Annotated in this window: 52 protein-coding genes and 4 tRNA genes (2 of these 56 running past the window's edge); 33 read left to right on the forward strand and 23 right to left on the reverse strand. The window is 63.7% G+C overall.

All coding sequences use genetic code 11. The features are described from left to right. On the reverse strand, positions 1-88 hold the start of the coding sequence (gene infC / locus I3253_RS04910; RefSeq protein ID WP_456300819.1) for a translation initiation factor IF-3. It extends 500 nt beyond the left edge of the window; the window shows 88 of its 588 coding nt (coding positions 1-88); it begins with the start codon at positions 86-88; its stop codon lies off the left edge, out of view. 74 nt (positions 89-162) lie between these two features. Further along, positions 163-1,581, reverse strand: coding sequence for an alpha/beta fold hydrolase (locus I3253_RS04915; RefSeq protein WP_197916520.1), 1,419 nt, complete (start codon positions 1,579-1,581; stop codon positions 163-165). A gap of 192 nt (positions 1,582-1,773) precedes the next feature. On the opposite strand from I3253_RS04915, the gene I3253_RS04920 reads away from it, so the two are divergent. After that, positions 1,774-2,283, forward strand: a complete 510-nt coding sequence (locus I3253_RS04920; protein ID WP_197916521.1) for a hypothetical protein — start codon at positions 1,774-1,776, stop codon at positions 2,281-2,283. A gap of 77 nt (positions 2,284-2,360) precedes the next feature. Here I3253_RS04920 and I3253_RS04925 read toward each other — a convergent pair whose 3' ends face one another. The 5 genes from I3253_RS04925 to I3253_RS04945 all read right to left on the reverse strand — a co-directional run bounded on the left by I3253_RS04925 (position 2,361) and on the right by I3253_RS04945 (position 6,491). After that, positions 2,361-3,209, reverse strand: coding sequence for a ferredoxin--NADP reductase (locus I3253_RS04925; protein WP_197916522.1), 849 nt, complete (start codon positions 3,207-3,209; stop codon positions 2,361-2,363). A gap of 113 nt (positions 3,210-3,322) precedes the next feature. Next, positions 3,323-3,736, reverse strand: a complete 414-nt coding sequence (locus I3253_RS04930; protein WP_197916523.1) for a DUF934 domain-containing protein — start codon at positions 3,734-3,736, stop codon at positions 3,323-3,325. After that, a complete protein-coding gene (locus I3253_RS04935) occupies positions 3,733-4,533 on the reverse strand; it encodes a phosphoadenylyl-sulfate reductase (protein ID WP_197916524.1) in 801 nt (266 codons plus the stop codon). The genes I3253_RS04930 and I3253_RS04935 overlap by 4 nt, the downstream gene beginning before the upstream one ends. Next, positions 4,523-6,190 carry a nitrite/sulfite reductase gene (locus I3253_RS04940; protein WP_197916525.1) on the reverse strand — a complete coding sequence of 556 codons (1,668 nt, stop codon included), beginning with the start codon at positions 6,188-6,190 and terminating at the stop codon, positions 4,523-4,525. The genes I3253_RS04935 and I3253_RS04940 overlap by 11 nt, the downstream gene beginning before the upstream one ends. Continuing rightward, a complete protein-coding gene (locus I3253_RS04945; RefSeq protein WP_197916526.1) occupies positions 6,183-6,491 on the reverse strand; it encodes a DUF2849 domain-containing protein in 309 nt (102 codons plus the stop codon). The genes I3253_RS04940 and I3253_RS04945 overlap by 8 nt, the downstream gene beginning before the upstream one ends. 141 nt (positions 6,492-6,632) lie before the next feature. Between I3253_RS04945 and I3253_RS04950 the strand changes: the two genes are divergently transcribed. Then, complete coding sequence (locus I3253_RS04950) at positions 6,633-7,112, forward strand: Lrp/AsnC family transcriptional regulator (RefSeq protein ID WP_197916527.1); 480 nt, start codon at positions 6,633-6,635, stop codon at positions 7,110-7,112. Between the two features lie 140 nt (positions 7,113-7,252). On the opposite strand, the gene I3253_RS04955 is transcribed toward I3253_RS04950, so the two are convergent. Further along, a complete protein-coding gene (locus I3253_RS04955; protein WP_197916528.1) occupies positions 7,253-8,458 on the reverse strand; it encodes a cytochrome P450 in 1,206 nt (401 codons plus the stop codon). Between the two features lie 235 nt (positions 8,459-8,693). Here I3253_RS04955 and I3253_RS04960 point away from each other — a divergent pair, with 235 nt between their 5' ends. Next, positions 8,694-10,460, forward strand: a complete 1,767-nt coding sequence (locus I3253_RS04960) for an ATP-binding protein (RefSeq protein ID WP_197916529.1) — start codon at positions 8,694-8,696, stop codon at positions 10,458-10,460. Next, positions 10,457-11,683: a sigma-54-dependent transcriptional regulator gene (locus I3253_RS04965; RefSeq protein ID WP_197916530.1), complete on the forward strand. Its 1,227-nt coding sequence runs from the start codon at positions 10,457-10,459 to the stop codon at positions 11,681-11,683. Before I3253_RS04960 ends, I3253_RS04965 begins: the two co-directional genes overlap by 4 nt. Before the next feature lie 4 nt (positions 11,684-11,687). Here I3253_RS04965 and I3253_RS04970 read toward each other — a convergent pair whose 3' ends face one another. Then, positions 11,688-13,466 (reverse strand): SLC13 family permease, encoded by a 1,779-nt coding sequence (locus I3253_RS04970; RefSeq protein ID WP_197916531.1) that lies wholly within the window; start codon positions 13,464-13,466, stop codon positions 11,688-11,690. A gap of 480 nt (positions 13,467-13,946) precedes the next feature. On the opposite strand from I3253_RS04970, the gene I3253_RS04975 reads away from it, so the two are divergent. The 3 genes from I3253_RS04975 (at position 13,947) to I3253_RS04985 (ending at position 17,209) form a co-directional block, all read left to right on the forward strand. Further along, positions 13,947-14,957 (forward strand): DctP family TRAP transporter solute-binding subunit, encoded by a 1,011-nt coding sequence (locus tag I3253_RS04975; RefSeq protein WP_197916532.1) that lies wholly within the window; start codon positions 13,947-13,949, stop codon positions 14,955-14,957. 207 nt (positions 14,958-15,164) lie between these two features. Then, positions 15,165-15,830, forward strand: a complete 666-nt coding sequence (locus I3253_RS04980; protein ID WP_197916533.1) for a TRAP transporter small permease — start codon at positions 15,165-15,167, stop codon at positions 15,828-15,830. Further along, complete coding sequence (locus tag I3253_RS04985) at positions 15,830-17,209, forward strand: TRAP transporter large permease (protein WP_197916534.1); 1,380 nt, start codon at positions 15,830-15,832, stop codon at positions 17,207-17,209. The genes I3253_RS04980 and I3253_RS04985 overlap by 1 nt, the downstream gene beginning before the upstream one ends. 157 nt (positions 17,210-17,366) lie before the next feature. Here the strand turns inward: I3253_RS04985 and I3253_RS04990 are convergent, their stop codons facing one another. From I3253_RS04990 to rimK, 5 genes are all read right to left on the reverse strand, one after another. Further along, positions 17,367-17,795: a GFA family protein gene (locus tag I3253_RS04990; protein WP_232237001.1), complete on the reverse strand. Its 429-nt coding sequence runs from the start codon at positions 17,793-17,795 to the stop codon at positions 17,367-17,369. Between the two features lie 106 nt (positions 17,796-17,901). Further along, positions 17,902-18,651 carry a triose-phosphate isomerase gene (gene tpiA / locus I3253_RS04995; protein ID WP_197916536.1) on the reverse strand — a complete coding sequence of 250 codons (750 nt, stop codon included), beginning with the start codon at positions 18,649-18,651 and terminating at the stop codon, positions 17,902-17,904. A gap of 82 nt (positions 18,652-18,733) precedes the next feature. Continuing rightward, positions 18,734-19,132 (reverse strand): HesB/IscA family protein, encoded by a 399-nt coding sequence (locus I3253_RS05000; protein WP_197916537.1) that lies wholly within the window; start codon positions 19,130-19,132, stop codon positions 18,734-18,736. 28 nt (positions 19,133-19,160) lie between these two features. Continuing rightward, positions 19,161-19,523, reverse strand: a complete 363-nt coding sequence (locus I3253_RS05005) for an SUF system Fe-S cluster assembly protein (protein WP_197916538.1) — start codon at positions 19,521-19,523, stop codon at positions 19,161-19,163. Positions 19,524-19,644: 121 nt separating this feature from the next. Continuing rightward, positions 19,645-21,099, reverse strand: coding sequence for a 30S ribosomal protein S6--L-glutamate ligase (rimK, locus tag I3253_RS05010; protein ID WP_197916539.1), 1,455 nt, complete (start codon positions 21,097-21,099; stop codon positions 19,645-19,647). 74 nt (positions 21,100-21,173) lie between these two features. Between rimK and tgt the strand changes: the two genes are divergently transcribed. The 4 genes from tgt to I3253_RS05030 all read left to right on the forward strand — a co-directional run bounded on the left by tgt (position 21,174) and on the right by I3253_RS05030 (position 25,732). Next, positions 21,174-22,304: a tRNA guanosine(34) transglycosylase Tgt gene (tgt, locus tag I3253_RS05015; protein ID WP_197916540.1), complete on the forward strand. Its 1,131-nt coding sequence runs from the start codon at positions 21,174-21,176 to the stop codon at positions 22,302-22,304. A gap of 304 nt (positions 22,305-22,608) precedes the next feature. Next, positions 22,609-25,011 carry an endopeptidase La gene (gene lon / locus I3253_RS05020; RefSeq protein ID WP_197916541.1) on the forward strand — a complete coding sequence of 801 codons (2,403 nt, stop codon included), beginning with the start codon at positions 22,609-22,611 and terminating at the stop codon, positions 25,009-25,011. Between the two features lie 183 nt (positions 25,012-25,194). Beyond that, the gene (locus tag I3253_RS20420) at positions 25,195-25,638 is read left to right on the forward strand and encodes an HU family DNA-binding protein (RefSeq protein ID WP_232237002.1); all 444 of its coding nucleotides are present in this window, start codon (positions 25,195-25,197) and stop codon (positions 25,636-25,638) included. A 19-nt stretch (positions 25,639-25,657) separates the two neighbouring features. After that, positions 25,658-25,732 (forward strand) — tRNA-Val (locus tag I3253_RS05030). Between the two features lie 58 nt (positions 25,733-25,790). On the opposite strand, the gene I3253_RS05035 is transcribed toward I3253_RS05030, so the two are convergent. Further along, a complete protein-coding gene (locus I3253_RS05035; protein ID WP_197916542.1) occupies positions 25,791-26,297 on the reverse strand; it encodes a MaoC family dehydratase in 507 nt (168 codons plus the stop codon). 60 nt (positions 26,298-26,357) lie between these two features. Next, a complete protein-coding gene (locus I3253_RS05040) occupies positions 26,358-27,359 on the reverse strand; it encodes a GlxA family transcriptional regulator (RefSeq protein WP_197916543.1) in 1,002 nt (333 codons plus the stop codon). A gap of 119 nt (positions 27,360-27,478) precedes the next feature. Here I3253_RS05040 and I3253_RS05045 point away from each other — a divergent pair. From I3253_RS05045 to I3253_RS05055, 3 genes are all read left to right on the forward strand, one after another. Then, positions 27,479-27,554 (forward strand) — tRNA-Val (locus I3253_RS05045). A gap of 287 nt (positions 27,555-27,841) precedes the next feature. Beyond that, a tRNA-Asp gene (locus I3253_RS05050) sits at positions 27,842-27,918 on the forward strand. 61 nt (positions 27,919-27,979) lie between these two features. Further along, positions 27,980-28,056 (forward strand) — tRNA-Asp (locus I3253_RS05055). 200 nt (positions 28,057-28,256) lie between these two features. On the opposite strand, the gene I3253_RS05060 is transcribed toward I3253_RS05055, so the two are convergent. Continuing rightward, entirely contained in the window at positions 28,257-29,630 is a 1,374-nt protein-coding gene (locus I3253_RS05060) for a M20/M25/M40 family metallo-hydrolase (protein WP_197916544.1), read from the reverse strand. A 245-nt stretch (positions 29,631-29,875) separates the two neighbouring features. Here I3253_RS05060 and hemA point away from each other — a divergent pair, with 245 nt between their 5' ends. From hemA to ispG, 3 genes are all read left to right on the forward strand, one after another. Beyond that, positions 29,876-31,099 (forward strand): 5-aminolevulinate synthase, encoded by a 1,224-nt coding sequence (gene hemA / locus I3253_RS05065; protein WP_197916603.1) that lies wholly within the window; start codon positions 29,876-29,878, stop codon positions 31,097-31,099. 110 nt (positions 31,100-31,209) lie between these two features. After that, positions 31,210-32,412: a helix-turn-helix domain-containing protein gene (locus I3253_RS05070; RefSeq protein ID WP_197916545.1), complete on the forward strand. Its 1,203-nt coding sequence runs from the start codon at positions 31,210-31,212 to the stop codon at positions 32,410-32,412. Positions 32,413-32,517: 105 nt separating this feature from the next. Further along, positions 32,518-33,636 carry a flavodoxin-dependent (E)-4-hydroxy-3-methylbut-2-enyl-diphosphate synthase gene (gene ispG / locus I3253_RS05075; protein WP_197916546.1) on the forward strand — a complete coding sequence of 373 codons (1,119 nt, stop codon included), beginning with the start codon at positions 32,518-32,520 and terminating at the stop codon, positions 33,634-33,636. A 243-nt stretch (positions 33,637-33,879) separates the two neighbouring features. On the opposite strand, the gene I3253_RS05080 is transcribed toward ispG, so the two are convergent. Together I3253_RS05080 and I3253_RS05085 are read right to left on the reverse strand one after the other, a co-directional pair. Beyond that, entirely contained in the window at positions 33,880-34,521 is a 642-nt protein-coding gene (locus I3253_RS05080; protein ID WP_197916547.1) for a response regulator transcription factor, read from the reverse strand. Then, positions 34,518-35,945: a cache domain-containing protein gene (locus tag I3253_RS05085; protein WP_197916548.1), complete on the reverse strand. Its 1,428-nt coding sequence runs from the start codon at positions 35,943-35,945 to the stop codon at positions 34,518-34,520. The genes I3253_RS05080 and I3253_RS05085 overlap by 4 nt, the downstream gene beginning before the upstream one ends. 250 nt (positions 35,946-36,195) lie before the next feature. Between I3253_RS05085 and I3253_RS05090 the strand changes: the two genes are divergently transcribed. From I3253_RS05090 to I3253_RS05100, 3 genes are all read left to right on the forward strand, one after another. Further along, positions 36,196-37,278 (forward strand): TRAP transporter substrate-binding protein, encoded by a 1,083-nt coding sequence (locus I3253_RS05090; RefSeq protein WP_197916549.1) that lies wholly within the window; start codon positions 36,196-36,198, stop codon positions 37,276-37,278. Positions 37,279-37,395: 117 nt separating this feature from the next. After that, complete coding sequence (locus I3253_RS05095) at positions 37,396-38,310, forward strand: TRAP transporter small permease subunit (RefSeq protein ID WP_197916550.1); 915 nt, start codon at positions 37,396-37,398, stop codon at positions 38,308-38,310. 17 nt (positions 38,311-38,327) lie between these two features. Further along, positions 38,328-40,682 carry a TRAP transporter large permease gene (locus tag I3253_RS05100; RefSeq protein WP_197916551.1) on the forward strand — a complete coding sequence of 785 codons (2,355 nt, stop codon included), beginning with the start codon at positions 38,328-38,330 and terminating at the stop codon, positions 40,680-40,682. 126 nt (positions 40,683-40,808) lie between these two features. Here I3253_RS05100 and I3253_RS05105 read toward each other — a convergent pair whose 3' ends face one another. From I3253_RS05105 to I3253_RS05115, 3 genes are all read right to left on the reverse strand, one after another. Beyond that, positions 40,809-41,630 (reverse strand): arginyltransferase, encoded by an 822-nt coding sequence (locus I3253_RS05105; protein ID WP_197916552.1) that lies wholly within the window; start codon positions 41,628-41,630, stop codon positions 40,809-40,811. An 88-nt stretch (positions 41,631-41,718) separates the two neighbouring features. Next, the gene (locus I3253_RS05110; protein WP_197916553.1) at positions 41,719-42,168 is read right to left on the reverse strand and encodes an RDD family protein; all 450 of its coding nucleotides are present in this window, start codon (positions 42,166-42,168) and stop codon (positions 41,719-41,721) included. Between the two features lie 70 nt (positions 42,169-42,238). Continuing rightward, complete coding sequence (locus I3253_RS05115) at positions 42,239-42,661, reverse strand: DUF2852 domain-containing protein (protein WP_197916554.1); 423 nt, start codon at positions 42,659-42,661, stop codon at positions 42,239-42,241. Positions 42,662-43,040: 379 nt separating this feature from the next. On the opposite strand from I3253_RS05115, the gene I3253_RS05120 reads away from it, so the two are divergent. The 5 genes from I3253_RS05120 (at position 43,041) to I3253_RS05140 (ending at position 48,689) form a co-directional block, all read left to right on the forward strand. Next, the gene (locus I3253_RS05120) at positions 43,041-45,833 is read left to right on the forward strand and encodes a [protein-PII] uridylyltransferase family protein (RefSeq protein ID WP_197916555.1); all 2,793 of its coding nucleotides are present in this window, start codon (positions 43,041-43,043) and stop codon (positions 45,831-45,833) included. After that, positions 45,814-46,089: a hypothetical protein gene (locus I3253_RS05125; RefSeq protein ID WP_197916556.1), complete on the forward strand. Its 276-nt coding sequence runs from the start codon at positions 45,814-45,816 to the stop codon at positions 46,087-46,089. The genes I3253_RS05120 and I3253_RS05125 overlap by 20 nt, the downstream gene beginning before the upstream one ends. Positions 46,090-46,244: 155 nt before the next feature. Then, positions 46,245-46,913, forward strand: a complete 669-nt coding sequence (locus I3253_RS05130; RefSeq protein WP_197916557.1) for a DUF6778 family protein — start codon at positions 46,245-46,247, stop codon at positions 46,911-46,913. 37 nt (positions 46,914-46,950) lie between these two features. After that, complete coding sequence (locus I3253_RS05135) at positions 46,951-48,147, forward strand: RSP_2647 family RNA methyltransferase (RefSeq protein ID WP_197916558.1); 1,197 nt, start codon at positions 46,951-46,953, stop codon at positions 48,145-48,147. Then, the gene (locus I3253_RS05140) at positions 48,144-48,689 is read left to right on the forward strand and encodes an RSP_2648 family PIN domain-containing protein (RefSeq protein WP_332255686.1); all 546 of its coding nucleotides are present in this window, start codon (positions 48,144-48,146) and stop codon (positions 48,687-48,689) included. Before I3253_RS05135 ends, I3253_RS05140 begins: the two co-directional genes overlap by 4 nt. Here I3253_RS05140 and I3253_RS05145 read toward each other — a convergent pair. Next, positions 48,686-49,138, reverse strand: coding sequence for a MarR family winged helix-turn-helix transcriptional regulator (locus tag I3253_RS05145; protein WP_197916559.1), 453 nt, complete (start codon positions 49,136-49,138; stop codon positions 48,686-48,688). The genes I3253_RS05140 and I3253_RS05145 overlap by 4 nt on opposite strands. Before the next feature lie 83 nt (positions 49,139-49,221). Between I3253_RS05145 and I3253_RS05150 the strand changes: the two genes are divergently transcribed. The 8 genes from I3253_RS05150 to I3253_RS05185 form a co-directional block, all read left to right on the forward strand. Then, positions 49,222-50,259, forward strand: coding sequence for a cupin domain-containing protein (locus I3253_RS05150; RefSeq protein ID WP_197916560.1), 1,038 nt, complete (start codon positions 49,222-49,224; stop codon positions 50,257-50,259). Further along, a complete protein-coding gene (locus I3253_RS05155; protein WP_197916561.1) occupies positions 50,256-50,954 on the forward strand; it encodes a fumarylacetoacetate hydrolase family protein in 699 nt (232 codons plus the stop codon). Before I3253_RS05150 ends, I3253_RS05155 begins: the two co-directional genes overlap by 4 nt. A gap of 4 nt (positions 50,955-50,958) precedes the next feature. After that, positions 50,959-52,170 (forward strand): 3-hydroxybenzoate 6-monooxygenase, encoded by a 1,212-nt coding sequence (locus tag I3253_RS05160; RefSeq protein ID WP_197916562.1) that lies wholly within the window; start codon positions 50,959-50,961, stop codon positions 52,168-52,170. A 228-nt stretch (positions 52,171-52,398) separates the two neighbouring features. After that, complete coding sequence (locus tag I3253_RS05165) at positions 52,399-52,983, forward strand: TRAP transporter small permease (RefSeq protein ID WP_197916563.1); 585 nt, start codon at positions 52,399-52,401, stop codon at positions 52,981-52,983. Continuing rightward, the gene (locus I3253_RS05170; RefSeq protein WP_197916564.1) at positions 52,980-54,293 is read left to right on the forward strand and encodes a TRAP transporter large permease; all 1,314 of its coding nucleotides are present in this window, start codon (positions 52,980-52,982) and stop codon (positions 54,291-54,293) included. The genes I3253_RS05165 and I3253_RS05170 overlap by 4 nt, the downstream gene beginning before the upstream one ends. A gap of 101 nt (positions 54,294-54,394) precedes the next feature. Then, positions 54,395-55,165, forward strand: coding sequence for a crotonase/enoyl-CoA hydratase family protein (locus tag I3253_RS05175; RefSeq protein WP_197916565.1), 771 nt, complete (start codon positions 54,395-54,397; stop codon positions 55,163-55,165). 5 nt (positions 55,166-55,170) lie between these two features. Then, on the forward strand, positions 55,171-55,647 hold the full coding sequence (locus tag I3253_RS05180; protein WP_197916566.1) for a MarR family winged helix-turn-helix transcriptional regulator: 477 nt from the start codon (positions 55,171-55,173) through the stop codon (positions 55,645-55,647). Position 55,648: 1 nt separating this feature from the next. Beyond that, on the forward strand, positions 55,649-56,010 hold the start of the coding sequence (locus I3253_RS05185) for a feruloyl-CoA synthase (RefSeq protein ID WP_197916567.1). 1,456 nt of this gene lie beyond the right edge of the window; only the first 362 of its 1,818 coding nucleotides appear in the window; its start codon is at positions 55,649-55,651; its stop codon lies beyond the right edge, outside the window.

Here is a 56,010-nt window from a genome sequence, read left to right on the forward strand (position 1 = left end):
GGCCGGTGTCGCGCTGCGGGGGCGCATTGTGAGGTCTGCGGGCTATGGTTTTGTTCCTTCGATAGCTATTGTTCTCGGTGCCGTAAATTAGTCGGCAAAACCCTGCCTTACAAGCGGATTCCTGTGGGCGTCAAGGATGGGGTGCGGCGTTGCGGCGCAAGGTCAGCCCGCAGGCCCGGCGTGGCGGGCAATGAAGGCGTCAAACCGGTCGTGGAACTGATCGAACCCCTCGGTGCCTTCGACAAGCAGGTGGTTGTCGCTGGGCAGGGCGACAAACTCGGCGCCGGGGATCAGCGCGGCAAGGCGGCGGCCCTCTTCCAGCGGGATGCGCCGGTCGCCCTGGGCGTGGCAGACAAGGGTAGGCACGCGCACCTGCCGGGCCAGATCGGAAACGTCGACGCGGGCGTTCATGTCGTTGATACGGGCCGCGTTTCGGGCCGAGGTGGAAACGCGTTGCCGTTCGTCCCAGTGGGATTTCTGCTGGGCGCTGGCCTCGGGGATCATGGTTTCGGTGAATATGTGCCGATAGGCCGGGTTGTCCGAGCCCCAGCCCTCGCGGATCAGGGCATTTGTCGCATCGTGCAGCGCGGCCTGATCCGCCGAGCCGCGACACAGGATGCCGCGCGCGTAGCCGCCCAGAAGCACCATGCAGGATACCTTGTCGGGGTTTTCCACGGCGTAGCGTACCGAAAAGGCGCATCCCTGGGAGAGGCCATACAGTGCGAACCGGTCCAGCCCGGCGGCCGTGGCGACGGAGTTCATATCCGAAATCATGGCGTCTTCGGAGATGTCTGGCACGTCCCAATCCGACAGGCCATTGCCGCGCTGGTCAAACCGCACAAGGCGGGCGCGGCGCGCGATCCGGGCCAGGTTGGGCCCGGAGAGCGGGCTTTTCCAATCGAAGTCCAGGTGGTTGATCCAGTTGGGCGCCTTGAACACGGTGGGCCCTGTGCCGACCGAGGCATAGGCCAGCATCACCCCGTCCGGCGCGGCGCAGAAGCCGATTTTCTGGGTCAGGGCCTCTTGATGGGCGTACGGGGTATCGCTGCGCGGGTCGGGCGCCCATTGCCAGACCCTGACCGGGCGCGAGATATTGCGCACCCGCTGCGTGCCCAAATCACAGAACAGCGCCTGTTGCGCCGGTTCGAGCAATTGCAGGACTGCATCGGAGATGCAGATCCCGCTCGAGGCGGCAAGGGTTTCCAGCCGGGCGGCAAGGTTGACCGTGTCGCCGAAAAGATCGCCGTCATCATCCACCACGTCGCCCAGATGCAGCCCGATGCGATAGCGGATCGCCTCGTCCGGGCGGCGGGTGGCTTCCTGGTTGAAGAGATCGGTCTGGAGGTCGATGGCGCAGCGTACCGCATTGCGGACCGAGGCGAATTCGACCAGCACGCCATCGCCGGTGGATTTCACGACACGTCCGCCCGCCGTGGTGATCGAGGGATCGAACAGCGTTTCACGATAGGCAGACTGGCGCGCGAGCAATGCGGCCTCGTCGGCCTCGACAAGGCGGCTGTAGCCGACCATGTCGGCGATCATCACGGTGGTCAGGCGGCGCTGCGGGACATCGGGAGCCATGGGGAAACGCTAGTGGGCGACGCGCCGCCAGACAAGCGGTTTCCGGCAAGGTATACGGCAAGGCTTCCGGCAAACTGATGCGTGCGCGCGGGGTTTCCCCCTTGTTGCGGTTGGGGCGCGGGGGCATCTGTTGGTGCGGGACGGGGCGCGCAATCGCGGTGCCCCGGCGAAACCGCAACGCAGAGGATCAAGATGAAATACGTGATTGGAATTGTCGTTGCCGCGGCTGTTGGTGTTGGCGGCTATGTGTTGTTTTTCCAGCAAGGCGACTGCCCCGACGGGGGAACCGGGCCTGATTGCGCGCAGGTGGCGCCCGATACCGCAATGGAGACGGCGCAAGAGGCGGTGAAGGATGCAGGCCAGGACGCGGCGACGGCGGTGGAAAAGGCCGTGAAGGACGCGGCGGAGAGTGCGTCTGACATGGTTGGAACGGCCATGGACGATGCCGGCAAGACCGCCGGGGAAGTGGGCGACGCGGCGGGCCAGGCCGCAAGCGACATGGCCCGGGACGCCGCCGCAAGCGCGACCCGGTTGTTGACGGTCGAGGGGTTTGATCTGGATGGCGTCAAGGGTCTGATCGACAGCGCCCCGCTGGAGGCGGCCACGAAATCCACGCTGAAATCGGCGGTGCAGGCGGCGGCGCAAAGCCCGTTTCTGTTGCAGCCCGCGCTGGATCAGGTCAAGGCGGCACTGGGCCTGTAGGCGGGCCGATCGCGCAAAAGCAAAGGGCGTCCCGGCAAGCGGGACGCCCTTTTCCATTCCGGGAGCGGGTATGGGGATCAGTCGAGAAACGCCTTTTCCACCACGTATTGCTTCGGGTTCGAATTGGCGCCTTCCTCCAGCCCGGCCTCTTCCAGCATATCCTTGAGTTCCAGGTTGAATGCCAGGTTGCCGCAGATCATCGCGCGGTCGTTTTCGGGGCTGAGCGGTTCGACGCCCAGATCCCGGTACGCCTCGCCCGAGCGGATCAGATCGGTGATCCGGCCCATCTTGGCGCTGTCTTCGCGGGTGGTGGTCGGGTAATATTTGATCTTCTTCCAGAACCCTTCGCCGATCACCTCGTTGAGAAGTTCATCTTCCTTGAGCGAGTCGATGATCTCGCGCCCATAGGTCAGTTCGCCGGCTTCGCGGCAGGTATGGGTTATGATGATCTCGTCGTAATCGGTATAGGTTTGCGGCTCGCGCAGCAGCGAGGCAAAGGGCGCAAAACCGGTGCCGGTGGCAAAGAACCAGATGCGTTTGCCCGGCAGCAGGGCGTCATGCACCAGCGTGCCCACGGGTTTGGGGCGCAGGATGATCTCGTCACCGGGCCGGATGTGCTGAAGTTTCGAGGTGAGCGGGCCGTCCTGCACCTTGATCGAGTAGAATTCCAGCTCTTCCTCCCAACTGGGCGAGGCGATGGAATAGGCGCGCAGCAGCGGTTTCTGCTTGCCGGTTTTGGGATCCGAATCGCCCATCAGGCCGATCATGACAAATTCGCCCGACCGGAACCGCAGCGAAGCGGGACGGGTGCATTTGAAGGAAAACAGGCGGTCGGTATAGTGGCGCACCTCTGTCACGGTCTGTGCATCGGGCAGGGTGGGTACTTTTACGGCTTTGGCGTCGGTCACGGGAGTTTGCTCGGTCATGTCAAAAAAATGGGCAGAATGCCTGCCCCCTACTATCATCTCAGGACGTGATTTGAAGGTGTATCTGCGAGATGTCTTTGACATATCGCAAATACGTGATTTGTGAGGCGGGGTCAGGCGTTTTGCCGCATCCGCGACTGGTAGTCATGTGATTGCCAGTCGGCGCGGAACGTCCATTCCGCCTCGGGCTGGCGCCGAGCCTGATCGTCGGAGATTTCCACCTCGTCAAAGCCGCAGCGCCGGGCCATGGCATACTGATCGGAAATCACCTGGCCCCTGGCGCGCAGGCGGCCCGTGTAGCCGGCCAGGCGCAGCTGGCGCGCGATGGTAAAGCCGCGCCCGTCGGCAAAGGACGGGAAATCGACGCGGATCATCCGCACTCCGGACAGGCGGGCGATCAGGGTGGCCGGATCGGTATCAGAGGGCACGTCCAGGGCCGCCACATCATTGGCCGCGTCGGTGAAGGACGCGAAGCCCTGCGTCCAGTCATCGGTGCCAAAGCCGGTATCGGTGACGATTACACTCATGTCATTTCTCCTTTGCGCACCATTTTTCCGTTCACGAAATGGATGCCGCATTCGTCCTTGTCCTGACCGCGCCAGCGGCCCGAACGGGGGTCTTCGCCGTCCTTGACCGGCGAGGTGCAGGGGGCACAGCCGATCGAGGGGTATCCCTTGGCCACCAGCGGGTGGCGGGGCAGGCGGTTTTCCTCCATATAGGCGCGCACGTCTTCGGGCGCCCAATGGGCCAGCGGGTTGACCTTGATACGCCCGGTAAACTCTTCGACCTCGAAGAAATCCAGCGCGGCGCGGGTGCCCGACTGAAACCGCTTGCGCCCGGTGATCCAGCCGTCATAGCCGCGCAGCGCCTTTTGCAGGGGGCGGGTCTTGCGCAGGGCGCAGCAGGCGTCGGTATCGCGCCGGTGCAGGGTGCCATCGGGGTCTTCGGCATTCAGGGTCGCGTCCGAGGCGCGGATGATATGCAGGTTTTGCAGGTGCAGCCGTTCGGCCAGCTCCTGTTGATAGACCAGCGTTTGCGCAAAAAGCATTTCCGTGTCCACGAACAGCACGGGGATGTTGCGGTCGACCATGGAGGCGAGGTGCAGCAGCACGACCGACTCCGCGCCAAAGGAGGACACAAGCGCGATCCTGCCAGCCTGCGGGTCACGCAGGCTGGCGTCGATCACGGCGGTGGCCGAGTGGTGCCGATAGCGCGCGTTGAGCGCATCGACCTTGGCCTGAAGCGGGTCGGCGGGGAGAGTGCCGCCCGCTTGCGCCGCCGTATTGATCGGCGAGGAGAGGGGGCTTAGTCCGTCATGCGGCATTGGCCTGCGCCTCGGGATAGAGATAGGCCTTGAACGGGGCGAGACCCAGACGGCGATAAGCGGCGAGGAAGGTTTCCCCGGGGCCCTGGCGCATGTCCAGATAGCCCCGCACCAGCCGTTCGATGGCCGGAACGATCTCGTCATAGGCAAAGCCGGGGCCGGCGCGTTCGCCGATGGCCGCGTCCCATGTGGCGTCGCCGCCCAGGGTGATCTGGTAGTTTTCCACGCCCGCGCGATCCAGCCCGAGGATGCCGATATGACCCACGTGATGATGGCCGCAGGCGTTGATGCAGCCCGAGATCTTGATTTGCAGATGACCGATATCATGCTCCAGCTTCAGCGCGTCAAAGCGGGTCGCGATCTGTTGGGCGACCGGGATCGAGCGGGCCGTGGCCAGCGCGCAGTAATCCATGCCGGGGCAGGCGATGATGTCGGACACCAGCCCGATATTGGCGGTGTGCAGATCAACGGCGCGCAGGGCCGCGTAAACGGCGGGCAGATCGGATCTGTGCACATGGGGCAGGATCACGTTCTGCTCGTGGCTGATGCGCAATTCGTCATGGCCGTACTGGCGCGCAATGGCGGCCAGGGCGCGCATCTGGTCAGATGTGGCGTCGCCGGGGGTTTCACCGTGTTTCTTGAGCGACACGGTCACGATGGCATAGCCCGGCGCGCGGTGTTCGGTAAGATTGGTGTCGGCCCAGCTTCGGAACAAGGGGTCGCTGTCATAGGCGCGGTCGAAAGAGGCAACCGGGGCGTCGCGGAACGCTGGCGCGGCGAAATGTGCCTCGATCTGCATCAGCAGGTCCTGATCGAAGCCGCCGAAGGTTGGCTTGAGTTGCGCGAACCTCTCCTCCACCCGCGACCGGATGTCGTCGAGCCCGTGTTCGTGCACGGTGATCTTGATGCGCGCCTTGTACTTGTTGTCGCGCCGCCCGATCTGGTTCCAGACCGAGACCACGGCCTCGATATAGGGCAGAAGATCCGCTTTGGGCAGGAAGTCATTGAGAACCTTGCCGATCATGGGGGTGCGCCCCAGGCCGCCGCCAACCAGGATCTGGTAGCCGGTCTGGCCCGTGTCGTCGCGCACGATCCGCACGGCCAGGTCATGCGCCTTGAGCACGGCGCGGTCGGCGGCGGCGCCGGACACGGCAATCTTGAACTTGCGGCCCATGAACTGAAATTCCGGGTGGTCGGTGGACCATTGGCGGATCAGTTCAGCCACCGGGCGCGGGTCTTCGATCTCGTCCGCCGCGGCGCCGGCGAAATGATCGGCGGTGACGTTGCGGATAGTGTTGCCCGAGGTCTGGATGGCGTGCAGGTTCACGTCGGCCAGGGCATCGAGCATGTCGGGCACGTCGGTCAGTTTGGGCCAGTTGTACTGGATGTTCTGGCGGGTGGTGAAGTGGCCATAGCCCTTGTCCCACTTGTCGGCCAGCAGGGCGAGTTGATCCATCTGGGCGCCCGACAGCGTGCCATAGGGGATGGCCACGCGCAGCATGTAGGCGTGCAGTTGCAGGTAGAGCCCGTTCATCAGGCGCAGCGGCTTGAATTCATCCTCGGTCAGGTTGCCGGCGATGCGGCGTTCGACCTGGGCACGGAACTGGCGGTTGCGCTCGGCCAGGAAGGCGGCGTCGAAATCATTGTATTTATACATGGTTTGCCTCTTCCTGCTTGCCATGGGCGTAGTTGGACGGACCCTTGCGGCGGAAGTCCTCGCGGAAATGGGTGGGTTCGGGGCCATTGCCACCGGGCACGGCATCGGCGAGGTAAACGCCGACCGCCTCGTTGCTGCGCCGTTCGGCATCAAGCAGGCGCAGCTGGGCGTGGGCCTCGTCGGTGATCAGCTCGGCCATGCACAGGTTGCGTGTCCAGCTGTCATCGGCGGCAAGATAGATCACGTCGCCTTCGATCAGGGCGTTGGCGGTGATGACTTTGGGCGTGAATGCGCGGGCCATGGTGCAGATCCGTTTGTTTGACTTGACTGTAGATATAGGAAATATTCCCCCTATCGCGCCAGATGGTGGGACAAATAGAAACAGTCGTTCTGGATTTTGCCCATCCCAGTGCGATTTTCCCGGATGACAGGAGAATATGGGATGGCATTGCGGATCGACGACATGGACCGGAAAATCCTTGGCGAGCTACAGCGCGACGCGGCGCAGTCGCTGGACGAAATTGCCCGGCGGGTGGGGTCTTCGAAGACGCCGGTTTGGAACCGGATTCGCAAGCTGCGCGAGGCCGGGGTGATCCGGCGGCAGACGGTTCTGCTGGATGCGGAGGCGCTGGGGTTCGAGGCTTGTTTCTTTGTGCTGATCAGGACTTCGGAGCATGAGGCGGACTGGCAGGCGGCGTTTCTGAAGGCGTTGCAGGACCGGCCCGAAGTGCTGGAGGCGCACCGTCTGGCGGGGGATATCGACTATATCCTGAAGGTGCAGGTAAGGAATGCACGTGCCTATGACATCTTTTACCAGGCGCTGATTTCAGAGGTGAAGGTGCACAACGTGACCGCGCTTTTGTCGATGGAAGAGATCAAATCGACCACGATGTTGCCGCTTGGGAGCGGCGACTCGGGTTAACGCGCTGAAACGGCGCGAAAAACGGGTTCGGCATTGCGTCGGTATCACGTCGGTATCGCGGCGGTGCGCACCGGCCCGGAAGGTGGGGTTAACGCGGCGCGCGGTCTAGCAACTGTATCTTCAGATTGGGGGATTGGTTGCTAGATTTGTACCATCAGCCGTTCCAGCCCGTGAAAGTGGTAGCTGTTGGCATAGCGCGGGGCCGCGGCAAGGCGCAGGTCCGGGCAGCGGTTGAACAGGATTGGCAATGCCAGCTTCATCTCCAGCCGCGCCAGAGGGGCGCCGACACAGAAATGCAGCCCGCCGCCAAAGCTGGAATTGGTCACGATGGGGCGGGTGGGGCGAAACTGGCCGGGGTCTTCCCACAGGCCCGGATCGCGATTGGCCGCCGCCAGCAGCAACGCGACCCGGTCGCCGCGCCGGAAGACGTGGCGCCCGACCTCGATCTCTTCATAGGCATAGCGGGTGAACATGTGCAGCGGCGGATCATGGCGCAGGATTTCCTCGACCGTGCGGTCGATCCCGTCAGGGGCGAGCCAGTCCGGGTCCGGCCCGTGTCCCGGCCCGTGTCCTGGCCTGTGGTCAAGCAGGTGTTTCACGCCGTTGCCCATGGCATGGACCGTGGCTTCGTGTCCGGCATTCATCAGCAGGATGCAGGTGGTGATCAGTTCCGCCGTGCTGAGCTTTTCGCCCTCTTCCTCGGCGGCGATCAGGCGCGAGATCAGATCGTCGGAGGGGGTTTTGCGGCGGCTGTCGATATAGGTTGTCAGGAAGGCGGTGAACTGGGTCGCGGCGCGGGCGGCGGCGTCTTCATGCGCGCGGGTGCGGCTGGCCATGTACATGGAGACCATGGCGTGCGACCACGCCAGGAATTGCGGCGCCATGGTGTCGGGCACGCCCAGCAGGCGGGCGATGGTGATGACGGGCACTTGCGTGCAATAAGCCGACAGCAGGTCAAAGGGCGTGTCGGGGAACCGGTCTATCAGGGAATGGCAGAGCGTTTCGATTCCGGGTTGCAGATCGGCAATGGCGCGGGTGGTGAAGGCGCGCAGCACCAGAGACCGCAGGCGGGTGTGGCGGGGCGGTTCCAGTTCCAGCATGGAGTGGGCCTCGACCGCGTAGAACGGTTTCAGGTGGCCGGGAATGGCGGCGGCCAGTTCCGGGGGCACTTCGCGCCCGAAGCGGCGATCCTTGAGGATCATGCTGACCGTGGCATGTGACAGGGCGGCGGGCATGGCGTAATCGTTCCAATGCACCATCGGGCCATGGGCGCGGGCGGTTTCGTAGAACGGGTAGGGATCTTGTACGAAGCCCGGGTCTGTCGGGGACTGGAAAAGTGTTTTCATGGCGCCATTTTTCGCGCCCTGCACGGATTGGCAAGGGGCGGGATCCAATTGTGCGCTGCCGCGCGCAGATATATGCGTGGATCGAGGCGACGTGACACGCCGGTGTTGCGCGGGCGGCAAGGCTTTGTCCGGTTTGGCGAGGCGCGGTTTCGGGGGCGGATATGCGCCTGAACACCCGTGATCCGGGTCAAGGCGACGACTCGCGGGGCGCGGGCATTGGGGGTAGGGTGGCGTCATGAGGACGTGGATACGGCATCGGGCGGCGATTCTGGCGCTTTTCCTTCTGGCACTGGCCGTGGTTGCGGGCGGTGTCTGGCGGTTTGGCTATGGGCAGGCGCTGGACCAGCTGGCGCGGCGGGGCGAGGCCGATCTGGCGCTGGCCGCGGACCGGCTGACGGCGCAGTTGCAGCGCTATCAGGAGCTGGCGGTATTGATGGGAGAACACCCCTATTTGCAGGCGTTGAGCCGGGGGCAGGGGGATGTGAACACGGCGCGCGCGTTGTTGCTGGAAGCGGCGGACAAGACGGCGGCGCTGGACCTGATCTATGCGGCGGCGGACGGGCGGATCATCACCTCGGCTCAGGGCCTGTTCGCGGCGCGCGACAGGTTGAGCGGCGCGCCCTATTTCGAACGCGCCTTGCAGGGGGCGTTGGGGGCGTATCATGCGGTGGATGCGCGGTATGGGCGGCGGGCGTTCTATTTTGCCTCGCCCAATTTCGGCCCGGACGGGCGGGTGGCCGGTGTTCTGGTGGTGGTGGTGGACATCGAAAATGTCGAGGAGAACTGGCGCGGCGACCGGCCGGCGGTATTCTTTGTGGACGAAGCGGATGAGGTGTTCATTTCGAACCGGTCAGAGCTTTTGTTCTGGCAGCGCCGGAACGGGGCGGTGGGGCTGGTGCCGCCGGAGGGGGTCGCGCCGCCATTTACCCGGTTTTTCCGTGCCGGGCACGAGTTGTGGCGGCTGGACTGGGGGCCGTACCTGCCGCAGAGGGGCCTGCATATCGTTCAGGATCTGCCGGTGATCCAGATGCGGGGCGAGGCGATCGTGGACGTGGCGCCGGCCCTGCGGCTGGCGGGGTTGCAGGCGGCGGCGGCGGGGGCGGCGATGATGGTGTTCGGGCTGTTCCTGTGGCAGGCGATCGAGCGGCGGCGGGTGCTGGCCGAGGCGAACGCGGTGTTGGAAGAGCGGGTCGGCGAGCGCACGGCGGAGCTGAGCGAGACCAATATCGTGCTGCGGCGCGAGATCATCGAGCGCCAGGAGGCGGAGGCGGCGCTGAAGAAGGCGCAGGCGGATCTGGTGCAGGCGGGCAAGCTGAGCGCGCTCGGGCAGATGAGCGCCGGGATCAGCCACGAGTTGAACCAACCGTTGATGGCGATCCAGAGTTTTGCCGAGAACGGCGCGCGGTTCATGGAGCGCGGCAAGCCGGAGATGGCCCAGGAGAATCTGGGCCGGATCGCGCAGATGGCAACCCGCATGGCGCGCATCATCAAGAACTTGCGCGCCTTTGCCCGCAATGAAAGCGAGCCGATGGGCAAGGTGGATCTTGTGTCGGTGATCCGCCAGGCGGTCGAACTGACAGAGCCGCGGTTGCGTCAGGATGGGGTGACGCTGGATTGGGTTGGCGTGACCGGGACGGAGGGGGTTTATGCGTTGGGGGGCGAGGTGCGTCTTGGTCAGGTGTTTGTCAACCTGATCAACAATGCGGCGGACGCGATGGCGGACGCAACCGAAAAGCGTATCGAGATCGTGTTGGACAGGGGGCCGCGCCTGTCTGTTTCGGTGCGCGACACGGGGCCGGGGATTGCCGAGCCGGACCGGATATTCGACCCGTTCTATTCGACCAAGGCGGTGGGCAGTTCCGAGGGTATGGGGCTGGGTCTGTCGATCTCTTACGGTTTGGTGCAGAGTTTCGGCGGCAATATCCGCGGGGCCAATGCGCCCGGAGGCGGGGCGATGTTCACTGTGGAGCTGGAGTATTGGAAAGAGGACAAGGTGGCATGAGCGCGCCGGTTCTGGTGGTGGATGATGACCCGGTCGTGCGCGAGGCGCTGACGCAGACGCTGGAGCTTGAGGAGTTCGCGGTGATTGCGGCGGGGTCTTTCGTGGAGGCCAAGGATCATATCGAGCCTGGCTTTGCCGGGGTGATCCTGTCGGATATGCGGATGCCGGGGCGGGACGGGTTTCATCTTCTGGACTATACGCAGAGGCTTGATTCGGAGCTTCCCGTGATCCTGTTGACCGGAGAGGGCGACATTCCGATGGCGGTGAAGGCGATGGCGCTGGGAGCGTTCGGGTTTCTGGAAAAGCCCTGTGCGCCCGCCGAGTTGACAGCGGTGATCGCGCGGGCACAGAAGGCGCGGGACATGGCGCTGGAGAACCGGCGGCTGAAGGCGCAGCTGGAAACCGGGGACGCGGCGGCGCGCTGGATTTTCGGGGTGTCGGCGCAGTCCGACCGGCTGCGCGCGCAGGTGCGCAATGTCGCGCGCATCGGCGCAGAGGTTCTTGTGACCGGGGCGCCGGGGACCGGGATTTCCAAGGTGGCCGAGGTGATCCACCTGTGTTCGCCCCAAAGCAAGGGGCCGTTTGGCAAGCATTCGGCGGCCGGCATGGCGCCCGAGCGGCTTGCACAGGTGGTGGAGGAAGCGCAGGGTGGCAGCCTGTTCCTGGACGAGATCCAGGCGATGCCGATGGCAACGCAGTTTGCGCTGATGGAGCGCATGGAAAAGGGCGGGCACCCCCGGCTGATCTTTGGCAGCGCGGCGGAGCTGGACAGGGCGGTGGAAAGCGGCGCGCTGCACGCTGACCTGTATTACCGGCTGGACGCGTTGCAGGTGCGCATTCCGTCCCTGTCGGAGCGGCCCGAGGATATCCCGGTTCTGTTTCGCCAATACGTGGCGCAGGCCGCCGAGCAATCCGGAGTGGCCGTGCCCGAGGTGACGCCCGAGGTGATTTCAGGGCTGATGGCACGGGACTGGCCGGGCAATGCGCGCGCCTTGATGAGCGTGGCGATGCGGTTCGTGCTGGGACTGCCGGGAGAGGAAACGCGGGGCGGCGGGCTGGGGCTGGCCGAGCAGATGGCGCAGGTGGAACGGGCGCTGCTGGCCGAGGCGCTGCGCCGCCATGGCGGGCGGGCGGCGGTGGCCGCCGAGGCGCTCAAACTGCCGCGAAAGACGATGTATGACAAACTGGCGAAATACGGGCTGAAGCCCGAGGAATTCCGGTGAGGCGCTACAGCGGCCAGAATATCGGGATCAGGGCCGAGGCCAGCAGGCCGACGGACAGGTTCAGCGGGATACCGATGCGCAGGAAGTCGGTGAACCTGTAGCCGCCGGGACCATAGACCATCATGTTGGTCTGATAGCCGATCGGGGTGGCAAAGCTGGCCGAGGCGGCGATCATCACGGCAATCACAAGCGGGCGCGGATCGATGCCAAGCGCGACACCCAGCGAGATGGCCAGCGGGGTGATGACCACCGCGACGGCATTGTTGGAGATCAGTTCGGTCAGGAGCGAGGTCATCAAATAAAGCGACCAGACGATCAGGAAAGGCGGCATGATTTCCAGCCACGGCTTGGCCAGGTTCACCAGCAGCGCCACGGCGCCCGAGGCCTCGAGCCCGGCGCCGACGCCGAGCATCGAGAAGATCAGCACCAGAAGGCGCCCGTCGACCAGCGAAAAGGCCTCGTCCGCGTCGATGCAGCGGGTCAGGAGAACGAGGGCCACGGCGATGACGGCCAGGAACAGGATCGGAGCCACCCCAAGCGCCGAAAGCACGACGATGCCCAGCAGGGCAATCAGCGCCAGCGGGGCGTAGGCGCGGCGATAGGCGCGGGCGGAAGGCTGGCTTATGTTGACGGCGCCCGCGTCGGCCGCCAGGCGCGCGAGGTCTTCGGGCGCGCCTTCGAGCAGGAGCGTGTCACCGACCTTGAGGACATGATCGTCAAGCTGGCCGCTGATATTCTGGTCGCGCCGGTGCAGGGCCAGCGGGTAGACGCCATAGCGCCGCCGCAGGCGCAGCTGGCCCAGGGATTTCCCCAGCAACGCGGCATTCGGGGCGATCAGAACCTCGACGGTGATGGTGTGGCGTGAGGACAGCTTGTCCACCAGCCGCAGCTTGGGGTCGTCTTGCAGGCCCAGCAATTCCTCCATCTGGGTGCGGATCACCACGCGATCGCCGGCCTGAAGCGTGACCTTGCCCAATGCGCGGCGCAGCGAGGCATCGCCGCGCAGAACGTCCACCACGCGCATACCCTCGCCCTTGAACTGTTCGACACCGGTAACGGGCTGGCCAATCAGCTTGCTGTCGTCGGGGATGGCCAGTTCGGCGAGGAATTTCTTTTTGCTCTGGTCGGTGAACAGGGTGGCCATGCTGGCCCGTTCGGGCAGAAGGCGCGCGCCCACGAGGCGCAGATAGAGCATTCCCCAGGCAACGAGGATCACGGCGAGCGGCGTGACTTCGAAGATCGAGAAGGGGGCCAGGCCGTGGGTGACGGCGACACCGGCAACCAGCAGGTTGGTCGAGGTGCCCAAAAGGGTAAGCGTGCCGCCCAGGATCGAGGCATAGGAAAGCGGGATCAGCAGCTTGCTGGCGGTGATGTTCAGTTTGCGCGCGAGCTGGATGAAAACCGGGATCATCACCAGCACGACCGGCGTGTTGTTGACGAAAGCCGAGGCGATCACGGCAAAGGCGACAAGCACGCCGACGGCCATGGCCGGGTTGGAGGCGGCGCGGGCCTCGGCGAAGCGGGTGAACCGCTCCAGCGCGCCGGTACGTACCAATGCCCCGGCGATGATGAACATGGCGCCGATCGTCCAGGGCGCAGGATTGGAAAGCGCGGCAAGCGCATCCGGGTAGGGCAGCACCCCGGTCAGCAACATTGCGGCCACGGCGCCCAGCGCCACCACCTCGGCGGGCCAGCGTTCGGTGACGAAGAGGGCGAACATCAGCAACAGGATGACAAGGGCCAGGATGGCGTCGGTCTGACCTGTCGCAAGGAAATCGATCATCGGGGCGTTTCTCTGGTCCTGTGCCAGGATAGGGGCGGGTCTTGCAAGGATGTGCGCATCGCCGCGCGCCTGCGCAAGGGAAATCTGCTGGCGCGCCACGACATTGTCGAGACATTGGTGACAGGAACGGGCCGGGCCCGGGATGAATTGCCGCCGATGCCGCCCGCGGGCAAACGGCAGAGCGAATCGCGTGCTGTTGCGTCTGGCGCAGAGCCGGTTGCCGCAAGGCGCATGGTTTGTGCGGTTTTTCGCACAAAGCGCCGGTTGTCCGTGCGGTTTTTCGCACGATGGGCCGGGGCCGGGCGGGCAAGTGACGGAGCGTCATCTCACATTTGTTTGAAAACGCTTGAAAAATGCGCATGTCGCCCAAGGCGCAAACAAAGTGTTGAGGCGAAAATCCGCTCAGGCCAGACTTTCGCATGTACCGCCCCCTGGGGCGTGTGACCTGAACAAGTCTTGAAACACTGGGGAGGAGCCCACATGAAATATCTGACCACTGCCGCCACCGCGATGGCGCTTGCGCTGACTGCGACCGCAGGAACCGCCGGACAGGATGCCTGTGACGATGGCGAGATCGTCATCAAGTTCAGCCACGTGACCAACACCGACAAGCACCCCAAGGGGATTGCCGCGTCGCTGTTGCAACAGCGTGTGAACGACGAGATGAACGGCGTCGCCTGCATGGAAGTGTTCCCGAACTCGACCCTGTATAACGACAACAAGGTTCTGGAAGCCATGTTGCAGGGCGATGTGCAGCTGGCCGCGCCGTCGCTGTCGAAATTCGAGAAGTTCACCAAGCAGTTCCGCATTTTCGATCTGCCCTTCATGTTCAAGGACGTGAACGCGGTTGACGCCTTTCAGGCGTCGGATGCCGGCCAGGGCCTTCTGGACTCGATGCAGCGCCGCGGCCTTCAGGGGCTGGCCTACTGGCACAATGGCATGAAGCAGATGTCGGCCAACGTGCCGCTTGTTTCGCCGACGGACGCCAATGGCCTGAAGTTCCGCGTTCAGTCGTCGGACGTGCTTGTGGCGCAGATGGAAGCGATTGGCGGCAGCCCGCAGAAAATGGCCTTCTCGGAGGTTTACGGCGCGTTGCAGCAGGGCGTTGTGGACGGGCAGGAGAACACCTGGTCGAACATCTATGGCAAGAAGTTCTTTGAAGTTCAGGACGGTGTGACCGAAACCAATCACGGCATCATCGACTATCTGGTCGTGACCTCGGTGGACTGGCTGGACAGCCTGGATCCGGCCGTGCGTGACCAGTTCCTGACCATTCTGGCCGAAGTGACCGAAGAGAAGAACGCGGAATCCACCGCCGTGAACGAAGCGGCCAAGGACTCGATCATTGCTGCCGGTGGCACGATCCGCACCCTGAACGCAGCGCAGCGTCAGGAATGGGTCGACGCGATGAAGCCGGTCTGGGAGCAATTCTCGGATGACGTGGGCCAGGAAAATATCGACGCGGCGCAAGCCATCAACGCGTCCATGTAAGCGGCGCAAGCCACACACAATCACGGGACAGTGAAAAAAGGGGCGGGCAGGCCGCGAAGGGCCTGCCCGTTCTGTATCAAGGACAGAAACCAACTCGGCTGGATCGGACATCGCGGCCAACATTTCGCCCAGAGCGGAATTTGAACGCACCTTTGATGCCGAATTCCGGGACCAGGTTGGTTTCGCCAAAAACGGGACACGGAAACAATGCAAACGAAGCATAGCTTTGTGGACCAGATCGAGGAAACGCTGATCGCGTTCCTTCTGGGGTTGATGACATTGGTGACTTTCGCCAACGTGATCGCCCGGTTCGGGTTCAATTCTAACATTCTGTGGGCGCTGGAACTGACAGTGTTCATGTTTGGCTGGCTGGTGCTGCTGGGCGCCTCATACGCGGTCAAGAAACACAGCCACCTTGGGGTGGACGCCATTCTGAACATGGTGTCGCCGGGGGTGGCGCGCGTGATGGGGATGATCTCGGTCGCCTGCTGCCTTCTCTTTTCGCTGCTGCTGCTGAAGGGCGCCTATGATTACTGGGCCGTCTTTGCGGACCTGCCGCCCACATCGGGCCGCTGGTTCCCGACCGGGTTCGAGGACAAGTTCCGCAGCCAGTCTTTCTATGAGGTGCAGGATGTGCCGATGGTGGGCTTTCTGCGGTTCCTGGAAGACCTGATCAACTACGGCGACGAGTATGAGAAACTGCCCAAGGTGGTGCCCTATCTGGTGTTGCCGGTGTCCATGGCGCTGCTGGTGTTGCGGTTCTTTCAGGCCGCGTTGCAGATCTGGCGTGGCGAGACCGACCGCCTGGTGGCCAGCCACGAGGTGGAAGACGAGATCGAGGAAGTAAGAGCTCAGCAAGGGGAGCATGACTGATGGAGGTGATTCTTCTCTTTGCGATGGTGATCGGCCTGTTGCTGATCGGCGTGCCGATCGCGGTGTCGCTGGGCCTGAGTTCCATGATGTTCCTGTTGCTGTTCTCGGACGCAACGCTGGCGTCGGTTGCGGGGACACTGTTTGAAGCCTTTGAGGGCCATTACACGCTTCTGGCCATTCCGTTCTTCATCCTGGCGTCATCCTTCATGACAACAGGCGGCGTGGCGCGGCGGATCATTCGCTTTTCGATCGCCTGTGTGGGGCATCTGCCCGGCGGGCTGGCGATTGCGGGTGTGTTTGCCTGCATGATGTTCGCCGCGCTGTCGGGTTCGTCCCCGGCGACGGTGGTGGCCATCGGTTCGATCGTGATCGCGGGGATGCGCCAGGTTGGCTATACCAAGGAGTTTGCCGCCGGTGTGATCTGTAACGCCGGGACGCTGGGGATCCTGATCCCGCCGTCGATCGTGATGGTGGTTTATGCCGCCTCGGTCGAGGTGTCGGTGGGCCGGATGTTCCTGGCCGGGGTCATTCCGGGCCTGTTGGCCGGGCTGATGCTGATGGTGACGATCTATGTCATGGCCAAGGTCAAGAATCTGCCCAAGGGCGACTGGCAGGGCTGGGGCGAGATCTTTGTCTCGGGCCGCGAGGCCGGTTGGGGGCTGTTCCTGATCGTGATCATCCTGGGCGGGATTTATGGCGGGATCTTTACCCCGACCGAAGCCGCCGCCGTGGCGGCCGTGTATTCCTTCCTGATCGCCTGTTTCATCTACAAGGACATGGGACCGCTGGCCGAGGCCAATAACGGGGGCGTGAAAGGCTCGCTCCTGCGCAAGCCGGCGTCGCTGCTCTCGGCGTTTGTCCACTCGGACACCAAGCACACGCTGTTTGAGGCTGGCAAGCTGACGGTGACGCTGTTGTTCGTGATCGCCAACGCGCTGATCCTGAAACAGGTGCTGACCGAGCAGCAGGTGCCGCAGCAAATCGCCGGGGCGATGCTGACGGCGGGCTTTGGCCCGGTCATGTTCCTGGTGGTGGTCAACCTGATCCTGCTGATCGGCGGGCAGTTCATGGAACCGTCGGGCCTGTTGGTGATCGTGGCGCCGCTGGTGTTCCCGATCGCCATTCAGCTGGGCATCGATCCGATCCATCTGGGCATCATCATGGTGGTGAACATGGAAATCGGGATGATCACGCCACCGGTGGGGCTGAACCTGTTCGTGACCTCGGGTGTGGCCGGGATGCCGATGATGAGCGTGGTGCGAGCCGCGCTGCCCTTCCTGGCGGTGCTGTTCGTGTTCCTGATCATGATCACCTATATTCCGGCGATCTCGACCTTCCTGCCCAATACGTTCATGGGGCCGGAGATCATCACGAACTGACCCTTGCGGTTCGCGAAAAAGGAACGGCCCCTGCCAATCGCGGGGGCCGTTTTTTCGTGGCGAGGGGGGAGGGGCGCTGCCCCGTCACAGCAGAGCTGTGACTCCCCGGAGTATTTTTGGCAAAATGAAGGGCTCGGGCGGGTGTGCCTGTTTCGCATCATGTGGCGCAGGCGCCGGGATCCCCGGCGGCGTGCAGCAGGGTTCCGTCATATTTTGGCAAGTCATCATTCATCCTCAGCCAGGGCAATTTGCTTTGGTAGTTGACGTGGAATGTCGGCGTGAACCTGTCCGGGTTTTCCAGCGAGGCGGCGAAGAGATGCATTCCGCCGGAATAATGGCTGGCCTCGAATCCCATCGGCGCGCCGCAGGTCGCGCAGAAGTGGCGGAATACGCCCGGTGAGCTTTCGCGGGTTTTGGGAGGGGCGCCGATCCAGCGGAAGTTGTGGAGCGGCACGCCCAGCCAGGCGACCACGGGGGCCGAACAGTTGCGGCGGCAATCGTCGCAATGACAGTAGCAGGCCCAGCTGATGTCACCGTCGAATTCCCAGAGTGTTTGTTTGCAAAGACAATGGCCGCGTGTTGGCATCGGTGTCCCCGTCCGGATGTGGGTCTGTACCGGCAGCCTGCCGGGGCGACCGGATCCGGGCATCCCTGCCAGGGACGCATCGCGGTGCAAATGCGACGCGGTGCGCTCAGGCGGCGGAGAGCGCGTCGATGATGGCGCGGAAATCGCGGGCGGTCAGGCTGGCGCCGCCCACAAGAGCGCCGTCGACATTGGGAACCGAGAAAATTTCGGTGGCGTTGTCGGGTTTGACCGAGCCGCCATAGAGGATGCGGGTGGACAGGCCGACGCCGGGGCCGAAGCGGCGTTCGAGCCGGGCGCGGATGAAATCATGCACTTCGCCGATCTGGGCGATGGTGGGCACGCGTCCGGTACCGATCGCCCAGATCGGTTCGTAGGCGACAACCAGGTTTTCACCGGTGGCATTGTCGGGGATCGATCCGGCCAGCTGGCCGCCGATGATATCGAGTGTGTTGTCGGCCTCGCGTTCGGCCAGGCTTTCGCCCATGCAGATCACCGCCGTCAGACCCGACGACCAGGCGGCGCGGGCCTTGGCGCGGACATGCTCGTCATGTTCGTGATGTTCGTCGCGCCGTTCCGAATGACCGATGATCACCGCGCGGGCGCCCGCGTCGGCCAGCATGTCGGCGGAGATGTCGCCCGTGTGGGCACCGCAGGCGCGCGCGTGGCAATCCTGTCCGCCGATGGCCACACCGGTGCCTTTCACGATGTCGGAGGCGCGGCTGAGCAACGTTGCGGGGGGGCAGACCAGGATGTCGGTATTTTGTGGGGCGGGGGTGGCGGCGAGGGCGCGCAGTTCCGCCAGCGCATCGCCCAGCCCGTTCATTTTCCAGTTTCCGGCGGCCAGTTTGCGACGCATATAAATCCCCGATGTTCAAAACGCTTCGGAAAGGTTTCTGGGCCTTGGCGGGGGCAAGGTCAAGTGTGCTGCGGGCCGGGGCTCAGCCGGGTCCGGGCGGGGAACCGGCGCTCTGCCCGGCGGCGAGTTCCTCGACATCCTTGAACTTGATCGACTCGCCGCAGCCGCAGGCGTCGGCCACGTTGGGATTGTTGAAGCGGAAACCGCTTTCCAGCAGCGACACCTGATAGTCGATTTCGGTACCGAACAGGAACATCTGCGCCATGGGTGCGATCATCACGCGGGCGCCGTCCTGTTCGACCACCTCGTCATGCGGATCGGTTTCGGTGACGTATTCCATGGTGTATTCCATGCCCGCGCAGCCGCCTTTCTTGACGCCGATGCGCAGCCCGGCATGGCCTTCGCGCTGCATGAGCCGGGCGATCTGGGTGGCGGCGGCCGGGGTGATGGTGACGGCCTGTTTTCCGGGAATGCCAAACATCAGCTTTCCTCCTTGCCGGTGGGCGGGTTCACATGAAGCCCAGTTCGAGCCGGGCCTCGTCGGACATCATTTCCATGCCCCAGGGTGGCGACCACACGAGATCGACCGTGACATCGCGCACGCCGGGCACGCCGGCGACGGCCTCTTGCACCCAGCCGGGCATCTCGCCGGCAACGGGGCAGCCGGGCGCGGTGAGCGTCATGATGATATTGATATCGTTCTCCTGGCTGATCTCGATCGTGTAAACCAGCCCGAGATCGTAAATATTGACCGGGATTTCAGGGTCATAGACACTTCGGCACGCCTCGACCGCCTGCTCGTGCAGAGGGTGGTCGGTGCTGGAAGGCGTGATCAGGGGGGTGCCTTCGACGGGGTCTGGTGCGTGAGTCATCTGTCGTCCTGCTTCATTCCTGAGTTTTTCATATAGGAAATATGGCGGGGGAGGTCCAGTGGGGGCGGTCGAGGAAATGTAGCGTGATGCCGGGGTGGTTTGCGCCCATGGCGCCGCGCGATCAGCCGCTGGCGGCGGGTTTGCGGCGGCGCACGGGGGTGGGTCGGACGCGCATTTCTATCTCTTCATAGAGTTTTTCGGCAAGGTTCCGGGCAGTGGCCTGTTCGATCCCCTCCAGGCCGGGGGACGAATTGACCTCGAGCACACGGGGGCCATCGGAACTGCGCAGCAGATCGACGCCGGCGAGATTCAGGCCGAAGGCCCGTGCCGATTTCAGCGCGACATCGCGTTCGGCCCTGGTGATGCGCACGGCGCGGGCGGTGCCGCCCTGGTGCAGGTTGGAGCGGAAATCGCCCTCGGCCCCGGTTCGCAGGATGGCGCCGACCACCTTGTTGCCGATCACGAGGCAGCGCAGGTCTTCGCCCGCGGCCTCCTTGACGAAATGTTGCACGAGGAAATTGGCCTTGAGGCCGCGAAAGGCGGAGATTACGGATTCGGCGGCTTTCCTGGTTTCGGCCAGAACGACCCCCTTGCCTTGTGTGCTTTCCAGGAGTTTCACGATCAGCGGTGCCGAACCGACGAGCCCGATCAGGTTGCCGGTGTCCTTGGGTGAATTGGCAAAGGCGGTGGCGGGCATTCCGATGCGGTGCCGGGCCAGGACCTGGTGGGCGTGCAGCTTGTCACGGCTGGCGGTGATCCCGGCCGAGCCGTTCACGCAATAGGTGCCGATGGTTTCAAACTGGCGGATGACGGCGGTGCCATAGGGGGTGATGGAGGCGCCGATCCGGGGGATCACGGCATCGTAACGGGGCAGGCGTTTGCCGTCATAATGCACTTCGGGGCTGAGTGCATTGATCGCCATGTAGCAGCGGGTGGTGTCGATCACCTCGACGGCATGGCCGCGTTTTTCGCCCTCTTCGACGAGGCGTCGGGTGGAGTAGTTGTTCTCGCGGCTGAGCACGGCGATGCGCAGGGCGCGTTTCGGGGCGTCCTTGCGCATGGAGGTGGAATGGTAGACATCGTAGCTAAGTTCGGGCTGGCAGAACCGGTCGGTGGCGACGATCGAGATATGGTCGCGCAGTGCCTCGCGGCCCAGCAGCATGTGGCTGGTCATGCCAAGCCGGTTGGTGAGGGTCAGTTCGATGGGCCATGCCTCGCCGCCGACCACGAGGGTGGAGGCGATCACGTAGCGATCTTCGCTTTCGCCATTCGACGAGGTGACGGTGCGCCGATCGACCACATCCGCCGAGCAGGGAATGACAAGATCGTCGCGCCCGGGAATGGGGTGCACCGCAAAGCGCACCTTTGGGGCGGTGGCCGGTCCGAAGGTTTCGATGTCAAACGCGTGAAGCGACGAGGTGCGGGCGCCGGTATCGACCTTGACCTTGAGCGCGGGCAGGCCGAGATCGGGCAGGGCGACCCATTCTTCCCATCCGAACCGCAACACGCGGCTGCCGTCGTCGGCGCCGGGCGCATCAGTGTCGAAGGGGCCTTGGCCGTCCTGCGGTTTGGTCATGGGCTTGTATCCTTGGCATTTGGGAAGAATCGCCACAAAAGGGCGCCGTGCCCTTATATGCAGAAGGCCGAGCCATGTCCGAGAAATTCTCTTTCACCCTGAACGCCACCGACGGGGCGGCGCGCACCGGCGTGATCCGCACGCCGCGTGGCGAGATTCGCACGCCGGCCTTCATGCCCGTGGGCACGGCGGCAACGGTCAAGGCTATGATGCCGGAAAGCGTGCGCGCGACGGGGGCGGATATCCTGTTGGGCAACACGTATCACCTGATGCTGCGCCCGACGGCGGAACGGATCGACCGGCTGGGCGGCTTGCACAGGTTCATGAACTGGGACCGGCCGATCCTGACGGATTCGGGGGGGTTTCAGGTGATGTCGCTGGCCGGGCTGCGCAAGCTCACCGAAGAGGGCGTGACCTTCAAGAGCCATATTGACGGGTCGCGCCACGAGTTGACGCCGGAACGGTCGATGGAGATCCAGCGGCTGCTGGGCAGCGACATCGTGATGTGTTTCGACGAATGCCCGGCCTTGCCGGCGGATCGCGACCGGATTGCCGGATCGATGCGGTTGTCGATGCGCTGGGCGGCGCGATCGCGGGCGGCGTTCGGGGATCGCCCGGGACATGCGTTGTTTGGCATCATGCAGGGCGGGCTGGAGCGCGATCTGCGTGAAGAAAGTGCGCAGGCACTGAGGGAGATCGGGTTTGATGGCTATGCCGTGGGAGGATTGGCGGTGGGAGAGGGGCAGGCGGCGATGTTCGACTGTCTGGACTATGCGCCGGGTTTTCTGCCACGCGACAAGCCGCGCTATTTGATGGGGGTGGGCAAGCCCGACGATATCGTGGGGGCCGTGAAACGCGGCATCGACATGATGGATTGCGTGTTGCCGTCCCGGTCGGGGCGCACCGGGCAGGTGTTCACGCGGCGTGGCGTGGTGAACATCAAGAACGCGCGCCATGCGGAGGATCCGCGCCCGCTGGATGGTGACTGTTCCTGTCCGGCCTGTTCGAATTACAGCCGCGCTTATCTGCATCACGTGTTCCGGGCCAACGAGATGATCTCGGGGATGCTGCTGACCTGGCACAACCTGCATTATTTCCAGGAGATCATGGCCGGAATGCGCGCAGCGATTTCGGCAGGGTCTTTCGATGCCTGGGAAGCGGATTTCCACGCGCGCCGCGACGAGGGCGATATCGCGCCGGTGTAAGGCCCGGCGGCGCGGTGGAGCGGCGCTGTTGGCCGGGCGGCCAAGGCGCCCCGCCCACCGTCCCGTATCGGTTTTCATCGGCGGCGGGATCGGGGCAATCCTGCACCGGGGCGCGTCATTCGGCGCATTGGCGCAAAACCGCCTTGCGCCGGGCCGGGGCTGGGGCCATTGTGTCGGTCACAAAAATGAACGTCAGGTTGAAAACGGCGCCGAACCGCCCCATTTCATCCCGACGAGACCGGAGATGGCCGAGCGTTGCCACGTGTTGGGACCGGCGCCGTCTTGCCAACAACAAGGATCGAGTATGCAAGAGCCCCTGAACTCCTCTTATCCAGTGCTGCCGCTGCGCGACATCGTGGTGTTCCCGCACATGATCGTGCCGCTTTTCGTGGGCCGCGAGAAATCCGTGCGCGCGCTGGAAGAGGTGATGTCCGACAACAAGCAAATCCTGTTGTCGAGCCAGATCGACCCCAGCGAGGATGACCCGGTGGCCGAAGGCATTTACACCGCCGGTGTGCTGGCCAATGTATTGCAGCTTTTGAAACTGCCCGATGGCACCGTCAAGGTGCTGGTCGAGGGCCAGAGCCGCGTGCAGATCACCGATTTCATCGAAAACGAGTCCTATTTCGAGGCGCGGGCCGAGTATTTGCAGGAGATGCCGGGCGACGCGGCCACGATCGAGGCGCTGCTGCGTTCGGTTGCGAACGAGTTCGAACGATATGCCAAGGTCAAGAAGAACATCCCCGAAGAGGCGCTGGCGGCGGTGGCTGAATCGGTCGAGCCGGCGCGGCTGGCCGATCTTGTTGCCGGGCATCTGGGCATCGAGGTGGAGCAGAAACAGGAGCTTCTGGAAACGCTGTCGGTGAGCGAGCGGCTGGAGAAGGTCTATGGCCTGATGCAGGGCGAAATGAGCGTTCTGCAGGTGGAGAAGAAGATCAAGACGCGGGTCAAATCCCAGATGGAGAAGACCCAGCGCGAATATTATCTGAATGAACAGATGAAGGCCATTCAGAAGGAACTGGGTGACGGCGAAGAGGGCGAAGGCGAAATTGCCGAGCTGGAAGAGAAGATCGCCGGAACCAAGCTGAGCAAGGAGGCCCGGGAAAAGGCCGAGGGCGAGCTGAAAAAGCTCAAGAACATGAGCCCGATGAGCGCCGAGGCCACGGTGGTGCGCAACTATCTTGACTGGATGCTGAGCATTCCGTGGGGCAAGAAGGGCCGGGTCAAGAAAGATCTGAACAAGGCGCAGGCGGTTCTGGACGACGATCACTATGGCCTGGAGAAGGTCAAGGAACGTATCGTCGAGTATCTTGCCGTTCAGCAGCGCTCTTCCAAGCTGAAGGGGCCGATCCTGTGTCTTGTCGGGCCTCCGGGCGTGGGCAAGACCAGCCTTGGCAAATCCGTTGCCAAGGCCACGGGGCGCGAGTTCATCCGTATTTCGCTGGGCGGGGTTCGGGACGAGAGCGAGATTCGCGGCCACCGGCGGACGTATATCGGCTCGATGCCCGGCAAGATCATCCAGGCGCTGAAAAAGGCCAAGACGACGAATCCGCTGATCCTGCTGGATGAGATCGACAAGATGGGGCAGGATTTCCGGGGCGATCCGGCGTCGGCCATGCTGGAAGTGCTGGACCCGGAACAGAACAGCACCTTTGTGGACCACTATCTTGAGGTGGAATACGATCTGTCCAACGTGATGTTCCTGACCACGGCGAACAGCTATAACATGCCGGGGCCCTTGCTGGACCGGATGGAGATCATTTCGCTGGCCGGGTACACCGAGGACGAAAAGCTGGAGATCGCCAAGCAGCATCTGCTGGACAAGCAGGTCAGGAACCATGGCCTGAAGAAGGACGAGTTCGAGCTGACGGACGGCGCGCTGACCGAGATGATCCGCCGCTATACCCGCGAAGCGGGGGTGCGCAACCTGGAGCGCGAGATTGCCAAGCTGGCGCGTAAGGCGGTGACGCAGATCGTGCGCGGCGATATCGGCAAGGTGGTGGTGACGGAAGACAACCTGGACGACTTTCTGGGCGTGAAGAAGTTCCGTTATGGGCTGGCCGAGCAGGAGGACCAGGTGGGTGTTGTCACCGGTCTGGCCTGGACCAGTGTGGGCGGCGACCTGTTGCATATCGAGGCGCTGAAACTGCCTGGCAAGGGGCGGATGAAGACCACCGGCAAGCTGGGCGACGTGATGAAGGAGTCGATTGACGCGGCCTCGTCCTATGTCCGCTCGATCAGTCCGCGGATCGGGGTGAAGCCGCCCAAGTTCGACAAGATCGACATCCATGTGCATGTGCCTGACGGGGCCACGCCCAAGGACGGGCCGTCAGCGGGTCTGGCGATGGTGACGTCGATCGTATCGGTGCTGACGGGCATTCCGGTGCGCAGGGATATCGCCATGACCGGCGAGGTTTCGCTGCGCGGCAATGCGATGCCGATCGGGGGGCTGAAGGAAAAGCTTCTGGCGGCGCTGCGGGGCGGGATCAAGACGGTGTTGATTCCGGAAGAAAACGAAAAGGATCTGGCCGAAATCCCGGACAATGTGAAGGACGGGCTGAAGATCATCCCGGTCAAGCACGTATCCGAAGTGCTGAAGCTGGCGCTGGTCAAGACGCCCGAGCCGATTGACTGGGATGAGGCCGCTGAAGAGGCCGCCGCGGCGGCCATGGCCAAGGGGCAGGGCGCCGGCGCGACAGCGCATTGATCGCGGTTTCCTGAGTAGACAGGGCGCGTTTCGGCAACGAAGCGCGCCCTTTTTCGCTTCATGTTGTGGCGTGTTCGGGCAAAAAGGCGAGATTTTGAGGCTTGGGGTGGATTTGGTAACCTATCGCTGGTACGCTGGACGCGTTCGAGCAACAAACGAAACCTGAAAGAAACCGAGGCAATTATGGCCACCACACGCAAGTCGAGCACGACTGGCAAACCGGCATCGACCCCCAAGACGACACGCAAGACGACATCGCGGTCGAAGACGACCGCACGTGCAACCGGGCCGGCGGCTGATCCCGCGCCCGATCCGGCGGTGGTCGTGAATGCGCCCACGGTGGTTGTGGCCGGGGTAGAGATGAAGAAGAAGGAACTGATCGACCTGGTGGTCGAACGCTCCGGGATCAAGAAGCGGTTTGCCAAGCCAACCATCGAGGCCGCGCTGGCCGTTCTGGGCGAGGCGATGGCCGAAGGGCGCCCGCTGAATCTGAAGCCGATGGGCAAGGTCAAGGTGCACAAGTCCAAGCCGATCGCCGGTGGGCAGGTGCTGATGGCGCGGGTTCGCCAGCACGACAACGATGCCGAAGAATCTGGGCCAGCCCCTCTTGCAGAGGCCGCCGAGTAACGCTAGATAGCGCGGCACCGGGTGATTAGCTCAGTGGTAGAGCGCTTCGTTCACATCGAAGATGTCAGGAGTTCAAATCTCTTATCACCCACCATGTTTCGCGGCGGGCGCTCCCTGATAAAGGTTGAGCGCCCGTTTGCTTTTCGGGTGACTCACAGCCGCATCAGATAGGATTGGTGCCCATCCGCGACCAGCACGCCGTCCTGGTTGAAAATGCGGATGGCCAGCGTCATTGCGCCGGTTGTCCTGCGTGGCTCCAGCGCGGTGATTTCGAATTCGGGGTAAAGCGTGTCGCCGCACAGGACAGGCGCCAGAAACCGCGAGGATTGGGACAGAAACCCGATCAGCGCCTCGCCCATTTCATGCGCCAGCGGGCTGGCGCCGATAGCCGCCTGGATCAGGGTCTGATAGCCGTGGGCCAGCAGGTTGGCATGGCCTTGCCGGGCGCAATAGGGGCGGTCGTAATGGATCGGATGATTGTCGCCGCTGGCGGCCTGAAAGGCGGCGAAAACGCCCTCGGTCATGGTGCGCGAGGGCGCGCGGAAGACCTCTCCGATGCGAAAGTCGGCAAAGGCGCGGCGCGGGTGGGTGCTGTGCTGGGTCGGGTCAAATGTCATGGTGCCATGAGGGCGCGCGCAACGCAGTCTGTCAATGGTCACGGGAGAAGCCCGGGACATGGCGGGCCCCGCGCCCGCAGGGCCGTCAGGGGCATGGGCGCGTCAGCCCTGCCCGGCGGAAAAGCGATGCGGCGTGATGCCAAAGGCCTCGCGGAAACGTTTGGAGAAATTGCCCGCGCTTTCATAGCCGCAGGCGATGGCCACATCCACGACGGGCATGTCGGTTTCGGCCAGCAGGATGCGGGCCTTGTGCAGGCGCAATTCTTGCAGGTAGCGGCGCGGGGTTGTGTCAAGATGGGTGCGGAACAGCCGTTCCATCTGGCGACGCGACAGGCCCAATTCGCTGCACAGCGCGCCGAGGTTGATTTCGTCGTCCAGATGCGCCTCGAAATGTGCAATCAGGCGCAGCAGTTTCGGGTTGCGGGTGCCCAGGCTGGCCGAGGTCGAGCTTTGCTGGCGGTCGGTTTCCGAGCGTTGCACGGAATGCAGGCACATGTTGAGCACGGCGCGGGCCAGATCGCCGCCATGCCGGTCGTAGATCAGCCGGATGAACAGGTCGGTCGCCGCCGCGCCGCCGCCGCAGGTCAGAATGCGCTCGTCAATGGCGTATAGCTGTTCGACCGGGTCAAGATCGGGAAAGTGTTCGCGAAACGGGGGGATGTTTTCCCAATGCAGGGTGAAGGTGCGCCCGGACAGGATCCCGGCGCGCGCCAACGTGTAGGCGCCGGTACACAGCCCCCCCACGGTGCGCCCGGTGCGCCATTGCCGGCGCAGCCAGCCAGCCACGGCGGCGGGGGTGTTGCGTTCGGGTTCGACGCCCGAGCAGACGAAGATCGCGGCGGTTTGCGGGGTGTCGGCCAGTGCGGAATCGATCCCGATCTCGATCCCGTTGGAACAGCGCATATTGGCCCCGGTTTCGGACATTGTGGTCCAGGAATAAAGGCTTTGCCCCGTCAGCTGGTTGGCAATGCGCAGCGGCTCGATGGCCGAGGTAAAGGCCAGCATCGACAGGTTGGGCAGCAACACGAAGACAATCGGATCCGGCGCGGCCACCGGGGGCAAAGGGACATGGGCGACGCCTTTGGGGACGATGGGATCTGGCATGGCGGCCTTGCACAATTGGGGCGGAACTAGCGTATAGAATAGCGCAAGCTGCGGTGGCTGCAATGGAGACAAAAAAGCGGTTGCACGGCGCATCTTCTGGCGCTATTTCCACCGTCACCGGGTCGTTAGCTCAGTTGGTAGAGCGCTTCGTTTACACCGAAGATGTCGGGAGTTCGAGCCTCTCACGACCCACCATTCCCCCATCGATCCCCGTGACAGGATACCAACCGGAACGGTCCGGGCTTGGGGTTTGCCGTGATCGATGCGCGGGCGCGCGGTGGTGGGGCCTGACGAGATGGTACGGGCGGCGGCAGATACGTGGGAAATCGCTGCGTCCCGAAGCCGGGCGCCCGGGGCGGGCAGGCGTTGGAAAAAGACGGGAAAAATCTTCGACATGGGCGGTCATATACGCTTGACGCGCCAGAGTGGGGCGCATAAACCACGGCTCACGCTGACGGGCACCGCCCGAAAGCGGGCAGTGAGCGGTTGTAGCTCAGTTGGTTAGAGTACCGGCCTGTCACGCCGGGGGTCGCGGGTTCGAGCCCCGTCAACCGCGCCACCGCTGCCAGCCCCGATCCGGGGGTCCGCAAGGAAACCGGATCACGCCGAAAGGCCCATGCGCGGTTGTAGCTCAGTTGGTTAGAGTACCGGCCTGTCACGCCGGGGGTCGCGGGTTCGAGCCCCGTCAACCGCGCCACTTTCTCTCTTGTAAATCGTTGACCGAGATTGGATCCCGAAGCCGGGCAACATATGCGCGATATGGCGCCTTGGTAAATTTCCGATGCGCCGGGCAGGGTTTGCCGGGCCAAGCTACCGGTTTGAAATCCAACCTGATTTCTGGGAAAGCACCCGGTTTTCAAGGTGAGAACCGGGCCGAAATTCGCCACGAATTTCGTTTCAGCGGGTCAGCGCGTCCAGAATTCTCGCCCAGCTGCGGGTGCCCTTGTGAAAGCTTTCCAGGTCATATTTCTCGTTGGGCGAGTGGATCTGATCGTCGTCCCTGCCAAAACCGATCAGCATCGAATCGACGCCGAGTATTTCCTTGAAATAGCCGGCAATCGGGATCGATCCGCCGCAGCCGACATAGGCAGCGGCCCGGGGCCATTCATCGCTGAGCGCCTGGCGGGCCTTTTCGAACGCGGGGTGGTCGATCGACATTTGAGAGGCTGGAGAGCCTTTTTCGGTGCGGTACGCCACCGAGAATCCGTCCGGCAGGTAGCTTTCCAGATGTGTGCGGAAGGCCGCGCGAATCCTGTCCGGATCCTGTTGCCCGACCAGGCGGAACGAGACTTTGGCCGACGCCTGGCTGGGCAGGACGGTCTTGAACCCGTCGCCGGTATAACCGCCCCAGATGCCGTTCACATCGCAGGTTGGCCGGGACCAGATCTGTTCCAGCGGGGTCCGGTTCTGTTCGCCCGCGGGGGTGGCCAGGCCGACATCCCCAAGGTATTTGGCGTGATCGAAATTCAGCCCCTGCCACTGCGCGCGCACCGCGTCGGGCAATTCGGGCACATCATCATAAAAGCCGGGCAGGGTGACGGCGCCGGTTTCGTCGTGCAGATCGGCCAGCGCGCGGGTGAGAATGCGAATCGGGTTCATGGCAATGCCGCCATACATGCCCGAATGCAGATCGCGGCTGGGGCCGGTGATGGTGAAATCCTCGGCCAGCAGGCCGCGCAGCATCGTGGTGATCGCCGGCACGGCACTTTCAAAGAGACCGGTGTCGCAGATCAGGGCAATGTCCGATGTCAACTCTTCTGCGTTTTCCTGCATGAACGGCACCAGCGAGGGCGAGCCCGATTCTTCCTCGCCTTCCAGGAAGACCGTGATGCGGCAGGGCAGCGCACCGTTCTCGGCCTTCCAGGCGCGGCAGGCTTCGATGAAGGTCATCAGCTGGCCCTTGTCATCGGATGCGCCGCGGGCGCGGATCACCTTGCCCGCCGGCGTGTCCTCGATGGCGGGATCGAACGGATCCCGGTCCCACAATTCCAGCGGATCGACAGGCTGCACGTCGTAATGTCCGTAAAACAGCAGATGCGGCCCGTTGCCCTCGAAATGCGCCACGACCATGGGGTGGCCGGGTGTGAGGCGCTTTTCCGCTTTGGCGCCAATGCTTTGCAGATCGGCCACCAGCCAGTCAGCGGCAGTTTGGCATTCGCCCTGAAAGGCGGGATCGGTGGAAATCGAGGGAATGCGCAAAAGCTCCATCAGGCGCTCCAGGGCGCGGGGCATCTCCTGGTCGATGCGGGTGAGGACGGATTCAAGCGACATTGGATGCTCCTGACGTTACGACAAATACGGGTGCGACCGGGCGAGCCTATCATCGCGGTTCGAAGTGTCCAGATCATCGCCACTCAAGGGGTTTCCCTCTTGACTTGAGTCAATGTAGGTAAGCGGGACAATTTGTTACCTGTTGTCCCAAAGATGCGTAGGATATATGTATTCAGGGACTTGAATGGTTGCCAGCCGGAAACGCGCATCCTCTGGGCTGGCAATCGGATGTGGAGGACACCCGCGTGGACTATACTGCTCAGCTAGATGTTGCCATCCAGCGACTGCATGACGAAGGCCGGTACCGGACTTTTATCGATATTGAACGCGAGCAGGGGAATTTCCCGCACGCGGTCTGGAACAAGCCTGACGGCACCACGCAGCCTGTCACCGTCTGGTGTGGCAATGATTATCTGGGCATGGGCCAGCATCCCGCCGTTCTTGCGGCGATGCATGAGGCGGTAGACGCCACCGGCGCCGGTTCCGGCGGGACGCGCAACATTTCGGGCACCACGGCCTATCACAAGCGGCTGGAGGCCGAGCTGGCCGATCTGCACGGCAAGGAAGCGGCGCTGCTGTTCACCAGCGCGTACATTGCCAATGACGCCACGCTTTCCACCCTGCCCAAGCTGTTTCCGGGGCTGATCATCTATTCGGACGCGCTGAACCACGCCTCGATGATCGAAGGTGTGCGGCGCAACGGCGGGGCCAAGCGGATCTTTCGTCACAATGACGTGGCCCATCTGCGCGAATTGCTGGCCGCCGACGATCCGGCCGCGCCCAAGCTGATCGCGTTCGAATCCGTCTATTCCATGGATGGCGATTTCGGCCCGATCGAGGAAATTTGCGATCTGGCCGATGAATTCGGCGCGCTGACCTATATCGACGAAGTTCACGCGGTGGGCATGTACGGCCCGCGCGGCGGCGGCGTGACCGAGCGGGATCGGCTCGCGCATCGCATCGACATTATCAACGGAACCCTGGCCAAGGCCTTTGGCGTGATGGGCGGTTATATCGCGGCTTCGGCAAAGATGTGTGACGCGGTCCGCTCTTATGCGCCCGGTTTTATCTTTACCACGTCGCTGCCGCCGGCGGTGGCGGCGGGGGCGGCGGCCTCGGTGCGTCATCTCAAGTCCGATCAGGCGCGTCGCGACCGGCACCAGGAACAGGCGAAGGTGCTCAAGCTGCGGCTCAAGGGTCTGGGGCTGCCGATCATCGACCATGGCAGCCATATCGTGCCAGTGATCGTGGGCGATCCGGTGCATACCAAAAAGCTGAGCGACATGCTGTTGGAAAATTACGGCATCTACGTGCAGCCGATCAATTTCCCGACCGTGCCACGCGGCACCGAACGGCTGCGGTTTACGCCGTCGCCCGTGCATGGACCAAAGGAAATGGACGCGCTGGTCCATGCCATGGACGAGTTGTGGAGCCACTGTGCGCTGAATCGTGCCGAATTGGCGGGCTGATCCCCGCCGCATGTGCAAAACCCATTGCCTTGTGGTAGGATGCGCTTAACAAGTGGACCGATCCGAATCGTGGGACGGTAGCGGGTCGGCGTGGATATGGGGCATATGGCATGATCGGGCGCAAGGGACAGCGCATACCCGAAGTGACAGAGGAGAGGCCGAGAGGCTTCGACGATTTCGACCTGAGTCTTGGTGACGTGATGCGGGGCGAGCGCGCGACTCTGGGCAAATCTCTTCTGGATGTGCAACGCGAACTGCGTATTCGCGCCGCTTACGTGTCTGCCATCGAAAACTGCGATCCCAGCGCGTTTGAAACGCCCGGCTTCATTGCCGGGTATGTGCGTTCCTACGCGCGTTATCTGGGCATGAACCCGGAAGAGGCCTTTGCCCAGTTTTGCGCGGAAAGCGGTTTCTCCACCGCGCATGGCATGTCGGCCGAGGCATCGACCATGCGAAAGGCGGATATCGTCGTTCCGCTGAAATCTTCGGACCCGTTTGCCACCCCCAATATGCCATTCACCCCGATCCAGGATTCGATCCTGTCGCGGATCGAGCCGCGCGCCATTGGATCTTCGCTTGTGCTGGTCGCGCTGATCGCGGCCATTGGCTATGGCGGCTGGAGCGTTCTGAACGAGATTCAGCGGGTCACGCTGGCCCCGGTAGAGCAAAAACCTGTCGTCCTGTCAGATCTTGATCCGGTGGCGGAAGCCGGCGTTTCTGGGTCGGCATTGAACAGCGGCGGTGATCGGGAAACGGCGGGCGTATTCGCGCCGCCCAGCGAGGCGCTGGACCGGCTGTATCGCCCGCAGGCGCTGGACGTGCCGGTGCTGGTTTCGCGCGATGCGCCGATCTCGCAGCTAGATCCGGACAGTATCGGCGCGTTCACGCCGGAACCGCCACGCCTGGCGTTCGCGCCATTGCCCGTCGACGCCCCGGTAACGGCCCCCAAGGTTGTCGAGGATGCGGCGCCCGAAATCGTGGTCATGGCGGTGCGCCCTGCCTGGGTAAGGATCCGGGCGGCGGACGGAACGGTTCTGTTCGAAAAGATTCTGGATGCGGGCGAGGAATACGTTCTGCCGGCAACCGAAGACCCGCCGACGCTGCGGGCCGGTATGTCCGGTTCGCTGTATTTCAAGCTGAACGGCGAGCTGTTCGGCCCGGCGGGCGAGGGTTCGAATACGGTGCGCGACCTGGCGCTGGACATGGACGCCCTGCGCGAGGGGTATGACGTTGCCGATCTGGACGGTGACCCGGAACTGGCCCGGATCGTGGCGCTGGCCATCGCCGATAGCGTGGCGGTTCAGGGGGACTGATCACCGCCGTGCCCGGACGCGTTGGCAATATCCCGATCGTGACTTCAACAGCGCGCCGAAAGGCACTAGACAGGCTCTGAATCGCATCTGGCGAAGGGCTTTGACATGTCGATGAACCACATCCGCCCCTGGCGCAATATCGAGCGGCGCAAATCGCGCCAGATCATGGTGGGCAACGTGCCGGTTGGCGGCGATGCCCCGATCGCGGTCCAGACGATGACCAATACCAACAGCAGCGACGTGCGCGCCACGCTGGGCCAGGTGCTGGCCGCTGCCGAGGCCGGCGCCGATATCGTGCGCGTGTCAACCCCGGACCAGGCGGCCACAACGGCGCTGCGTGATATCGTGCGCGAAAGCCCGGTGCCGATCGTGGCCGACATCCACTTTCACTACAGACGCGCCATCGAGGCCGCCGAGGCCGGCGCGGCCTGCCTGCGGATCAATCCGGGCAATATCGGCGATCAGCAACGGGTGCGCGACGTGATCCGGGCAGCCAGGGACCATGGCTGCTCGATCCGCATCGGGGTGAATGCCGGATCGCTGGAGAAACACCTGCTGGACAAATACGGCGAGCCTTGCCCGGATGCCATGGTCGAAAGCGGCCTGGAACATATCAGGATATTGCAGGACAACGATTTTCACGAGTTCAAGATCAGCGTCAAAGCCAGCGACGTGTTCATGTCGGCGGCGGCCTACCAGATGCTGGCCGAGGCCACGGATGCCCCCATTCACCTCGGGATCACCGAGGCGGGGGGCTTTGTCAGCGGCACGATCAAATCCGCCATCGGGCTGGGCCAGCTGCTGTGGATGGGCATCGGCGACACGTTGCGTGTCAGCCTCAGCGCCGACCCGGTCGAAGAGGTGAAGGTCGGCTTCGAGATCCTGAAATCCCTGGGCCTGCGCCATCGCGGGGTCAATATCATCTCCTGCCCCAGCTGCGCGCGACAGGGATTCGACGTGATCAGGGTTGTGGAAACACTGGAAAAACGGCTGGCGCATATTCACACACCGATGAGCCTGTCGATCATTGGCTGCGTGGTCAATGGCCCCGGCGAGGCGCTGATGACCGATATCGGCTTCACCGGCGGCGGCGCGGGGTCTGGCATGGTCTACCTGGCGGGCAAGCAAAGCCACAAGCTGTCCAATGACCAGATGGTGGACCACATCGTCGAACAGGTCGAAAGACGCGCCGCCGAAATCGCCGCGGACAAGGCGGCGGAATAGCCAGCACGAATCAGGGTTAACAACCTGAAAAACATTGGTTTTCGCAATCGGCAAACTGTCGGCGCCACGTCGGTATCGCGTCGGTGCCCGCGGGCAGAAAACGCGCCGTTAACCCGGCGCGCGCCCTTCCGCTTTCAGTGTTCCGAAAATACTCAAAAAGGCTCGGCGCAGCCGAGCCACGCCCAACGCCTGGGGGCGCAGCTGTGCTGCGTCTTCAGGGGGCGGGAGACCGCCGCGCCGGGTTCACAGACCGCCGGTGCCCTGCAAAACGCCATGTTCCAAGGCATAGCGGGTCAGCCCGGCGGTCGAGGAGATGCCCAGCTTGCGCTTGATGTTCTTGCGGTGCGTTTCCACGGTGCGCACCGAAATGTTCAGCACCGCCGCCACTTCCTTGTTGGATTGTCCCTGCGCAAGTTGCAGCAGCACGGTCTGTTCGCGGCTGGTCAGCTGCTCGCGCGCGCTGCCCTCGGGCGGTTCCAGCGAGCCGCGCGCGCCGGTGCACAGATAGCGCTCGCCGCGCATCACCGCGTCGATGGCGGTCTTGATTTCGTCGGTCTGCACATCCTTGAGCACATAGCCCATCGCACCATGGCTGAGCGCGGTCGAAATGTATTCCGGGCTGTCATGCATCGACAACACGAGAATGCGCAGATCGGGGTCGGTTTCCAAAAGCATTTCGGTGGCGGTCAGCCCGCCGATTTCGGGCATGTTGAGATCCATCAGGATCACGTCCGGGGTCAGACGGGGCAGGGTGTCCACCGCCTCGCGCCCGTTGGACAGCACTCCGACGACGTAAATATCGTCATAGCTTTCCAGTATCGACTGGATACCTTCGGCCACCATCGGGTGGTCGTCGACAATGGCGACACGGATCGGATCGTTCATGCGCTGGCCTTTCTTGTTTTTTCGGGGCCGTCATCCTGCGGCGTCAGAATGTGGGTCAGCGGCACTTCGGCGACGATCACGGTGCCGGTGCGGCTGGAGAGGATGCGCAGCGTGCCGTCCAGCTGTTCGACGCGCTCCTGCATGTTGCGCAGGCCCAGCCCGCCCCGCGCATTGCCATTCCGGTCCAGGGGAATGCCATGGCCATTGTCCGAGATGCGCAGGGTGGCGCCGCGCTTGTGGCCCCGTACATCGACCGTGACTCTGGTGGCATTGGCGTGGCGCTCGATATTGGTCAACGCCTCCTGGGCAATGCGATACAATGCGATCTTGGCGTCGGGATCAAGGCGGTTGCGGAAAACCACGGTTTCAAAGCGGGTTTCGATGCCGGTGCGGGCGCCAAAATCGTCGGTCAGGGCCTTGATCGCCGGGCCAAGGCCAAGATCGTCCAGCACGCCGGGGCGCAGATCGCGGGAAATGCGGCGCACTTCCTGGATGGCGCCCGACAGGTGCTCCAGCCCCTTGTCCAGCATCTGGGGCGCGCGCGCGTCACCGCTGGCAAAGCGGCGCCGCGCGGTATCCAGCGCATAGCGCACGCCGACAAGGATCTGGCTGATACCGTCATGCAGCTCGCGCGCCACGCGGCCGCGCTCTTCTTCCTGGGCATCGAAAACGCGCTGGGTCAGCGCCTTGAGCTTGGCATCCGCCAGGCGGCGTTCGCGAACGGTGATCACCATGCCGGAAAGAAACACCAGCAACAGTGCCGCGACGGTGATTGCCACGATATAAAACGAGGTGCGCCGCACCCGTTCCTCGACTTCGGCGCGGGAGGCGGCGACGCTTTCGAGAACGTCGTCGATGAAAACCCCCGTGCCCACCACCCAGCGCCAATCCTGAAACCCGATCGAATAAGTGACCATGCGCGCGGTTTCCCCGGTGCTGGGTTTGATCCAGTCAAAGCTGTGATACCCCCCGCCCGAGCGGGCGAGGGTGATCAGCTTGTCGGTGATGGGCGTGCCGTTCAGATCTGTCATGCCCTTCCAGTTCTTGCCGATGAGATAGGTCTGGCGCGGGCTGACAAGGTTGTTGCCAGAATAGTCGAAGACATAGAAATAGCCGTCCTGCCCGTAAAGCATGGCCGACAGGATCTGGGTTACGGCCAGTTTGGCATCTTCGTCATCCGGCGCGGCCCGCCCGTAGATATTGATAAAGGCGGTGCGGGCCAGCGAGAGGTAATTTTTCAGTTCGGCCTTCTTTGCCTCGATCAGCTTGGTCTCGAGCGCGCGGATCTCGCGCTCGGCCAGCTGACGCGACTGGGAGGCGACAAGCACGGAAATTGCGGCCACCGCCAAAATCAGCGGGACAGTGGCCAGCATGAAGAGCTTTTGCCCATAAGACAGGCGCAGATGCGAAAGAAGGCGGCGCATGTATGATTCGTTACGTTGCTTTGACGCCGAATCCTAGGGGCGAATCGGTGCAAACACCCGCTCAAAGCGTGGATCTACGTAGAAATACGGGATGAATTGGTGAAGTTTTTTGCCCAACCGGCGGTCAACTACGCAGAACTAGGTATTTCCAAACCCGTGCCTGCGAGGATAGGGTTTGCACACTTAAACGATCCGTCCGAAGAGCGAAAAGACTGTTCGGGCTGAACTTAATTCTGGGAGGAAGAACCTAATGGATCGTCGTTCTTTTCTGAAAACTACCGCCCTTGGCGGCGCGGCCGCGGCCAGCACCACTCTGGCGGCTCCGGCATATGCGCAGGGCAAGCGCACGCTGACCATGGTCACGTCCTGGGGCCGTGGCCTGGCGGGCGTGTTTGACGCGGCGCAATACGCCGCGGACACCATCACCGCAATGTCGGGTGGGGATCTGACCGTGGAAATCAAGGCCGCCGGTGAACTGGTTGGCGCCTTTGAGGTGTTTGACGCCGTGACCGCCGGTCAGGCCGACATGTATCACGCGGCCGACTACTATTTCATCAGCCAGCATCCTGGCTATGCGTATTACACAACGGTGCCGTTTGGATTGACCGCGCAGGAAGTGGCGAACTGGTACTACCAGGGCGAAGGTCAGGCGCTGCATGATGAGCTGGGCGAAATCTTTGGCCTGAAATCCTTCCTGGCCGGTAATACTGGCGCGCAGGCGGGCGGCTGGTTCGCCAAGGAAATCAACGGCCCCGAAGATTTCCAGGGTCTGAAGTTCCGGATGCCGGGCCTGGGTGGTCAGGCGCTTGGCAAAATGGGTGCCTCGGTGCAGAACCTGCCGGGTTCGGAAGTGTATCAGGCGCTGGCCTCGGGCGCGATTGACGGGACCGAGTGGATCGGCCCCTGGGCGGACGAAAAAGCCGGTTTCCAGGAAATCACCAAGTTCTACTATACTGCGGGCTTCCACGAGCCGGGTGCGGCGCTGACGCTGGCCACCAACCGCGAAGTCTTTGACTCGCTGTCGCCGGCCCATCAGAAGATCATCGAGATCGCAGCCGCGGCTTCGCACCAGTGGAACCTGGCGCAGTTCCTCAACAACAACGGTTCCGCGCTTCAGCGTTTGCAGGCCGGTGGCGTGAAAACCCTGGAATTCCCCGACAGTGTCTGGGATGCGATGGGAGCCGCAGCCAAGGAAACCATGGACAGCTACATGGATGATGAACTGTTCGCCAAGATCCGCGCCTCGGCGGAAGCCTCGATGCGCGCCTCGTCCGGCTGGCTGGTCAGGTCCGAAGGCGCCTATCGCGCCCAGCGTGACCGCGTGATGGGCTAAGCCCTTGTATTGCTAAGCAAACTGGCCCCCCGGCACTGTTCCGGGGGGCCTTTTGCCAAACTGTGGAACGCGGTGGTGGCGGCGTTCGGATGATGTAACCAAAGGGGATGTGGGGCAATGCTGGACGCTTTGGTCTGGTTCATTTCCAATATTGGTCAGGCTTTCGTGAATGTGGGCTATGCGCTTACACGTCCGGGGCAGTGGCTGAGCTGGATTGGCGGTCTGGAGACCACGGAAGACAAGCAGGCGCTGATGCGCTTTGTCTATTACGGGGGCTCGACCGAGTTTTTCTTTGTGGTGTTCACCGCTTTCCTGGTGGTGACGGCGATCGGGATCTGGCGGCCCGGCTTCATGTGGGGCTGTGTGCGGGTGCTGGAAGGGTTTGCCAACACGGTGGGCCGGTTCTTTGCCTGGGCGGGCCTGCTGATGGTGATCCAGCAGATCGTGATCGTCTTCCTGCAACGGATTTTCACCGTGGCCGAGATCAGCCTGATCTGGAACGTGGATTTCCTGACCAAGGACGTGAGTTGGTGGGCGGAAGAGCTGAAGCTGTATAACGCGATGATCGTGACGCTGTGCGCCACCTACACCTTTGTGCAGGGCGGCCATGTGCGGGTGGATCTTGTCTATTCGACGATCAGTTTCCGGGCCAAGCGGGTGATCGACATGTTCGGCTCGCTTGCGTTCATGATGCCGACGGCGGTGCTGACCTGGATGTATGGGTGGTACTTTATGTGGCGCCATCTGGTGACGCCCAAAGTGTCGGCATCCGACAAGGTGGAACTGTTGATGAAAAAGGCCCGTATCCTGAAATGGAACGTGGAGACCATCGGGTTCTCACCCAACGGGTTCAACGCCTACTTCCTGTTCAAGGTGCTGTTGGTGGCATTCGCGGGAATGGTGTTCTTGCAGGCCATCGCGTTTTTCTACCGGTCATTCCTGGAATACCGCGAGGGCCAGGCAAGCGAAGGCAGATACCTTGACCGCGATTCGCTGGGTGAAGGTGAAGAAGCCTACGAAGGCACGCATTAATCTAAGGGGCAGAACCAATGCTATTCGGACTTGATGGGGTCGAAATCGGCCTGATTATCGTCTTTCTCTGCCTTTTCGGAGGCATTCTGTCCGGCTTTCCGGTGGCCTTTGCCATCGGCGGGGCCGGGGTGATCTCGTTCGGGATCATCGCCGCGCTGGACAGCGCGGGTATCCTGATCCACCAGGCGATCGATACCGGGTCGGCCATGTATGCCGAACTGATCAGCCAGGGGGTCAAGGCCGACACGATATCGATCTTCCGGTATCCCGAACTGCCACGCGCCGCCGAACCGGTGTTCGTGGGCGGCTGGGAACAGGCGATGGACCGCAACCTGTCGTTCATCGTGAACCGGATCAACGAACGTGTACTGGCCGGCCAGTCGATCGAGACATTGCTGGCGGTTGTGATGTTCGTGCTTATGGGCATCACGCTGGAGCGGTCCAAGATCGCCAATGACCTTCTGACCACCATGGCGCGTGTCTTTGGCCCGCTGCCGGGCGGCCTGGCCGTGTCGGTTGTGGTTGTGGGCGCCTTCCTGGCGGCTTCGACGGGGATCGTGGGCGCGACGGTTGTGACCATGGGGCTTTTGTCCCTGCCGACCATGCTGCGCAATGGCTATTCGCCGCAACTGGCGACGGGCGTGATCGCGGCGTCGGGCACGCTGGGGCAGATCATTCCGCCCTCGATCGTGATCGTTCTGCTGGGCACGCTGGCGGGGGATCTGTATTCGGCGGCACAGGAAACACGGGCCCAGGTGGCGGGGTGCACGGATGCGCTGACCTATTTGGGCGAACCGGCGGTTGTGTCGGTGGGCACGCTGTTCCAGGCGGCGCTGTTGCCGGGGATCATGCTGGCCATCCTGTACGGGCTTTATGCCTTTGGCTATGCGTTGCTCAACCCGTCCAAGGCGCCCGCGGTCGCGCTGGGCGAATCCGGCAACGAGCCGGTGACGCGGCGCGAGGCCTTTACCTGGTTCCTGGGTGTGCCGGTGGCCCTGATTGCCGGGGTGATCCTATTGGGGCAGGTCAATGTGATCGGCAACCAGTATATCGTGGTCGACAGCTTCTCGGATGCCGGACAAACGGCAAGCCTGCGCACCAATGTGAGCGATGACTGTGCCGCGTCCATGATCGAGTTGCACGGGCAGGAGACCTGGGATCAGGCACTGGCCGAGCAGGCGGTGATCGACGAAGCGGGCGGTGTTGCCGAAGCGCAGAAGCTGACCGAGCAGGAGCGCACGGAAATCTTTGCCCAGCGGGTGGCCGACGCGGCGCCGATCGGGTCGGGGATTGCCACCGGCTTTCTGTTGTTGGCGCTGATCCTGACCACCGCTCGGGGTGTATCGCCAAGCGCGAATCCGACGCCGTTGCTTGTGGGCGGGGCGGGTGTGTTGCTGGCCTTGCTGGCGGATATTCTGCTGATTTCGCCGGTGACGACGCCGGGCTGGACCATGATCTTCCTGGGGCTGCCGCTGGCGATGACGCTGTATGGCTGTCGCTATGCGGCGGGGATTTTGGGAAAGAACGAGCTGTTGCGCGTGGTCTTCCCGCCGCTGGTTCTGATCGTGGCCGTGCTTGGATCGATCCTGGGTGGCATCACCAACCCGACGCCGGCAGCGGCGCTGGGCGCGGGTGGCGCGATCATGCTGGCGGCCTACCGCAAGTTGCAGGATCAGGAGAAATCCGGGGCCATCATCATCTGGGCGACCTTTGCCATCATCGTCATGATCCTGGTGGGCATCAACTTTGACCTGCGTGTCAACCAGGAAGGGGCAGCGATCGAGAACTGGATCGCGTTCGTCGTGGCCAAGGGCGCCTATCTGTTTGCCATCTTCGGCATCCTTTATGGCTGCTGGGTGCTGATGCGGGGCAAGGTGCTGACGCCGATCGTGCGGGAGACCGCCAAGGTGACATCCATGGTGTTCACCATCCTGATCGGTTCGCAGCTGTTGAACCTTGTGGTGATCAGCTTTGGCGGTGAGGAGTATATCCAGGGCTTCCTGAAATCGTTCGACAACGAGTTCACGGTGTTCCTGATCGTGATGCTGGTGCTGTTCGTTCTGGGCTTCGTGCTCGATTTTCTGGAGATCATCTATATCGTGATCCCGATTGTCGGACCGGTGATCTATGGCGGCACGTTCGATCCCAAATGGGTGACGATCATGATCGCGGTCAACCTTCAGACTTCGTTCCTGACACCGCCATTCGGCTTTGCGCTGTTCTATCTGCGCGGTGTGGCGCCCAAGGAAGTGACCACCGGGCACATCTACAAGGGCATCATTCCCTTCGTGCTGATCCAGGTGGTTGGTCTGGGGCTGTTGTGGGCGTTCCCGTCCGTGGTGACGATCCTGCCGGCGCTGATCGGGCAGTGACGCCGGTGACAGAGTGAAGAAACGGGGCCTTTCGGGGCCCCGTTTTCGTTTGGCGTTTTTCGTTTGGCGTTGCGCTGAGGCGGGGGCGCAGGAAAAGCGCCCGAGCGCACCGGGCCAGGGACCGGATCAGGGTTTGGGCGCGCGCATGTCGGGAAGCGAGATATTGGCCACCTGTTCGGCGATCGGATCGGTCGAGAGCGGGTGAAGCTCTGCGTCGAAGGCGGCGGGATCGCTCACCGTCTGCCAGTGACCGCCGACATAGACCTCGAGCCCCGAGAAGCTGGCCTTGTAGCCCATCTTGTCGCTGCCGGGCACCCAGTAGCCCAGATAGACATAGGGCAGACCGGCCTCGCGGGCGATTTCGACATGATCGAGGATCAGGAAAGTGCCCAGGCTTTGGCGGGGCAGGCCGGGTTCGTAGAAGGAATAGACCATCGACAGACCGTCCGAGAGCATGTCGGTCAGGCTGACGCCGATCAGGTCGTGGGTGCGGGTGTCGGAATATTCCACGACGCGGCTGCGGATCGGGGTTTCCTCGATCATCGCGGCAAATTCGAACACGTCCATGTCGGCCATGCCGCCATCGGCGTGGCGGCTGTCGAGATAGCGGCGGAACAGGTCGAACTGATCCTCGGTCGCCCAGGGGGACGTGGCGCGGCGTTGCAGGTGCGCGTTGCGTTTGAGCGTGCGTTTCTGGCTGCGCGAAAGATGAAAGCGCGACACGTCGATCCGGGCCGAGAGGCAGGCGTTGCATTCCGCGCAGGAGGGCCGGTAAAGCACGTTCTGCGAGCGGCGGAACCCCTGGTGGGAGAGCGCGTCATTGAGCGCCACCGCGTTCTCGCCCTGGAGCGCGGTAAACAGTTTCCGTTCCATCCGGCCTTCAAGATAGGGGCAGGGCTGGGGCGCCGTCACGTAGAACTGGGGCGCGAGGGGCAGGGTGTGGCGCATGAAGACCTGTCACTTGATCCGGAAGAGACGATAGCAACAGGAGACCGGCGCGCCAACCCCCGGATACGTGATCCGGGAGCCGGACCGGTCAGGAGCGCGCGGCGCGGTTGATGGCGACAGTGCCCATGACGTGATCGGTGAGCCCCTGGGCGCGTGCGGACAAGAGCATGAGCACGATCGAGATCAGCTGAAGCGGGGCCATGGCGACCGAGACATAGAACCCGATCGTGTGCAGCAGCGCGGTGGCGAAATCGAACCTGTCCCCGGTCTGGCGGCGCATTTCCAGCGAGACCAGTCGCATCCCCCAGGTGGCCGAGCCGCTGGCCAGCGTGACCACACGGTAGACAAAGCCCACGACCGCCATTAGCGCGGGAAAGAAGAACACGCCGGTGAAGGCGGTGAAGGGCAGGATCAGCAGGCAGGCAATGGCGATCAGTACCACGTCGATCACCCAGGCAAACAGGCGTTTGAGGGGGACATCGGCGTAGAATTCGGCCTGGGTTTGGGGATCTGGCAGGGCGAAGCTGCGATAGGACATGGTTTTGCTCTTTGGGACGGATGGGTGCCGGAGCGGCGGGGGCCGCTCCGGCGGGAGGGGAGGCGCGGGATCACGCCTCTGAGGTCTGGTCGCGTTCCTGGCTGGCCTTGCGGGCGCGCTCGTTCATGAACTGGTCGAACTCGGCCTTGTCCTTGGCGTCGCGCAGGCGTTGCAGGAAGTTTTCAAAGCTTTGTTGCTCGTCTTCCAGGCGGCGCAGCGTGTCTTCGCGGTAGGCGTCGAAGGCGGAGTTTCCGGTCGGCGTCATGACGTGCATGCGGCGGGATTGGTGGCGGCGGTTGCAGGAGGATTTCTTGAACATCTGCTTGCTCCAGATCATGTAGAAGAGAAGGGCCAGCCCCACGGGCCAGAAAAAGACGAAGCCAAGCACCATGGCGGCGATCCAGGCGCCTTTGCCTTTGCTGTCAAGCCAGGCTTCGGCACGCGACACCCAACCCAGGGGTGCGGTTTCGGAATGGGCGGCAACAGGTGTCATGCGGGGTCTCCATTGTTGGATTTGAACCGTTAATGTAAAGCGTGTTTACATTGTATAGATTGGCATTTGTGCCTGCGCTTGCAAGGAAGGGATGTGAATGTTTTTTACATTATTTGGTCAATGGATTGAAACTAAACAATAAAATCACAAGAAAAACCGAGATCCAGGCGGGTGGATTTGGCCCGGCGGGGCCCTGTGTGGCTGGCGGCAATGCCGGAAAACGCGGGCGCGGCGCGCGAATTTCGGCCCCGTAGGGGGGCCAGCCCCCGTCGCGCGTGGCGCGACTCCCCCGGAGTATTTGGGGCAAAATGAAGAGCGGATCCGGGATGCGACGGGAACGGCAATTGACCTTGGCGCGGGGGGGGATCAAAGTCGCGTCATGAGTTTTGAAGCCCGCATCTGCCGCTTGCCCAGACCGTTTGATCCCGCGCGTGGTGCCGAGGCGCGCGCGGCCGTTGGCGGGTTGCGCGGCCCGGTGGCGGAACTGGTGGAGGGGGCGGGCGGGTCGAGCCCGTATCTGAAGTCTCTGATCGAGAAGGAGCGGGCCTGGCTGGGGGAAGCGCTGGATGATCCCGAGGCGGCGTTGGCGGCGGTGTTCGCGCAATTGCGGATCAGTGCGCCGGACCGGCTTGCGGTTGCGTTGCGCGGGGCCAAGCGCAAGGTGGCGCTGGTGACGGCGCTGGCGGATCTGTCCGGGGCCTGGGCGCTGGAGAAGGTGACGGGGACGCTTACGGATTTTGCCGATCTGGCCAGTCAGCTGGCCATGCAGGCGGCGATCGGGGCGGAGATCCGGCGCAAGAAGCTGCCGGGCGCCACCGAAGACGATATTGCGGTTGCCGGGGGAATGGTGAGCCTGGCGATGGGCAAGATGGGGGCGCATGAGCTGAACTACAGTTCGGATATCGATCTGATCTGTTTGTTCGATGAGTCCCGTTTCGACCCTGATGATTATCACGATGCGCGCGCCAGTTTCATCCGTGCCACGCGCAAGATGGCGGCGATGCTGAACGATATCACCGGGGAGGGCTATGTGTTCCGCACCGATCTGCGGCTGCGCCCGGACCCGGCGGTGACGCCGGTGTGCCTGGCGATGGAGGCGGCGGAGCGGTATTACGAGAGCCTGGGGCGGACCTGGGAGCGGGCGGCCTATATCAAGGCGCGTCCTTCGGCAGGCGATCTGGCGGCGGGGCAGAGGTTTCTGGACACGCTGATCCCGTTCGTATGGCGCAAGCATCTGGATTTCGCGGCCATTCAGGACGCGCATGACATGCGGCTGCGCATTCGCGAGCACAAGGGGCTGGGCGGGGATATCACCTTGCCGGGGCACAACATGAAGCTGGGCCGGGGCGGCATTCGCGAGATCGAGTTTTTCACCCAGACGCGGCAGTTGATTGCCGGGGGGCGCGACCCCTATTTGCGGGATCGTCACACGGTGCAGGGGCTGCGCAAGCTGGCGGCGCGGGGCTGGGTGCCCGAGGACGTGGCCGACAAGCTGGCGGATCATTACCGGTTCCACCGCGAGGTGGAGCATCGTATCCAGATGGTGAACGACGCCCAGACACATCTTTTGCCCAAGACCGGGGAGGGGCTGAAGCGGATTGCCTGTCTGATGGGGCGCGACCGGGCCGGGCTGGAGGCGGAGCTGCGCGCACGGCTGACCGAGGTGCATGTGCTGACCGAGGGGTTCTTTGCCCCCGAGGAGCGCGCGGTGGCTTCGGCGCACGGTTTTGACCCCGAGATCTTGGAACGCTGGGCAAGCTATCCGGCGCTGCGCAGTCAGCGGGCGGTGGAGATCTTTGCGCGGTTGCGCCCGGAAATTCTGAAGCGCCTGTCGGATGCGGCGAAGCCGGATGAGGCGCTGTTGGCGCTGGACGGGTTTCTGAAGGGGTTGCCCGCCGGGGTGCAGCTGTTTTCGCTGTTCGAGGCCAATCCGCAACTGATCGACCTGTTGGTGGATATCGTGGGCACGGCGCCGGCGCTGGCGCGGCATCTGTCGCGCAATTCCGGGGTCTTTGATGCGGTGATCGGCGGGGCGTTCTTTACCGATTGGCCGGGCGCGGCGGCGTTGCAGGCGGAACTGGGCGAGGCGTTGCAGCGCGAGGGCGATTACGAGGCGCGGCTGGACATGGCGCGGCGCTGGGCCAAGGAATGGCATTTCCGGATCGGAGTGCATCATCTGCGCGGTATAGCGCCGCCCGAGGCGGTGGGGCGGCAATATGCCGACCTGGCGGATGCGGTGATTGGCGCGCTGTGGCCGGTGGTGGCGGAGAAATTCGCCGAAAAGCACGGTGATGCGCCGGGGCGGGGCGCGATCGTGTTGGGCATGGGATCGCTGGGCGCGCGGCGGCTGAACGCGGCGTCGGATCTGGACCTGATCGTGATCTATGACGCGCAGGGGGTTGAGTATTCCGAGGGGCGGCGCCCGCTGGCGGCGCGGGCCTATTACGCGCGGCTGACCCAGGCGTTGGTGACGGCGCTGAGTGCGCCGATGGCGCAGGGGCGGCTTTATGAGGTGGACATGCGGCTGCGGCCTTCGGGCACGCAGGGGCCGGTGGCGACATCGCTGGCGTCGTTTCGCAATTATCAGATCGAGGAGGCCTGGACCTGGGAGCATCTGGCGCTGACGCGGGCGCGGCCGGTTGCGGGCGAGGCCGGGTTGATGGACGAGGTGGAGGCGTTTCGCCGCGAAGTTCTGGCGTTGCCCCGGGAACGGGCGGCGATCCGGGGGGACGTGGCGGACATGCGGGCGCGAATCGCGGCGGCCAAGGCGCCCGATGGCCCGTGGGATGCCAAGATCGGCCCCGGGCGGTTGCAGGACATCGAGTTGATCAGCCAGGCGGCGGCGCTGATGGCCGGGTCGGCGCGGCGCGATGTGGCCGACGGGCTGGACGCCGGTGTCGCGATTGGCTGGCTGAACGCCGCCGAGGCGACAGAGCTGGCCGCGGCCCATGCGCTTTACTGGAAAGTGCAGCTTGCATCCAAGCTGTTGTCGGGCGCCAAGCTGAAAGCCGACACGCTGGGCACGGGCGCGCGGGCGTTTCTGTTGCGCCAGACAGGGGAAGACGCTTTGGGGCAGCTTGAAGCAGAGATGCGGGAGCGTGCCGCGCAGGCGGGCGATATCATCGATGCCGTATTGGTGAGGGACGCGGGAGATGACAAAGCAGCGCGATGATCTGGACCCCAAGGGGCTGGTGCGGGAAAGCTATCGGATCCAGGGGATCACGGCGGGCGAGTGCCGGTCGATCTTTCTGGACTGGGCGCTGTCGCTGCCGGAGGGGCGCGAGGCGCGCGACGTGATCCCGGCCTTGCTGATGCGCTATGGCGGGGAATTCCCGGACCATCCGATGACCGACGTCTTGCGGCAGGGACAGGTTCAGTTGCAGGCGCCGCGCCGCAGGGGCGGGTGGCGGTCGCGCCCGCGCAACTGACGAGCATTGGCAGATGCCCCTGTGAATGCAGGCAAATACCCCTGAATAGCACCATCCTTGACGTATTCACGCCCCATTTGGTGCGCAGGTTCAGCCTGTGTTGAGGGGGCCGGAATGGCCCGTCGAAGAGGCCGGAACGGCCCGAGGAGAGGGACATGAAACGTGTTCGACTGATTGCGGTGATGGCGTTTGGGCTGGGTGTTGCGGCCTGTGGCTCGGTAGAGACTGTCACGAGGAATGCCCCGTTTGAAGCGACGCCCGGACAGATCCCGGGAGGGATCGTTGCGTCGGCCCCGTCATTCAGCCTGGCTGAAATCGATGTGCAGGTGCCGACCACGCTGAAGGTTTCCGAGGCCAACCGCTATTATCCCGGTGGTGATATCGTGTGGCGCGGCGATGCCTATGGCAACCGTTATGAGCAGGTGCAGGCGATCTTTGAGGAGAGCGTGCGCCTTGGGGGCGGCGATCTGGACGGCGCGATGCCGGTCAAGGTGAATATCGAGGTCAAGCGGTTCCATGCGCTGACCGAGAAGACACGTTACAGCGTGGGCGGCGTGCATTCGATCGAGTTCGTGATGACGATCACCGATCCTGTCACCGGCGCAGTGCTGCGCGGCCCGAAAGAGATCAAGGCCGATCTGGTCGGGTATGGCGGTGCCAAGGCATTGCAGGCCGAGGCGCGTGGCCTGACCCAGAAATACCGCATCACCCAGCATCTGGCCCGTGTGGTGCGCGACGAGATGAGCCTGCCGGAAGGGTTCCTGCCACCGCCCAATGGCGTGACGGCACGGGTGACTCCGCTAACCCCGGTAAAGCCACTCTGAGCTTTTCACGACAGACAGAAACGATTAGGAGGACGGCATGACGCCGTCCTCTTTGCCTTTTGTCCGCCTGAAACCGAAATCCAACCCGCAGGCCATCCGCCACGGGTTTCCCTGGGTGTATGACAACGAGATCGTCACCGACCGGCGCACCAAGGCGCTGGAACCGGGGGGGCTGGCGGTGCTGGAGGATTCTGAGCGGCGGTCCTTGGCGTTGGTGACTGTCAATCCCAACTCGCGCATCTTTTGCCGGGTTCTGGCGCGTGACATCGACACCCGGATTGATCAGGGGTGGTTTGCGGAGCGGTTCCGGCGCGCGCTGGCGATGCGCGCGCGGCTGTATCCGGCGCCGTTCTACCGGCTGATCCATGCCGAGGCCGACGGGTTGCCCGGCGTGGTGGTGGACCGGTTCGGCGATGTGGCCGTGGTGCAGCCGAACGCGGCCTGGGCCGAGGCGCGGATTGACGCGCTGGTGGCGGCGCTGGTCGAGGTGACAGGTGTGACCTGTGTGATCAAGAACGCGACGGGGCGTGCGCGCATGCTGGAAGGGCTGGACGAGGAAACCGTCGTGATGGTGGGGCAGGCGCCCGGGGCGCCGGTGCCGGTGGGGATGAACGGCGCCACCTATATGGCCGATCTGATCGGTGGCCAGAAGACCGGGCTGTTCTATGATCAGCGGCCCAATCACGGCTTTGCCGCGGGGTTGAGCAACGGCGCGCGGGTGCTGGACGTGTTTTCACATGTCGGGGGCTTCTCGCTGGCCGCGCTGGCCGGGGGGGCGCAAAGCGCGCTGGCCGTGGATGGGTCGGCGGCGGCGTTGAACCTGGCCGAGGCCGGGGCCGAAGCCGCGGGTGTGGCGGACCGGTTCGCAACGCGCAGGGGCGATGCGTTCGACGTGCTGGGGGCCCTGGCCGAAGAGGGCGCGCGATTTGACGTGGTGATCTGTGACCCGCCCGCGTTCGCGCCGTCCAGGCCGGCATTGGAAAAGGGGTTGCGCGCCTATGAGCGGGTGGCGCGCATGGCGGCGCCGCTGGTCGCCGAGGGCGGGTATCTGGGCCTGTGTTCCTGTTCGCACGCCGCCGATCTGGCGCGGTTTCGGGGGGCATCGGTGCGCGGGATCGGCCGGGCCGGGCGGCAGGCGCAGCTGATCCATACCGGATTTGCCGGGCCGGATCATCCGCTGATGCCGCAACTGGCCGAAAGCGGCTATCTCAAGGCGTTGTTTTTCCGGCTGTGACACGCGCGGTTCTGGATACCTGCGTGATCTATCCCACGGTAATGCGCGAAGTGTTGTTGGGGGTGGCGGCAACCGGGGCGTATCGCCCGTTATGGTCGGCGCGTATCCTGGAGGAATGGGCGCGCGCGGCGCGCAAGCTGGGCCCGACGGGTGAAACCCAGGCGCGTGGCGAGATCGCATTGCTGCGCGCGGCATGGCCGGATTCCGAAGTGACGTGGAAGCCGTCGCTGGAGGACCGGCTGTGGTTGCCCGACGATGCGGACCGGCATGTCCTGGCGGCGGCGATAGCGGGATCGGCGGATGTGATCGTGACGTTGAACGCGCGCGATTTCCCGAAAAACATTCTGGCCGAGGAAGGGCTGACCCGGATCGATCCGGACGCGTTCCTGCGCCGGATATTTGACGACGCCCCGGACGCGGTGTCCGGGGTGTGCGAAACCGTGCGGCGCGAGGCCGAGCGGCTTTCCGGTGTGGCCTGGCCGATGCGGGCATTGTTGAAAAAGGCCCGTCTGCCAAGGCTGGCCAAGGCCGTGGCCGGCTAACGCAGCGGCGCGCGGCTTTTGGCGTTGCCCGCGTTGGTGGTTTTCTTCAGCAGGTCCAGAAGGGTGGTGCGTTCGGACGGGGTGAGGCCCGACAGGATGTCATCCTGCAGGGCGCGCACCACGGGGCGGGCGCGGTTCAGCAGGTCGCGCCCCGCGGGCGCTACAAAGAGCACCCGCGCGCGGCGGTCCCTTGGGTTGGTCTGGCGGGTCACGAGCCCCTTGGCCACCAGCCTGTCGACCACGCCGCCCAGCGTGGCCGCGTCATAGGCGATGGCCCCGGCCAGTTCTGCCTGGGGAATGCCGGGGCGGGCGCTGAGGGCGGAGAGGGCGGCGAACTGGACCTGTGTCAGGTCAATCCCCGCCGCCGCCATGCGATCGGTGAACACCGCCACGGATATCTGGTTGAGCCGCCGGACAAGATGCCCGGCCATATTGTGGATCTCGGTCATGGTTTGTGCAGGAAACATGGTTTTTGCGAAATTGACAAGTGTACTTATTATAAGTATGCAAATCAAAAGCCGGGAGGGAAACCATGTCACAACAGTTGGGAACGCTTGAAGACTTGCCGGACGCGTATCGCGCCGACATGGCGGCGGCGGGGGTGGCGCCGTTGTGGCCGATGATGCGCAACGTGTTGCCGCATGGGCGCCCGTCGGCGGTGACGCGGCCGGGGTTCTGGGATTACGGCAAGCTGCGCCCGCTTTTGCTGCGCGCGGGCGAGTTGACCCCGGTGGAAAAGGCGGAACGCCGGGTGCTGGTGCTGTGCGATCCGGGGCGCGGGGCGGGGGCGATGCAGGCCACGGCCTCGATCTATCTGGGGATGCAGCTGTTGTTGCCGGGGGAAACCGCGCCGGCGCATGTGCACACGCCGTCGGCGGTGCGGATCGTGGTGGAGGGCCAGGGCGGATACACGGTGGTGGATGGGGAAAAGCTGCCGATGGAAGAGGGCGATCTGGTGCTGACGCCGGGCGGCGAATGGCATGATCACGGCCATGAGGGCAGCGCGCCGGTGGTGTGGCTGGATGCGCTGGACCTGCCGTTATTCGTATATCTGGAAGGATCTTATGCGGTGGAGGGCCCGTTGCAGGCCCAGCGCAACCGGCCCGATGCAAGCCAGGTAGAGTATCGCGCCGCCGGGCTGGCGCCGACACGGCGGCCGGGCGCGGGCGCGCGGCGCTATCCGATGATGCGCTATCCCTGGGAGCGCACCCGCGCGGCGCTGGACGCGATGGCGGCCCATGCCGGCGGCGATGTGGCGGAGCTGGATTACGTGAACCCGGAAACCGGCGAGGATGTGTTGCCGACCATGGGGTTCACCGCGATGCGGATCGGGGCCGGGCAGGTGGAGGCGCCGCCGCTGCGGTCGTGTTCGGGGGCGTATCACGTGATCGCGGGGCGCGGGGTGGCCAAGATTGACGGGGCGCGGTTTGAATTCGGCCCCAAGGCCACGTTTACCGCGCCGGTTTTTGCCGATATCCGCATCGCCGCAGAGGATGATTGCTATCTGGTGCGGGTGCATGATCGTCCGCTTCAGGAAAAACTGGGTTATTACGAGGAACGCGCGAGATGACCGATTACCTGTTTGCACCGGCCGGGGTGTTTGCCATTCCGGTCCGGGGCGAGGCTGCTGCCTATCCGGTGCGCCGGATCTTTTGTGTGGGGCGCAACTATGCCGCCCATGCCGCCGAGATGGGCGGCGAGGTGGACCGCGAAGCGCCGTGGTATTTCACCAAATCGGTGGTGCATGCGGTGGCAAGCGGGGCCGAACTGCCGTATCCGGCGGGCACCGATAACTATCATCACGAGATGGAACTGGCCTTTGCCATCGGCGCGCCGGTGTTCCGGGCAGACGACAAGGCCGCGGCGGCGGCGATCTTTGCCTATGGCTGTGCGCTGGACATGACGCGGCGCGACCGTCAGCAGGACGGCAAGGACAAGCGCCGCCCCTGGGATCTGGGCAAGGATGTCGAGGGTTCGGCCGTGTTCGCGCCGATGACCCGGGTGGCGGATTTTGGCGCGGTGGGCGGCCAGCGCATTCATCTGGAAGTGGACGGCGAGACCCGGCAGGACGCGACCCTGCACGAACTGGTGTGGTCCTGTGTCGAGGTGGTCGCGCATCTGTCGCGCTATTATCACCTGGGTCCGGGCGATGTGGTGATGACAGGCACGCCCGCCGGGGTGGGGCCGGTCTTGCCGGGGCAGGTTGTGACCGGCGGGATCGACGGGCTGGACCCGATCGAGCTGCGCATCGGCGCGGCGGAGTGAGGCCGTGAGCGGTCGGATCGTCATCGCGGGCGGCGGGATCGGCGGGCTGGCCACGGCGATCGGGCTGGCGCGGAAGGGTGTTGCCTCGGTTGTTCTGGAAAAATCCCGCCAGTTCAGCGAGATCGGGGCGGGCATCCAGCTTGGCCCGAACGCGTTTCATGCCTTTGACTATCTGGGCGTGGGCGATCAGGCGCGCGACATGGCCGTGTATATCGACAACCTGCGCCTGATGGATGCGCTGAGCGGTGCCGAGATCACCCGCATCCCGCTGGACGCGGCATTTCGCGAACGGTTTGGCAATCCTTATGCGGTCGTGCATCGGGGCGATCTGTACGGTGTCTTTCTGCGCGCCTGTCAGGCGCATGACCTGGTGGATCTGCGCAACGGGGCCGAGGTGACGGATTACGCACAGGACGGCACCGGCGTGGCCGCCATATTGCGCGACGGCAGCCGCGTTTCGGGGGCCGCGCTGATCGGGGCGGACGGGCTGTGGTCGAATATCCGCAAGCGGGTGATCGGCGACGGAGCGCCGCGCGTGTCGGGCCACACCACGTATCGGTCGGTGATCCCGGTGGAGGATATGCCCGAAGACCTGCGCTGGAACGCGGCGACACTTTGGGCCGGGCCGAAATGCCATATCGTGCATTACCCGTTGTCGGGATGGAAATTCTTCAATCTCGTGGTGACATATCACAACGATGCGCCCGAGCCGGTGGCCGGTCAGCCGGTGAGCCATGACGAGGTGCGCAAGGGGTTCGAGCATGTCGCCCCGGTGGCGCGCCAGGTGATCGACAAGGGGCGCGACTGGAAGCTGTGGGTGCTGTGCGACCGCGACCCGGCGATGAACTGGGTGGACGGGCGCGTGGCGCTGTTGGGCGACGCGGCGCATCCGCAGCTGCAATATTTCGCGCAAGGCGCCTGTATGGCGATGGAAGACGCGGTGGCGCTGGCGCATCAGGTTGAGGCCAGCGGCGGCGATAGGGAGCGCGCGCTTTGGGCCTATCAGGACATGCGGCGGCTGCGCACCGCGCGCATCCAACTGCAAAGCCGCGAGATCGGCACCCATATCTATCATCCCGCCGGCGCCCATGCCGAGCTGCGCAACGCGATCATGCGGGCCAGGACGCCGCAGGACTGGTATGACTCGGTGGACTGGCTGTATGGCGCGACCGGGCTGGACGGCGCGGTGACAGGCGGCGCCCGAAAAGGCGCCTGAGCGACGCTTGATTGGCGCTTGATAGTTACAAAATCAACCAATATGTCCCGAGGCAGCCAAAAATGGTTGCGTTGTTAATTAACGTCCAGGGCCGTCCGGGCGGCGTAACCAGTGCGGCGAAGAGTTGCGCGCGGCGGGTGCGGGGAGTGTCCGGGTGCCTTAAGGATATTGACCGACTGGTCGGTCGTATATATCGCTGGGGAAGCGGACTGCACAGGAGGAGACAGGATGCTGAAATGGATGGAGCGGCTGGCGCGGCTCATGGCGATTGTCGGGGGGGTGGTGCTGACGGCGCTGGTGATCCTGACCTGCCTGAGCATTCTGGGGCGCAGCCTGAACGGGATCGGCCATTCCGACTGGCTGACCGCCTTGTCGCCATGGCTGGCAGAGGCGCTGTTGGCAACCGGGGTCGGGCCGATCAACGGGGATTTCGAACTGGTGGAGGCCGGGGTGGCCTTTGCGATCTTTGCCTTTCTGCCGGTCTGCCAGCTTTATGGCGGCCATGCCACGGTGGATGTGTTCACCTCGCTGATGTCGCGGAGGGTCAACAAGCTGTTGGTCACATTTTGGGAGGTGGTTCTGAGCGCGCTGATCGTGCTGATCACGGCCCGGCTTTATGAGGGCATGATGAACAAGATGAGCTATGGCGAAACGTCATTTCTGCTGCAATTTCCGGTCTGGTGGGCCTATGGGCTGAGCTTTGTGGCGGCTGTGGTGGCGTCGATCGTCGCGGTTTATTGCGCGGCGGCGCGGGTGCTGGAGCTGATCACCGGGCGCAAATACATGCCCCTGTCCGAAGGAGCGGTCCATTGAGTATGCTGGAACTGGGCTATCTGTCCTTCCCGATCCTGTTGGTGTTGATTTTCCTGCGCGCGCCCATCGGGCTGGCGATGATGTTGTGCGGGTTGGGCGGGCTGTATCTGGCGATGGGCGGGCCGAACATGTTCATGGCCAAGCTGAAAAGCGAGACCTACAGCACGTTTTCAAGCTATTCGCTGACCATCATCCCAATGTTTTTGCTGATGGGACAGTTCGCAACCCTGTCTGGCATGTCGTCATCGCTGTTCAAGGCGGCCGAAAGCTGGCTGGGGCACCGCAAGGGCGGGGTGGCGATGGCGTCGGTGGGGGCCTGTGCCGGGTTTGGCGCGATCTGCGGCTCGTCGCTGGCGACCGCGGCCACCATGAGCCGTGTCGCGCTGCCCGAATTGCGCCAATACGGCTATGCCGGGGGGTTTTCCACCGCGACGCTGGCGGCGGGGGGCACGCTGGGCATCCTGATCCCGCCAAGCGTGATCCTGGTGATCTATGCGATCCTGACGGAACAGAATATTGCCAAGCTGTTCCTGGCGGCGTTTGTGCCCGGCATTCTGGCGGCGATGGGATATATCCTGACGATTTCGATCTATGTGCGGGTCAATCCCAAGGCCGCCGGCACCCGCGCGCCGGTGCCCTATAGCGCGCGCATCCGGGCGCTGCTGGATGTGTGGCCGGTGCTGTTGGTGTTCGGGCTGGTGGTGGGCGGCATCTATCTGGGCTGGTTCACGCCAACCGAAGGCGCCGCCGTGGGCGCGGCGGGCACCGGAGTTATCGCGCTGATCTCGGGCAATCTGGGATGGAAGGTGTTTTTCGAGAGCATCATCGCCACCGCGATGAGCACCGCGATGATCTTTTTCATCGTGCTGGGGGCCGGGTTTTACAATTCGTTTCTGGCGCTGTCGCAGGTGCCGCAGGAACTGGCGGGCTGGATCGTGGGGCTGGGGCTGAGCCCCTGGGCGGTTCTGGTGATCATCCTGGCGTTTTACCTGGTGTTCGGCTGCCTGATGGACAGCCTGTCGATGATCCTGCTGACGATCCCGATCTTTTTCCCGATCATCAGCGTGTTGGATTTCGGCATGAGCCCCGAGCATGTGGCGATCTGGTTCGGGATTCTGGTGCTGATCGTGGTGGAGGTGGGGCTGATCACGCCGCCGGTGGGGATGAACCTGTTCATCATCAACGCCATGGACCGCACGACGCCGATGTCCGAGACCTATAAGGCGGTGATGTGGTTTGTCACCAGCGACCTGTTGCGCGTGGCGCTTCTGGTGGCGTTCCCGGCGATCACGCTGTTCCTGATCCCGTAAGGGGCTGAAAACAAGGGAAGAGAGGCGGTGCCCCTCTTTCTTTTTGACAAATAAGTTATAAAGTATAATCATTATAGACTACCACGAGACAGGAGCGGCGCATGTCGGGGGAAATGCTGAAGGTCGAGATTGGGGGGGACGGCATCGCCACGCTGACGATGAACCGGCCCGAAAAGCGCAACGCCATGTGTGATGCGCTGTTTGGTGAGATCGATGCGTTCTTTTCCGATGTGCCCGAGGGTGTGAAGGCGGCGGTGCTGACCGGGAGCGGGGGGCATTATTGCTCTGGGCTGGACCTGAGCGAGCATGTGGCGCGCGACGCCGAAGGCACGATGCGCCATTCGCGCGGCTGGCACGCGGTGCTGGACAAGGTGCAGTATGGCGGGCTGCCGGTGGTGTCGGCCATGACGGGGGCGGTGATCGGCGGCGGGCTGGAGATCGCCACGTCGACGCATGTGCGTCTTGCCGAGCCGTCGGCCGTTTTCCAACTGCCCGAAGGGCGGCGCGGGATTTACGTGGGCGGCGGCGCCTCGGTGCGGGTGGGGCGCATTCTGGGGGCGGACCGGATGATCGAGATGATGCTGACCGGGCGCAAATACGGGGCCGAGGAGGGGCTGGCGCTGGGGCTGGCGCATTACGTGGTCGAGGAAGGCGCGGCGCTGGAGCGGGCGCAGGAAATGGCGCGCCGGATTGCCGGAAATGCGCCCTTGTCCAATTACATCATGATCCAGGCGCTGAGCCGGATCGAGGACATGGACAAGCAGGGCGGGCTGTTCACCGAGAGCCTGTGCGCGGCGCTGACCCATACCAGCCCGGATGCGCAGGAGGGCTTGCAGGCGTTTTTGCAAAAGCGCGCGCCGAAATTCGGGTAATGTCCATGGCAAAACGCAAAATCAGGGATGCGGCGGCGCAGGTGGATGTGTCGGACGCGGTGTTGGCGCGGTTCCTGGGCTATCATCTGAAGCGGGCGCAGACCGTGTTGATGGGCGACATGAACGGTGCGATTGCGCCGCTGGGGCTGCGCATGATCACGTTTTCGGCGCTGGCGATGGTGGTGGCGAACGCGGGATTGCGCCAATCGCAGCTGGCGGATGCGCTGGCGGTCGAGCGGCCCAATCTGGTGGTGATCCTGGACGATCTGGAAGAGCGCGGGCTGATCACACGGGACCGGGTGCCCAGTGACCGGCGGGCCTATGCGTTGCGGCCCACGCCGGCCGGGCGCACCCTTTTTGACGAGGCCACGGCGGCAGTGGCGGCGCATGAAGCGCGGATGCTGGCCGGGGTGAGCGCGGCGGACCGGGCGGCGGCGCTGCGGGTGCTGGCGGCGATCCGGCACGGCGCGGGAGGGGCGTAGCATGGTGGAACTGGCGAAATACCGGCCTCATGAGGTCACGCTGGAGACCCGCGCGGACGGAACCTGTCTGTATCGTTCGGGCCATGCGATGGGGCCGGTGGCGCGGCGCACGGGCGACTGGCTGCACCGCTGGGCAATCGAGGCACCGGAGCGGGTGTTTCTGGCGGAGCGCAGCGGAGGCGGGTGGCGCGAGGAGCGCTATGGCGGCGCGCTGGAGAAGGTTCGGGCGCTGGCCGGGGCGCTTCTGGCGCGGGGGCTGAACGCGGATACGCCGATCCTGATCCTGTCGGGCAACGGGGTGGATCACGGGCTTTTGGCGCTGGCCGGGCAATATGCGGGCATTCCCACGGTGCCGGTGGCCGA

Source organism: Thiosulfatihalobacter marinus, assembly GCF_016019955.1.
Lineage (GTDB): Bacteria > Pseudomonadota > Alphaproteobacteria > Rhodobacterales > Rhodobacteraceae > Shimia > Shimia marinus_A.

Bases quoted from the DNA above. Each gene is read 5' to 3' on its own strand.
- I3253_RS04915 (WP_197916520.1), bottom strand. From the start codon at position 1,581: ATGGCTCCCGATGTCCCGCAGCGCCGCCTGACCACCGTGATGATCGCC.
- I3253_RS04920 (WP_197916521.1), top strand. From the start codon at position 1,774: ATGAAATACGTGATTGGAATTGTCGTTGCCGCGGCTGTTGGTGTTGGC.
- I3253_RS04925 (WP_197916522.1), bottom strand. From the start codon at position 3,209: ATGACCGAGCAAACTCCCGTGACCGACGCCAAAGCCGTAAAAGTACCC.
- I3253_RS04930 (WP_197916523.1), bottom strand. From the start codon at position 3,736: ATGAGTGTAATCGTCACCGATACCGGCTTTGGCACCGATGACTGGACG.
- I3253_RS04935 (WP_197916524.1), bottom strand. From the start codon at position 4,533: ATGCCGCATGACGGACTAAGCCCCCTCTCCTCGCCGATCAATACGGCG.
- I3253_RS04940 (WP_197916525.1), bottom strand. From the start codon at position 6,190: ATGTATAAATACAATGATTTCGACGCCGCCTTCCTGGCCGAGCGCAAC.
- I3253_RS04945 (WP_197916526.1), bottom strand. From the start codon at position 6,491: ATGGCCCGCGCATTCACGCCCAAAGTCATCACCGCCAACGCCCTGATC.
- I3253_RS04950 (WP_197916527.1), top strand. From the start codon at position 6,633: ATGGCATTGCGGATCGACGACATGGACCGGAAAATCCTTGGCGAGCTA.
- I3253_RS04955 (WP_197916528.1), bottom strand. From the start codon at position 8,458: ATGAAAACACTTTTCCAGTCCCCGACAGACCCGGGCTTCGTACAAGAT.
- I3253_RS04960 (WP_197916529.1), top strand. From the start codon at position 8,694: ATGAGGACGTGGATACGGCATCGGGCGGCGATTCTGGCGCTTTTCCTT.
- I3253_RS04965 (WP_197916530.1), top strand. From the start codon at position 10,457: ATGAGCGCGCCGGTTCTGGTGGTGGATGATGACCCGGTCGTGCGCGAG.
- I3253_RS04970 (WP_197916531.1), bottom strand. From the start codon at position 13,466: ATGATCGATTTCCTTGCGACAGGTCAGACCGACGCCATCCTGGCCCTT.
- I3253_RS04975 (WP_197916532.1), top strand. From the start codon at position 13,947: ATGAAATATCTGACCACTGCCGCCACCGCGATGGCGCTTGCGCTGACT.
- I3253_RS04980 (WP_197916533.1), top strand. From the start codon at position 15,165: ATGCAAACGAAGCATAGCTTTGTGGACCAGATCGAGGAAACGCTGATC.
- I3253_RS04985 (WP_197916534.1), top strand. From the start codon at position 15,830: ATGGAGGTGATTCTTCTCTTTGCGATGGTGATCGGCCTGTTGCTGATC.
- I3253_RS04990 (WP_232237001.1), bottom strand. From the start codon at position 17,795: ATGCCAACACGCGGCCATTGTCTTTGCAAACAAACACTCTGGGAATTC.
- tpiA (WP_197916536.1), bottom strand. From the start codon at position 18,651: ATGCGTCGCAAACTGGCCGCCGGAAACTGGAAAATGAACGGGCTGGGC.
- I3253_RS05000 (WP_197916537.1), bottom strand. From the start codon at position 19,132: ATGTTTGGCATTCCCGGAAAACAGGCCGTCACCATCACCCCGGCCGCC.
- I3253_RS05005 (WP_197916538.1), bottom strand. From the start codon at position 19,523: ATGACTCACGCACCAGACCCCGTCGAAGGCACCCCCCTGATCACGCCT.
- rimK (WP_197916539.1), bottom strand. From the start codon at position 21,099: ATGACCAAACCGCAGGACGGCCAAGGCCCCTTCGACACTGATGCGCCC.
- tgt (WP_197916540.1), top strand. From the start codon at position 21,174: ATGTCCGAGAAATTCTCTTTCACCCTGAACGCCACCGACGGGGCGGCG.
- lon (WP_197916541.1), top strand. From the start codon at position 22,609: ATGCAAGAGCCCCTGAACTCCTCTTATCCAGTGCTGCCGCTGCGCGAC.
- I3253_RS20420 (WP_232237002.1), top strand. From the start codon at position 25,195: ATGGCCACCACACGCAAGTCGAGCACGACTGGCAAACCGGCATCGACC.
- I3253_RS05040 (WP_197916543.1), bottom strand. From the start codon at position 27,359: ATGCCAGATCCCATCGTCCCCAAAGGCGTCGCCCATGTCCCTTTGCCC.
- I3253_RS05060 (WP_197916544.1), bottom strand. From the start codon at position 29,630: ATGTCGCTTGAATCCGTCCTCACCCGCATCGACCAGGAGATGCCCCGC.
- I3253_RS05070 (WP_197916545.1), top strand. From the start codon at position 31,210: ATGATCGGGCGCAAGGGACAGCGCATACCCGAAGTGACAGAGGAGAGG.
- ispG (WP_197916546.1), top strand. From the start codon at position 32,518: ATGTCGATGAACCACATCCGCCCCTGGCGCAATATCGAGCGGCGCAAA.
- I3253_RS05080 (WP_197916547.1), bottom strand. From the start codon at position 34,521: ATGAACGATCCGATCCGTGTCGCCATTGTCGACGACCACCCGATGGTG.
- I3253_RS05085 (WP_197916548.1), bottom strand. From the start codon at position 35,945: ATGCGCCGCCTTCTTTCGCATCTGCGCCTGTCTTATGGGCAAAAGCTC.
- I3253_RS05090 (WP_197916549.1), top strand. From the start codon at position 36,196: ATGGATCGTCGTTCTTTTCTGAAAACTACCGCCCTTGGCGGCGCGGCC.
- I3253_RS05095 (WP_197916550.1), top strand. From the start codon at position 37,396: ATGCTGGACGCTTTGGTCTGGTTCATTTCCAATATTGGTCAGGCTTTC.
- I3253_RS05100 (WP_197916551.1), top strand. From the start codon at position 38,328: ATGCTATTCGGACTTGATGGGGTCGAAATCGGCCTGATTATCGTCTTT.
- I3253_RS05105 (WP_197916552.1), bottom strand. From the start codon at position 41,630: ATGCGCCACACCCTGCCCCTCGCGCCCCAGTTCTACGTGACGGCGCCC.
- I3253_RS05110 (WP_197916553.1), bottom strand. From the start codon at position 42,168: ATGTCCTATCGCAGCTTCGCCCTGCCAGATCCCCAAACCCAGGCCGAA.
- I3253_RS05115 (WP_197916554.1), bottom strand. From the start codon at position 42,661: ATGACACCTGTTGCCGCCCATTCCGAAACCGCACCCCTGGGTTGGGTG.
- I3253_RS05120 (WP_197916555.1), top strand. From the start codon at position 43,041: ATGAGTTTTGAAGCCCGCATCTGCCGCTTGCCCAGACCGTTTGATCCC.
- I3253_RS05125 (WP_197916556.1), top strand. From the start codon at position 45,814: ATGACAAAGCAGCGCGATGATCTGGACCCCAAGGGGCTGGTGCGGGAA.
- I3253_RS05130 (WP_197916557.1), top strand. From the start codon at position 46,245: ATGAAACGTGTTCGACTGATTGCGGTGATGGCGTTTGGGCTGGGTGTT.
- I3253_RS05135 (WP_197916558.1), top strand. From the start codon at position 46,951: ATGACGCCGTCCTCTTTGCCTTTTGTCCGCCTGAAACCGAAATCCAAC.
- I3253_RS05145 (WP_197916559.1), bottom strand. From the start codon at position 49,138: ATGACCGAGATCCACAATATGGCCGGGCATCTTGTCCGGCGGCTCAAC.
- I3253_RS05150 (WP_197916560.1), top strand. From the start codon at position 49,222: ATGTCACAACAGTTGGGAACGCTTGAAGACTTGCCGGACGCGTATCGC.
- I3253_RS05155 (WP_197916561.1), top strand. From the start codon at position 50,256: ATGACCGATTACCTGTTTGCACCGGCCGGGGTGTTTGCCATTCCGGTC.
- I3253_RS05165 (WP_197916563.1), top strand. From the start codon at position 52,399: ATGCTGAAATGGATGGAGCGGCTGGCGCGGCTCATGGCGATTGTCGGG.
- I3253_RS05175 (WP_197916565.1), top strand. From the start codon at position 54,395: ATGTCGGGGGAAATGCTGAAGGTCGAGATTGGGGGGGACGGCATCGCC.
- I3253_RS05180 (WP_197916566.1), top strand. From the start codon at position 55,171: ATGGCAAAACGCAAAATCAGGGATGCGGCGGCGCAGGTGGATGTGTCG.